Source organism: Streptomyces europaeiscabiei (assembly GCF_036346855.1).
Taxonomy (GTDB): Bacteria; Actinomycetota; Actinomycetes; order Streptomycetales; family Streptomycetaceae; genus Streptomyces; species Streptomyces europaeiscabiei.
The window spans coordinates 8,441,763-8,499,433 of the sequence record NZ_CP107841.1; the positions used below are offsets into that span (position 1 = coordinate 8,441,763).

The window sequence follows — 57,671 nt, forward strand, 5'->3', positions numbered from 1 at the left end:
ACGCCTCCGCCATCGGCAGCAGCTCACGCTCGATGTCCCGGTTGAGCAGGCTGTACGGCACCTGGAGCGCCGACAGCGCCGACCAACCCCGCCATTCGGCCAGGGTGTTGGCGCGCGAGACCACCCAGGCGGGGGCGTCCGAGATGCCGACGTACAGCACCTTCCCGGACCGTACGGCGTCGTCGAGGGCGCGCATCGTCTCCTCGACCGGGGTGTTCCGGTCCCAGATGTGCACCCAGTAGATGTCGATGTAGTCGGTGCCCAGGCGCCGCAGGCTCGTCTCCAGGGACAGCGCGAGGTTCTTGCGGTGGTTGCCCGCGGCGTTGGGGTCGCTGCCGTCGCGGGAGACGGTGTACTTGGTGGACAGCACGAACCGGTCGCGCCGCCCCTTGAGGAGTTCGCCGACGATCCGCTCGCTCTCCCCGCCCCGGTAGTTGACCGCCGTGTCGATCACATTGCCGCCGGCCTCCGCGTACACGTCGAGGATCCGCGCGCACTCCTCCGGGGGCGCCCCCACTCCACCCTGCTCCCCGAACGTCATGGCGCCGAGGAACAGCTCGGAGACGCGGAGCCCGGTCCGGCCCAGGAGTCGGTAACGCACCCAAAACCTCCGTCAGTTGAATGGCGTACCGACCGACACTAACGGGTCGGCCCAGGACAACGCGGCGGTCCGGGCGCGGCGTCATTACGGTAGTGCTCCATGACCGACATCCGAACGGTGGGCCGATGACCGCGATCCGACTGCTCCTCGTCGACGACGACCCTCTCGTGCGCGCCGGCCTCTCCTTCATGCTGGGCGGCGCCGACGACATCGAGATCGTGGGCGAGGGCGCCGACGGCGACGAGGTGGACGCCCTCGTCGACCGTACGCACCCCGATGTCGTCCTCATGGACATCCGGATGCCGACCGTCGACGGCCTCTCCGCCACCGAGCGGCTCCGCACCCGCGCGGACGCGCCCCAGGTCGTCGTCCTCACCACCTTCCACGCCGACGACCAGGTCCTGCGCGCCCTGCGCGCGGGCGCCGCCGGTTTCGTCCTCAAGGACACCCCGCCCGCCGACATCGTCGAGGCGGTGCGGCGGGTCGCGGCCGGTGACCCCGTGCTCTCACCCGCGGTCACCCGCCGGCTCATGGCACACGCCGCCGGCAGCGCCCCCGACACCCGCGGCGCCACCGCGCGCTCCCGCGTCGCCACCCTCAACGACCGCGAACGCGAGGTCGCCGTCGCCGTCGGACGCGGCTTCTCCAACGCCGAGATCGCCGCCGAACTCTTCATGAGCGTCGCCACCGTCAAGACGCACGTCTCCCGCATCCTCGCCAAACTCGACCTCAACAACCGGGTGCAGATCGCCCTGTTGACCTACGACGCGGGGCTGTTGGAGGACGGCGGGCGCTAGGACGGCGGGGCGCCAGGACGACGGGGCGCCAGGGGGACACGTACCGCCGGGGGCGGGAGGCCGGGGTGCGGGAGCGGGCACTCCTGGGTGGACCCGGGCGTTGTACGGGCGAGGGGGAGACTCATGGGACACACACAGGTGATCGATCTGGGGGAGTACGGGCCGGGGTTCACCGAGAACCCGCATCCCGTCTACGCCGAGCTGCGAGAGCGCGGCCCCGTGCACCGGGTCCGGCTGCCGAAGCACGACGCACACCACGAGGTCTGGCTCGTCGTCGGGTACGAGGAGGCACGGGCGGCGCTCGCCGACCCCCGGCTGTCGAAGGACGGCTCGAAGGTCGGGGTGACGTTCCTCGACGAGGAGCTGATCGGCAAGTACCTGCTGGTCGCCGACCCGCCCCAGCACACCCGGCTGCGCGGGCTGATCGCCCGGGAGTTCACCGGACGCCGGGTCGAGCGGCTGCGGCCGAGGGTCCAGGAGATCACCGACTCGCTGCTGGAAGCGATGGTGCCGCAGGGCCGCGCCGATCTGGTGGAGTCGTTCGCCCACCCGCTGCCGCTCACCGTCATCTGCGAGCTGCTCGGTGTGCCCGAGTTCGACCGGGTGGCCTTCCGCAAGCTGTCCACTGAGGCGGTGGCGCCGACCAGCGGCGAGAGCGAGTACGAGGCCTTCGTCCAGCTCGCCGCCTATCTGCGCGAGTTGATCGAGGACAAGCGGTGCTCCCCGCCCGCCGACGACCTCCTGAGCGCCCTGATCCGGACGACGGACGAGGGCGGCGACCGCCTGTCGCCCGAGGAACTGCGCGGCATGGCGTTCATCCTCCTCATCGCCGGCCACGAGACCACGGTCAACCTCATCACCGGCGCCGTCCACGCGCTCCTCACCCATCCGGGGCAACTCGCCGAGGTGCGGGCCGACATGAGCCTCGTCGACGCGGTCGTGGAGGAGACCCTGCGTCACGAGGGCCCGGTGGAGAACGCGACGTTCCGCTTTGCCGCCGAGCCGCTCGACATAGGCGGCACGGCCATCGCGGCGGGCGACTCGGTGATGATCGGCCTGGCCGCCGCCGACCGCGACGGCACCCGCTATCCCGCCCCCGACCGCTTCGACCTCCACCGGGACACCCGCGGTCACCTCGCCTTCGGCCACGGCATCCACTACTGCCTCGGCGCGCCCCTCGCCCGCCTGGAGGCCCGCGTGGCCCTCCGTGCCCTCCTGGAGCGCTGCCCCGACCTGACCCTCGACGGCCCACCGGGTGACTGGCTGCCGGGAATGCTGATACGGGGAGTACGGAGCCTGCCTCTGCGCTGGTGAGAGTGTCCTCTCGCCCCCGCCGCCCCTACCCGTTCCATCCCCGGAGGGCACCCCCGGACCCCCGAAGAAGCGTGTGTGCGCCCTCTACGGTCGAGTGGGCGGCGATTCGCCCCCCGGGCTGGTCCTCGAACGCCGGAGAGGCCGAGTTCTGCCCGGCCGGGGCGAGACACCTGATCGGCCTGAAGCTCCTTCGACGGTACTGGGGGCGCTGTGCCGGGGTCGAATGAAGCCGCCCCCGCAGGGGCTGGCGGTGCCCGAGGACGCCCCGGTGCGGTGCGGTGCTCGGACACCTCGGCCTGGGGCCGGGGGCGCGCCCCCGGTCTTCAGGGGCGCGGGGAACTGCGCGACAGGCCGCGACGCATCCGCATCCGCATCCGCATCCGCGGCACCACGCAAACCATCCGGACCGGGGCGGACGAGCCTGCGGACGGGGGCGGGCGAGCCTACGGACCGGGGCCGGGGCTACTCCCGGCCGCCCGGAATCTCGCCCAGGAGCACCGGCCGGTGCTCCAGCCGGGACAGCTCGCACGCCTCGGCGACCCGAAGGGCCTGAAGCGCCTCACGGCCGTCGCACGGGTTCGCCCGCTCTCCGCGCACCACCTCGACGAACGCGGCGATCTCGGCCTCGTAGGCGGCGGCGAAGCGCTCCAGGAAGCCGGTCCACGGCCTGTCCGCGGGCGGTGGCCCCTTCGGCTCCGTGGACGCGACCGGCGTACGGTCGTCCAGCCCGACCACCACCGTGTCCAGCTCCCCGGCCAGCTCCAGCCGCACGTCGTACCCGGCCCCGTTCACCCGCGCCGCCGTCGCCGTGACGAGCGTGCCGTCCTCCAGCGTGAGCACGGCGGCCGCCGTGTCGAGGTCGTGCGCCTCCCGGAACATCGGGTGCCCGGCGTCCGACCCGGTGGCGTACACCGTGGCGACCTCGCGCCCCGTCACCCACCGCACGATGTCGAAGTCGTGGATCAGACAGTCCCGGTAGATCCCGCCGGACACCGGCAGGTACTCCGCGGGCGGCGGCGTCTGATCGGCCGTGAGCGCCCGTACGGTGTGCAGGCGGCCGAGCCGGCCCGCGCGTACGGCCTCCCGCGCGGTGACATAGCCGGAGTCGAAGCGCCGCTGGAAGCCCATCTGCAGCACTGTCCCGGCCGCGTCGACCTCGGTCAGCGCGCTTAACGTGTTCGGCAGGTCCACGGCGATGGGTTTCTCGCAGAACACGGGGAGACCCGAGCGTGCTGCCCGACCGATCAGTTCGCCGTGGGCCGAGGTCGCGGCCGTTATGACCACGGCGTCCACACCCCAGGTGAAGATCTCGTCCACGCCCGGCGCCACCGTCTCGCCGAGGCGATCCGCGAGGTCATGGGCCCGAGCAGGATCGACGTCCGTGATGATCAGAGAGCCGACATCACGGTGGCGGCTGAGCGTGGTCGCGTGAAACGTCCCGATGCGACCCGCCCCGATGAGTCCGATGCGCATGAGAAACAAAGTGGGGTCGCACCTGCCGCTGTGTCAATGCTTTGTCCGGACAACCGAACTACGCAACTTCCCGTCAACAGGCACCGGGGCTACGCTCGGCCCGTGGTGAAACCAGAAGTGGCTCCGACCGTGTCGCTCCAGCTCAGCGTCGACCGCAGCAGCCCGGTCCCGCTCTACTTCCAGCTGTCCCAGCAGCTGGAGGCCGCGATCGAGCACGGCGAGCTGACCCCGGGCAGCCTGCTGGGCAACGAGATCGAGCTGGCCGCACGCCTCGGCCTGTCCCGCCCGACCGTCCGCCAGGCCATCCAGTCCCTGGTCGACAAGGGCCTGCTCGTACGCCGCCGCGGCGTGGGCACCCAGGTCGTCCACAGCCAGGTCAAACGCCCCCTGGAACTCAGCAGTCTCTACGACGACCTGGAGGCCGCCGGCCAGCGCCCGGCCACCCGGGTCCTGCTGAACACCACCGTCACCGCCTCCGCCGAGGTCGCCGCCGCCCTGGCCGTCGCGGAGGGCGGCGAAGTCCACCGTATCGAGCGACTCCGTCTGGCCCACGGCGAACCCATGGCCTACCTCTGCAACTACCTCCCCACCGACCTCCTCGACCTCGACTCACCCCAACTCGAAGCCACCGGCCTCTACCGCCTCATGCGCGCCGCGGGCATCACCCTCCACAGCGCCCGCCAGACCATCGGCGCGAAGGCGGCCACCCCGGACGAGGCCGACCGCCTGACCGAGCCCGAGGGCGCCCCCCTCCTGACCATGCAGCGCACGACCTTCGACGACACGGGCCGAGCGGTGGAATACGGCACCCACATCTACCGGGCATCCCGCTATTCGTTCGACTTCCAATTGTTGGTGAGGGCGTAAGGAATGCCTTTCCGGCCCGCAGGGCCCCTGGGAAGGCGGCGCAGCCGCCGCAAAGGGGCGCGGGGAACTGCGCGACCAGCCCCCACTCACCCGCACTCGAAAAACAACCCATGGCACCCCCTGCCCCCACGCCGCACCCAGCGGAGCGTTAAGGCAGAATCGGCTCGATGAGCACTTACCGCGACTTCACCCACCGCGGCTCCGCGCGGGCCACCGTCCTGCGGACCGTGGGAACGCGCGAGCGCCGCTCCCATCTGACGGCCCCCCGCGTCCCCACCGTCGGCATCGACATCGGCGGCACGAAGGTGATGGCGGGTGTCGTGGACGCCGACGGCAACATCCTGGAGAAGCTCCGCACGGAGACCCCGGACAAGTCGAAGAGCCCCCAGGTCGTCGAGGACACCATCACGGAACTGGTCCTGGACCTCTCCGACCGGCACGACGTGCACGCCGTCGGCATCGGCGCCGCCGGCTGGGTGGACGCGGAGCGCAACCGCGTCCTGTTCGCCCCCCACCTGTCCTGGCGCAACGAGCCGCTGCGCGACCGCCTCGCCGGCCGGCTCGCCGTGCCGGTCCTGGTCGACAACGACGCCAACGCCGCCGCCTGGGCCGAGTGGCGCTTCGGCGCCGGCCGCGACGAGGACCACCTGGTCATGATCACGCTGGGCACCGGCATCGGCGGCGCGATCCTGGAGGACGGCCAGGTCAAGCGCGGAAAGTTCGGCGTCGCGGGCGAGTTCGGCCATATGCAGGTCGTACCCGGCGGCCACCGCTGCCCGTGCGGCAACCGCGGCTGCTGGGAGCAGTACAGCTCAGGGAACGCCCTGGTCAGGGAGGCCCGCGAACTCGCGGCGGCCGACTCCCCGGTGGCGTACGGGATCATCGAGCACGTCAAGGGCAACATCGCCGACATCACCGGACCGATGATCACCGAGCTGGCCCGTGAGGGCGACGCCATGTGCATCGAGCTGCTCCAGGACATCGGCCAGTGGCTCGGCGTCGGCATCGCCAACCTGGCCGCCGCCCTCGACCCGTCCTGCTTCGTCATCGGCGGCGGTGTCTCGGCCGCCGACGACCTGCTGATCGGTCCCGCCCGGGACGCCTTCCGCCGCCACCTCACCGGCCGCGGCTACCGCCCGGAGGCCCGGATCGCGCGCGCCCAGCTCGGACCCGAGGCCGGCATGGTGGGCGCCGCCGACCTCGCCAGACTCGTCGCTCGCCGCTTCCGCCGCGCCAACCGGCGCCGGGTGGAGCGGTACGAGCGTTACGCGCGGTACGTGGAGGCCCGCCGCACCACCCAGGACTCCGCGTGACCGCCTCGGTGCCGCGCCAGGGATCCTCCCCGGAGGAGCCGGAGCGGCCCGCCGAGAACCGCCGCCACAGGAACCGCCGCCGGGCGATCACCCTGTCGATCATCGTGCTGCTCATCGGCGTACCCGCCGGCTACCTGGTGATCTCCGCCAACCAGAGCCGCGACAGCGGCAAGGACAAGGAGGAGAAGTACTCGGCGACCGGCCTCACCGCCCACTGGCCCTCCCGGGTCCAGCAGCGCCTCTACCAGGTGCCGATCCCGCCGTACTCCAAGCACGTCGCGTACTACGAGACGAACAACTGGAAGACCAGCCGCCTCTACGTGCAGTTCTATACGAGCAACGAGGGCCTGGAGAGCTTCCTCAACCAGATCGGCGTCAGCACCGGCGACCTGGACGAGGGCGAGATCGCCATCGGCACCCGAGACCGGCGGATCGTCGGCTGGAACTTCACCGGCACCGGCCCGTGGTACGGGCTCGTCAAGGACCGGAAGAACCCCCAGCCCACCCACGACATCGTCGTGAACCGGTCCAACCCGGACCATCCGATGGTGTACGTGGTGTCACGAACCGTGCCTTGACCAGGAAGAATCCCGGTCCGCGCGGGCTCGCGCGCGGTCGCCGGGGCCGATTGTCAGACCCCGCCCGTAGAGTCGGAGACAGCTGATCGGAGCCGCACAGGAAACGGCTCATCCGACCGAAGAGCGGGAGGTGACCGGACGTATGCGGGACATGGCTGTACCCGAGGCCGCCCCGGCCCTCCCCGCACGGACGGCCGTCCCCGTCCGGCTCGCCGCCGTCTTCCTCCCGGCTCCGCTGCCCCGCCACAGCCGGTTCGCGTTCTGGGACCCGGCGGGCGGCGAGCCGCCGCCGGGAGACACCGAGGACCTCACGGTCGTACGGCAGCACGGCTCCGGAGCCCGCAGAGGCACCGTCCCCGCCCTGTGCCTGCCGGTCGGCGAAGCCCTCCCCCTGCTCACCCGCGCAGGGCGCGACCCCGCCGCCCACCCCGCCACGGCCTGCTGGGGCGCGGCCGCACTGCACGCGCTGCGACTGATCGCCCGGGGGCGGCTGCTGCCGGGACTGACCGCCGAGGGGTACGACGCGTGGCGGGCGGGACCGCTCGACCCGGACGACATCGCGCACCTCAGGGCCGTCGCCGCGGCACTGCCGTACGAAGGCCACGCGGTCCCGCTGCCCGGCGGGGGACCGCTGCGGCTGCCCGAGCCGGAGCCGCTGATGCGGTCCTTCCTGGACGCGGTCGCCGACACGCTGCCACGCGGCCCGGCGGCGCCGTACGTCTCCGGGAAACCGTTCGCCGCGCACACCGGCCAGCGACTGCCGCACGCCCGCGACTGGGCCGCCGAGGTCGCCGCCGGCATGGACGCGGGCGTCCGTATCTCCCTGCGCCTCGACCTGGCGGCGCACAACCTCTTCGACGACAGCGAAGGGGCCTCGCGGGCGGGCGCGGCCGTCGTCCAGGTGCACAGCCTCGCCGACCCCACCCTCGTCGTCGACGCCGCCGCGCTGTGGGCGGGTGACGCGGACGCGGCGTTCGGGCCCCGCGCGCGGGTGGACGCCGCCCTCGCCGTACGGCGTGCGGCCCGCGTCTGGCCGCCCCTGGACCGGCTCTCCGAGCAGGACGTCCCCGACGTCCTCGCCCTCTCCGAGGACGAGCTGTCCGACCTGCTCGGCGTCGCCGCGACCCGGCTGGGCGCGGCAGGCGTCGCCGTGCACTGGCCCCGGGACCTGGCCCACGATCTGAGCGCCCGCGCCGAGGTGAGCACCGCGCCCGGCTCCGCCACGGACGGCACCGGCTTCTTCGAGAGCGAGGAACTGCTGCGGTTCCGCTGGCAGTTGGCCCTCGGCGGCGACCCGCTCACCGAGGCCGAGATGGACACCCTCGCCGAGGCCCACCGCCCGATCGTGCGCCTGCGCGACCAGTGGGTCCTCGTCGACCCTGCCCTCGTCCGCAAGGCCCGCAAACGCGAACTGGGCCTGCTCGACCCGGTGGACGCCCTGTCCGCGGCCCTCTCCGGCACCGCCGAGATCGACGGCGAGACGGTGGAGGCGGTGCCGGTGGGCGCGCTCGCGGCCCTCCGGGACCGTCTGACAGCGGGGATCGGCACGGCGGAACCGCCAGACGGCCTCGCGGCCACCCTCCGCGACTACCAACTCCGGGGCCTGGCCTGGCTGGACCTCATGACCTCCCTAGGTCTCGGCGGTTGCCTCGCCGACGACATGGGCCTCGGCAAGACGATCACGGTCATCGCCCTCCACCTGCGCCGGGCCCGCCCCGAACCCACGCTGGTCGTCTGCCCCGCCTCCCTGCTGGGCAACTGGCAGCGCGAGATCACCCGCTTCGCCCCCGGCGTGCCCGTCCGCCGCTTCCACGGCCCCGACCGCACCCTGGACGACCTCGCCGACGGCTTCGTCCTCACCACCTACGGCACCATGCGCTCGACGGCCCCACACCTGGCCCAGCAGGAGTGGGGCATGGTCGTCGCCGACGAGGCCCAGCACGTCAAGAACCCCTACTCGGCGACGGCGAAGGCCCTGCGCACGATCCCGACGCCCGCGCGCGTGGCCCTCACCGGCACCCCGGTCGAGAACAACCTCTCCGAGCTCTGGGCCCTCCTCGACTGGACGACCCCAGGGCTCCTGGGCCCGCTGAAGTCCTTCCGCGCCCGCCACGCCCGCGCCGTGGAGAACGGCGAGGACGGCGAGGCCGTGACCCGCCTCGCCCGCCTGGTCCGCCCCTTCCTCCTCCGCCGCAAGAAGTCCGACCCGGGCATCGTCCCCGAACTCCCGCCCAAGACCGAGACCGACCACCCCGTCCCCCTCACCCGCGAACAGGCCGCCCTGTACGAGGCGGTGGTCCGCGAGTCGCTGCTCGCCATCGAGACGGCGGAGGGCATCGCCCGGCGGGGCCTGGTCCTGAAACTCCTCGGTGCCCTCAAGCAGATCTGCGACCACCCGGCGCTGTATCTGAAGGAGGAGGCGGGCGTTGCCACCGGAGACCGTTTCGCCGCCCGCTCCGGCAAACTGGCCCTGCTGGACGAGCTGTTGGACACGCTTCTCTCCGAGGACGGCTCCGCGCTGGTCTTCACCCAGTACGTCGGCATGGCCCGCCTGATCACCGCGCACCTCGCCGCCCGCGCCGTCCCGGTCGAGCTGCTGCACGGCGGCACACCGGTCAAGGAGCGCGAGCACATGGTGGACCGGTTCCAGAGCGGGGCGACGCCGGTCCTGGTCCTGTCCCTCAAGGCGGCCGGAACCGGCCTGAACCTCACCCGCGCGGGCCACGTCGTCCACTTCGACCGCTGGTGGAACCCGGCCGTCGAGGAGCAGGCCACCGACCGCGCCTACCGCATCGGCCAGACCCAGCCCGTCCAAGTGCACCGCCTCATCACCGAGGGCACCGTCGAGGATCGCATCGCCGAGATGCTGGAATCCAAGCGGGCCCTCTCCGACGCCGTCCTCGGCTCGGGCGAGGCGGCTCTCACGGAGCTGGGTGACCGGGAGCTGACCGACCTGGTGTCGTTGCGGAGGCCTGCGTGAGCGGGGGAGCAGGGACGCCGGAGGGTGCGCAGAGGCGTGCCTGGGAGGACGTGCGGGCAGAGGACGGGGCCGTCGGTTCCGCGCCCGGCGTGCCTCCTTCGGCGGGGGACGCGGAGGAGCCGGGGAGCCTTCGGACGGAGAGCGAAGGGGTATCGCCGTCCGACGGGGCGGATACCGCCGCGGCCGAGGTCGCGGCAGGTCCCGAGGGAGCGGACGGGCCGGATCACGGCACCGGGCCCCGTCCCGCCGACGCGGCCCGCCGGGCGTTGCGGGCGGCGCGGGAACGTGACAGGTACGGGGCCGAGGCCGGGGATCAGCGGGGCTCGGGCTCTTCGCCGGGTGCGGGAACGACAAGGCCCGGGGAGGCGTCCGGGACTCGGACGGCCCCCCAGACCGCCGCTCGGCCGGGTGACGTGGCCCGGGAGGCGTTGCGGAGGGCTGCGCAGTCCAGGGCGGCCGGCCTTGAGGAGCCGAGGGGGGAGCGTGGCGCGGCTGAGTCGGTCGGAGGCCAGAGCGCGGTCGAGTCGGTGGTGGAGCCGGGTGTGCCCGGGTCGGTGACGCGAAGCGCACCTGACAGTCGGGCGGGGGAGCGTGCTTCTGCCGAGGCCGGGGACTCCCGGTCCGGTGAGGGGCCTGGTACCGCTGCTCGGACCCACGAGACGACCAGGCACGGTGACCGACCCGGCGAGGAGCCGCAGCCCGGTTCCCGGGCCGATGACGGAACCATGCCCGACGGAACCATGCCCGACGGACCCATGCCCGGTGGGCGGCCCGGTGAGACGACCCCGCCCACTGCTCGCCCCGGTGAGGGAGGCATGTCCGGCGCTCGCCCCCGTGCGGCCGCGAAGCCCGGCGCTCGCCCCGGCGACATCGCCCGGGAAGCCTTGCGGGCCGCACGCGATGCCGCCGAGCGGGCCCGGGAAGAGGCGGAGGGCGCTCGTGCCGGGGCTGTGGGCACGGGGGGCAGGACTTCGGGAGGGACCGCGGGCCCATCACCGACCCGGTTGCGGGAGCAGCGGGGCCAGGGAGGCGATGCCGGAGCAGGCCGGGCACCTGGAGTTCAGGGCCCGGGAGATCCGGCCTCAGGTGAAGATCGGGCTCCAGGTGGGGCGTCCGGAGACCGGGCTACGGGAAGCCAGGTTCGGGACGTACGCGAACTGCTCGCCGATGCCTTCAAATTGCCCTCCGATGAACCGGAACCCGGGCCGGAACCCCGGCCGGAACCCGGGCCGGAACTCGACGAGATCTCCATCGTGGGCACCAACAGCGAGTGGGACGGTGGTGGTTCGGCGGAGGGTGAGTTCCGTGAGCCACCGCCACCGCCACCTCGCGAGGGCGTGACGCGGGACCGTGTGTCCCATGGCCCCACCGTTCCGGGCCCCACCACGCACGACCCGTCCCCGGCGTCCCCAGCCACAGGCGGCTCCTCCACGCGGCGGGAGCACTCCTCAGCCGTACCCGACCCGCAGTCGGCCCCCGACCGGCCCGCCACCCCCCAGCCGGACACCGACCTCCCCGCGGCTCCCCGCGTCCCCCGCACCATGGCCGCCCCCTCCCGGGACGGCGAACTGCGGCGTACCTTCCGCCCGTTCCCGCCGCGCCCCTCGGTCGGGGAGACGTTCGCGGAAAGTTGGTGGGGCAACGCGTGGGTGACGGCTCTGGAAGAGGGCGCGTTGGACTCGGCCCGGTTGGCGCGGGGGCGGGCCTACGCCGACAAGGGGCAGGTGGACGCGATCACCGTCACCCCGGGGCTGGTGCTGGCGTATGTGCACGGGAGCAGGGCTCGGCCGTACCGGGTGCAACTCCGCCTGCGGACGCTGGACGACGAGGAATGGGATCGCTTCCTGGACGCGGCGGCGGAGCGACCGGGCCACATCGCCGCGCTGTTGGACAAGGAACTGCCGCAGACTCTCGCCGGACCCGAGGCCGGCTCCGAAGCCGGACCGGGACCTGAAGTCGGCTCCGAAGCCGGAGTCGAGGTAGGTGGCGAACCCGGACGCCGAGCAGCCCGTGGCACCGGAGCCGGAGCCGGAGCCGGAGCCGGAGCCGGAGCCGGAGCCGGAGCCGGAGCCGGGCGTGGCGTGCGTCTGTTGCCCGGCGCGGGGGAGCTCGAACCCCGCTGCAGCTGCCCCGACTTCGGGCACCCCTGCAAGCACGCGGCCGCGCTCTGCTATCAGACGGCGCGGTTGCTGGACGAGGACCCGTTCGTGCTGTTGTTGCTGCGGGGCCGGGGCGAGCGGGAGTTGCTCGACGCGTTGTCGCGGCGGAACGCGGCCCGTGCGGCGCGTGCAGCGCAGGAGCAGGAGCCCGCACCGCTTGCGGGGGTACGTGCCCGCGACGCCCTCGCCCCGCGCACGCTCCCGCCGCTGCCCGCCCCGTCGCCCCCGCCACCGCACCCGGAACAGCCGCCGGTGTACCCGGGTGTGCCCGGCGGCCCGGACGCGTTCGCGCTGGACCAGCTGGCCACCGACGCGGCCGCCCGCGCGCACGCGCTGCTCACCACGGGACGCGACCCGGTGGCCGAACTGACGTTGTGGCAGGACGCGGTACGACTTGCCGCCGCCCGCCCCGGCTCCGGCCTCACGGCCACCACCCGCGCCCTCTACTCCTCCCTGGCCGCGGCCACCGGGCGCAGCCCGGCCGAGCTGGCCCGCGCGGTCGCCGCCTGGCGCCAGGGCGGCCTCGAAGGGCTGGCCGTCCTGGAGGAGCCCTGGGACCCGCCGGCCGGCCGCTTCGACCGCGCCCGCCCCCTTCTCCTCGCCGCCGACCTCCCGGCCTTCCGCCCCCGGCGCAACCACCTCACCCACCCCCGCGGCCACGTCCAACTCCGCCTCGGCCGCGACGGCCTCTGGTACGCGTACGAGTCCGAACCGGGCCACGACGACTGGTGGCCGAGAGGCATACCGGACCTCGACCCGGTGGGCGCGCTCACGGGTCTGGGATCCGCCGACGACTGACGGACGCCCGATGCCACAGGCCGCACCCGGCCGGCAAAGGGCCGCTGTCCTGGCGGTGAGGGGTGTGCGTGCGGACGGTACCAAGGAGCGGACCGCCATCCGACGGCGACAGGAAATCCGTAGAGTCCGGGGCGAGCCGGCAGCGGTATGCCGCCCGGCGGGGCATACGTGTTCCGGTGAGCGAGCCTGTGGACGGCGGTGCGCAGGCCCACCCGGCGAACGAGGCCTGTTGCGGTACTGAGCGACCCGCACGCGACAGTAGGGGCACCCGGTGTCGGGTGCCCCTACCTGCGGGGTCGGGAAGGCGTCCATCCTCAAGGGGGAGTGGAGGTTTCGGCCTTCCCGGGGAGGAGGACGAGGCGGTCTCCCTGTGTGGGGGAGGGAGACGTGGTCCTCCGGGGGAGTGACTTGGCCGACGGCGGCGGGAGTCACACCTCCGGTGGTTCGTGTGCCTTGATCAGTCGTTGGAGCGGTCGGCGGTGAGCTTGCCGGAGTCGAGGGCGACCCTCCAGTCGCTGCCGGTGCCGTCGGCGGCGGTGGTGTCGACCTCCCAGGCCTGGTCGGTGCTCTCCTCGTCGATGTCGACGGAGGTCACCGTGCCCTTGGCGGCGGCGGCCTGGGCGGCCTCGGCGGCGGTCACGGAGCTGCCCTTCAGGGCGGTCCGGATCTGCTCGGTCTCGGCGGCGTCGTCACCGTCGTCGTCCCGGTCGGCGTGCGAGCCGAGGACCTTGCCGGTGCCGGGGTCGACCTGGACGCTGAACCACTTGCCGCCGCCCGTCAGCACGTCGACGTCCCACACCAGGTTCGTGCCCTCGTCGTCGAGGTCGGCGGAGACCGCCGTACCGGCCTTGTGCTTCAGTGCCGTCCTGATCGCGTCGTCGGCCGTGACCTGGCCGGCCTTCGCCTCGGCGGCGTTCTCGGCCTTGTCCTCGGCGTCCTGGTCCGTGTCGCGGGCGGCCTGGTCCTCGGCCTGGTCCTCGGCCTGGTCCTGGGCCGTGTCGTCGCTGTCGGCGGTGTCGTCGACGTCGTCGCGGTCGTTGTCGTCGTTGGCCACCGACACGGTCTTCCTCGTCGGCGCCTCGTCGTCACCCGCTACCGCGATGGCGGTCGCGGTGCCGCCGCCGATCAGGGCGACGGCCGTGATGGTGGCGATGACGATGTTGCGCTTCATGGGGTTCCTCCGGAATGCGACTGGCTGCAACCAGTAACGGATGGTGTCGCCGGTTGCAGGCGGCTTGTCGGCCTCGTCTGCTTTCGACGAGGACCAATCTGGCCGACCGACGCTGAAGCGGACCTGAAGCCCCCTGAAGACCGCTTCAGGTTCGGTTTGCCAAGCTGAACGCATGCGCCTGTTGATCGTGGAAGATGAGAAGCGGCTCGCGGTGTCGCTGGCCAAGGGACTGACGGCCGAGGGCTACGCCGTGGACGTCGTCCACGACGGCGTCGAGGGCCTGCACCGGGCGAGCGAGGGGTCGTACGACCTCGTGATCCTCGACATCATGCTGCCCGGCATGAACGGCTACCGCGTGTGCGCCGCCCTGCGCGCCGCCGGCCACGACGTACCGATCTTCGCAAGATCAGTGAGGGGAAGACGCCGTCTGCGGCCCGCAGGGCCCGCAAACGACTCCTGCCGAACGTGGTCTGCCGGATCATGCAACGCGACCAGCGGAACCACCTCGCTCCAGCCGCCTGACAAACAGAGGCGCTGTCAGGTCAGGTTCCGCCCGGCCGAAGCCATGCGAACATGCCCCGGCGGCCGGACAGAACAACGGGAGGACAACCCAGCAGGGCGTCAGTCAGTGCCCGAGCCACGACCACCGGAACCTGCACACCACGATCAAGGTCAGTGCTTTGTGTTGTGCCACTTGGCCACGGCCAGCACGGCGTCGATGGCCGCCAGCGTGAAGAAGGCGCCGCCTGCGATGGCATAGTTCACGGCCCTGTGGTTGTCCGTTGCTTCCTGGGCCTCTCTGGAGAGCCCGTCCCAGTTGTTCTCAAGGTCCAAGCCCGTCACCGACATCGCATGGTTGCTGTTCCCGTCGGTGCTGACCCGTGACGACGTTCCCGTGTGGTAACTGGTGCCGTGGGTGATCGCGTCATGGATGTGGGAGGAGATCAAGTCGAAGCGGGCACCCTCGGAGAAGGCCTGGACGAGGATCAGCAGGGCTCGCGCCTGGTCCCGACCGGCTGACGTGACGTTCAGGTTGCCGAGGTCGTTGATCGATCCCTGGATGGCGCTCATGGAGATGCCGAGATCTCCCCGACCGATGCCGGCAGCCGACTCTATGCCGTTGTAGTTGAGCCAGCGCGGCAACTGTGTCGTGTGGGCGATGCCGTAGGTCGCGGGCCCTTCGCCCAGCCGGTAGTACTCGTTCGTGCCGTCGTTCCGCCAGCCGACGACGTAGAGGTCCCTCGTGTTGAACACGAGAGTGATCGAGTTGCGGCCGAAGGCCAGAGTGACGGGGAAGTAGTCGGTCGCGTCACGAGTGAGGGTCATGCTGCCATAGAGGTGGCTGGCCCTGAGCCGTCCCCGGATGTCCGCGAGGATGGCCGAGTAGCGCTTGGCGAAGTCACTGTGGACGCCGGTCGTCAGGTCGTAGCTGAAGCCGTCGGTCGCCTTGTCCTTGGCGACCGTCTCGATCTTGTGATCGAGCGAGGTGTGCTGTGTCGTGGCGAGCCCGTTCACGCTGGTGACAGCGAGTGCGCCAACGAGTACGGCCGGAATGACGGTGGAGGGGCGGAACCTGGAGAGCATCTGAGATCGAGGCATGTCTTTCCTCCGTGCTAGGTGTTGGAGACATGCGCCAGCTTGGCTCGGGGGCGAGTCCGCGTCTTGGGTGGTTCTACGGAACGGCTACCTAGTCGCCTACCTAATGCGCCGCCCACCACGCGGCGACCTGGGCCCGGGAGGAGAAGCCGAGCTTGGTCAGGATGCGGTCGACGTGGCTGTCGATGGTGCGTGGTGAGAGCACGAGCTCGGCGGCGATCCGCCGGTTGGTCATGCCCTGGGCGACCAGCGCGGCGACCTGCTCCTCCCTGCGGGTCAGCGGGCTCACGGGCGGCGCGGCCCCGGCCGGGCCGGTAACGGTTCTGGTCTCTCCCTCGGGTTCCAGGGCGTAGTCGATGGCTGCGGCGGGGTCGTCGAGCGCGGCGCCGTCCCGCAGCGCCTGCTCGTAGCCGGCGCGGCCCAGAGCCTGGCGCACCTCGGCCGAGCAGCGGTCGTGGTACTCCATGTCCCGCGGCTCGCCCGCGGCGATGGTGACGCCGGTGGCGTGCCGCAGCGATCGCGCCACGCCCAGTAAACGGCCGGCCCGGCCATGGTCACCCACCGACGCAGTGATCCAGGCCAGCTGCTCGACCATCTTGGCGACGCCGGTGGTGTCACCAAAGCCCCGCAGCGTCTTCAGCGCAGACCGCACCAAGCCCTCGGCCTCCGGCAGTTCACCCAGCGTCCAGGCACGACGGCCCATCGTCATGAGCAGATGAGCACGGGCCCATCGCTCGCCGTGTACCGCCCCGGCCGCGAGCGCCTTCAGACCGGTCTCCGGCGCGCGCGGGTCCGCGGCCACATAGCGGAAGATGGCCAGCGTGTTCAGCCAGCTCACCTTGCCGAACGGGTCGCCGAGTGCGGTGTGTTCGGCCACTGCCCGTTCCACGTGGGAGAGCGCTTCCTCCATCCGGCCCTGGAACAGTGCCGACACACCTCGGTGGCCGCGTACATGGGCGAGCAGGACTGGTTCGCCCAGCTGCTCGGCCAGTGCACCAGCCTCCGCCAGCCACCCGTCCGCTGCCGTCAAGTCGTACTGGTTCTGCGCCACGAACGCGGCCGCCATCAACGCGTGAGCCCGCACCGGGGTGGGGCCGGGAGCCTCCGCGAGGGCACGCTCCAGTTGTCGGCGCCCCTCGGTGAGGAATCCGCCCGCGACCCAGTGGTGGATGAGGGCGCCGGCCAGCGCCAGGGTGGCCTGCGGGTCATTGCAGGCGGAAGCATCATGCGGCGCCGGTCTCGCACTCCGGTACTCCAGGGCCGTCAGCAGATTGCTGTGCTCGTCCCGCAGCCGCGCAAGGATCTCCGCCTGCCGCGGACCGAGCCAGTCCTCCTGGAGGCGCGTCACCAGGGCGAGATAGAAGTCACGGTGCCGTCGCCGCAGCCGCTGGTCCTCGCGGGCGTCGGCCAAGTGCTCGCACCCGTACTGACGAATGGTCTCCAGCAGCCGGTAACGTGGCACTGCGCCGCGATGGGCGCACTCCACCAACGACTGGCTGGCCAGCCTGTCCAACAGGTCCACTACGTCACCTGCCTCGACGGCCCCGCCCGTGCAGACGTCCTCGACGGCGTCCAGCGTGAAACTCCCGGCGAACACCGACAACCGGGCCCACAGCACCTGCTCCGCGGGGGTGCACAGATCCCAGCTCCAGTCGATGGCCGCGCGCAGCGTTCGCTGATGCGGTCGTGCCGTGCGGCTGCCGGCCGTGAGCAGTGTGAACCGGTCCTCCAAGCGCTCCACCACCTGTTCCACCGACAGGATGCGCAGCCGGGAGGCGGCCAGCTCGATCGCCAGTGGCAGCCCGTCCAGATCAGCGCACAACCGACTGACCGTTTCCCTGTTCTCGTCGGTGACCTGGAAGTCGGGGCGCACCGCCGCGGTCCGGTCCCGCAACAGCTCCGCCGCCTCCGTCCCGTCCAGCGCCGGAACCGGAAAGACGTGTTCACCCGTCAGTGCCAAGGGCTCCCGGCTGGTGGCCAGGATCCGCAACCCGGGCGCGGTCTCCAGCAGCTCCTGTGCCAGTTCAGCGCACGCGTCGAGCAGGTGCTCGCAGTTGTCCAGTACCAGCAGCACCCGACGCCCGGACAGATGGGCGGCGAGCTGCTCACGGACCGGCCGGCCACCTTGGTCGGACAGCCCCAGCGCGGCCCAGGCCACGCCCGGCACGGCTGCCGGGTCGTGCACCGAGGCCAGGCCGATCAGCCACACCCCGCCCGGGAACGCCTTCACCGACGCGGCGGCCGTCTCCCGGGCCAGTCGGGTCTTGCCCACCCCGCCCGTCCCGGTCAGCGTCACCAGCCGCGCCGTCCCCAGAAGACGCCGCACCTCAGCGGTCTCCCGCCCCCGTCCCACGAAGCTCGTGAGCGGAGCAGGCAGGCCGCTCTCCCTTCCCCTCGTGACCGTCATGTCCCGGTTGTCTCCTTCGAGCATCGACCGCCGGGAACCGGCGCCGGCCGAGCGGTTTCGCGAAACACCGGCTCGACTCGTACTCCCGGCGGTAGCGGAACCTGAGGCACGACTCGTTTCCGCCGGAGGTGTGGCCGGCGACGACCTCCGGTCATTCGGTGCCTGCCTCCGAGGTCAGGCGGATCTTCCCGGCCGCCCGTGCGTTCGCCTCCAGCTCGGCGGGCATCCCCCCGCCGGCCCCCGGCCGGGCCTCTCCTCGATCGTGCCCTCGGCATCGTCCTGCTCGCCCCGGCCGTTCCCGTCCCGGTTGCGTCAGTCGCTGATGGCCAGTGCCCACGGAGCGGTCGTCCGCGTCATCATCGGCAGTCGGGTACACGCCACGCGGTGCGTCGGCGTCGGACGAGTCCAAGAGCGTGACGTCGTCATCGTCACGGGAACACTCGTGGTCCGTCCGGGCCTCGTCGTTGCACTTGACAGCGTCGAGGTAGGAGAAACGGATAGTGTGCATGTTAAGTCTAGATATAACACGGGTAGATCCGATATTGGGGACTGGGTCAGTGGGCAGGAGCTGCACCGGACCGGCCGTGGCGTCGGTCGGCGTGGACGGGCTTCTTCGACGCGGGCAGCAGAGCTTCGACCTGCTGACCGCGGACACTTCCGCCGTTGTGCTGTGCCCCGAGGTGCGCGGCGCCAAGCCGCACGCCCCGAGGGGCGCGCCAAGCCGCAGTGACTGTTCGAGGGGGCTCGTGCGTCAAGGGTCTGCAGGTGGCGCACATGCCTGCCCTTCCGAGGGGTGCTCCGGCGCCTTCCCCGGCACCCGCTGTGGGCCGGACGCGGTTCTGCGTCCGAAGGAGGCCGTGGCGCTGTCGGACTGTCACCCGTCCCGAACCGGTTGGGGCGGTTGGATCCCGCACCGCACTCTGCCGCAGGCTGGCAAACGTGGACCGACGCCGGCCGGTCTCACGACGCTGTTCTCTGCCCCCAGGAACTCCGCCAACGGCCGGAGTCCCGGCGGGTGGTCGGGAGCGCCCACAAGCCGCGCACGATGGCCACGGCCAACCAGGAACTCACCCGAAGGCCACATGGATGAGTGGATGCGGTGGGCACTCCAGGGAGGTAGTGCGCGCGGCGGGAAAGCCGGTACAAGCCTCGGGGTAACGTTCGTGGACATGAGTCTGGCCAGGCTGAAGGACGCCCTGAACCGGGCCGCGACGCGCCGCCTCGTGACCGTGAACGTGGCGAGCGACATGCACATACCCCTCGAGGCCCGGAAGTCGGAGCGGAAGACGAAGGCGGTCGTCCAACCGTGGAACGCCACGGAGACGGGCGCCTTCATCACGGCGACGGAGGGGGACCGCCTGCACCCGCCGCTGCGCTCGCTGATGGGTCTGCGCCCGGCGGAGGTCTGCGGCCTGCGCCGGTCGTACATCGACCTGCACGCGGCCACTCTGAGCATCACACCGACACGCGGACCCTGATGGGGAACCGCACCGTGGTGGATGGTGAAGAAGGACACCAAGGGCATGCCCGGCGAAAGCGTGCTGCCGCTCCCGAGCCTCGTACGCGAGGCGCTGACGGCGTTCCGCACCAGGCAGGCGAAGGAGCGCCTGGCGGCGGGCGAAGGGTACAAGAACAGCGGGTATGTGGTCGTGGGTGAACTCGGTGTGGTGCTGAACGGGCGGCAGTTGCGCGTCCGTGCGTACAAGGGCATGAACGCAAAGAGCCTCCGCAGGTTCCGTCGGTACGATGCCAGAGCGTCTCGCTTGACGTACCTCGCTGACAGCGGTGTGCCCGATCACCTGCTGCCATGTGGGCGGGGCACACCCACGCGAAGACGACGAAGAAGTGGTACGTGAAGCCGGACGTGGCCGACCTGCTTCCAGCAGCGGAGGCATGGGGGAGGTCTCGCGGGGAGTGTGTGACAGATCGTGACAGATGAAGGTGTGATCTCGTGAGTGAGGCCCAGACCTCAACGCTGCAATACCGCTTTGACGGGCCGGAAGACGCTCCAGTCCTGATCTTGGGCCCGTCCCTCGGTACCACATGGCACATGTGGGACCGTCAGGTCCCCGAACTGACCAAACAATGGCGGATCTTCCGCTTCGACCTACCGGGCCACGGCGGCGCGCCCGCCTACCCCGGCGGCTCGGTCACCGAGTTGGCTGCCCGGCTGCTGGCCACGCTCGACGCCGTCGGGGTGCAGCGGTTCGGCTATGCGGGCTGCGCGCTCGGCGGTGCCATCGGTGTCGAGCTCGCGCTGCGCCACCCCGAACGCATCGCCTCGCTCGCGCTGATCGCCGCCTCGCCCCGCTTCGGTACGGCCGACGAGTTCCGTCAGCGCGGGGTGATCGTCCGGACCAACGGCCTCGACCCGATCGCCCGTACGTCCCCGGACCGCTGGTTCACCGGCGGGTTCGCGGCGGCGCAGCCCGCGATCACCGAGTGGGCCGTGCAGATGGTCCGCACCACCGACCCCGGCTGCTACATCGCCGCCTGCGAGGCGCTCGCCTCGTTCGACGTGCGCGCCGAGCTCGGCCGCGTCGGCGTTCCCACTCTCGTGCTCGTCGGCTCCGACGACCAGGTCACGGGCCCCGCCGAGGCGCGTACGCTCGTCGCGGGCATCCCGGACGCCCGGCTCGCCGTCGTCCCCGGCGCCTCGCACCTCGTGCCGGTCGAGCAGCCCGCCGCCGTCACCGACCTTCTCGTACGCCACTTCTCCACGGCGTGGCAGCCCGCCTACGACTCCACCACCGGCCAGGTCGCCATCCCGGCGGCCCCGGTCAAGCCGGCCCTGGCCGCCGTCCCGCCGCAGACCGGACCGGTCGCCGAGATCGCCCCGGCCGCCGCCCAGCCCGAGGCACAGGGGAGACCGGACCCCTACGACGCGGGGCTCAAGGTCCGCCGCGAGGTGCTCGGCGACGCGCATGTCGACCGGGCGCTGACCACGGCGGACGAGTTCTCCGGCGACTTCCAGGAGTTCATCACCCGCTACGCCTGGGGCGAGATCTGGGACCGGCCCGGCCTCGACCGCCGCTCCCGCAGCTGTGTCACGCTGACCGCCCTCGTCGCCGGCGGACACCTGGACGAACTCGCCTTCCACACCCGCGCCGCGCTCCGTAACGGACTCACCCCGAACGAGATCAAGGAAGTCCTCCTCCAGGCCGCCGTCTACTGCGGGGTGCCGGCCGCGAACGGCGCGTTCCGCGTGGCCCAGCAGGTCATCCGCGAGGAGACCACCCCCGCGGAGTGATCCCCGGTCGGGAGCGACGGCCTCCGGTGGGCCCGGCACCGGTGGCCGGAGGCAGGATGGACCCATGAAGCTCACGAAGAAGTCGCACGCCTGTGTCCGTCTGGAGAAGGACGGACGCACGCTCGTCATCGACCCGGGCGGGTTCAGCGAGGAGGACGCCGCGATCGGCGCGGACGCCGTCCTGGTCACCCACGAGCACCCCGACCACTTCGACGAGGGACGGCTGCGGACGGCCCTGGAGGGCAATCCGGCCGCCGAGATCTGGACGCTGCGGTCCGTCGCCGAGAAGATCTCCGCCGCCTTCCCGGGCCGGGTGCACACGGTCGGCCACGGCGACACGTTCACCGCCGCGGGCTTCGACGTCCAGGTCCACGGCGAACTCCACGCCGTCATCCACCCGGACATCCCGCGCATCACCAACGTCGGCTACCTCGTCGACGGCGGCCGCGTCTTCCACCCCGGCGACGCCCTCACCGTCCCCGACCACGCCGTCGAGACGCTGATGCTCCCCGTCATGGCCCCCTGGAACAAGATCTCCGAGGTCATCGACTACGTCCGCGAGGTCAAGCCCCAGCGCGCGTACGACATCCACGACGCTCTCCTCACCGACCTCGCCCGCCCCATCTACGACCGCCAGATCGGCGCTCTGGGCGGCGCGGAGCACCTGCGCCTGGCTCCCGGTACCTCGGCGGACGTCTGAGCGACGGGCACGTCGTCGCCCACGACCAGGCGGAACCGGCGTTGTCAGACCCGCCCGGTAGGTTGTGAGGCATGCGCATCGCGACCTGGAACGTGAACTCGATCACCGCCCGCCTCCCGAGGCTCCTGGCCTGGCTGGAGAGCAGCGGCACGGACGTGCTCTGCCTCCAGGAGGCCAAGATCGCCGAGGACGGCTTCCCGTTCGACGCGCTGCGCGAGGCGGGCTACGAGGTGGCGGTGCACGCGACGGGCCGGTGGAACGGCGTGGCGGTGATCTCCCGGGTGGGCCTGGAGGACGTGGTCAAGGGCCTTCCCGGAGACCCCGGCTACGACGGCGTCGAGGAGCCCCGCGCCCTCTCCGCGACCTGCGGCCCGGTCCGCGTCTGGTCGGTGTACGTGCCGAACGGCCGCGAGGTCGACCACCCGCACTACGCGTACAAGCTCCAGTGGTTCGAGGCGCTCAAGGCCGCCGTCGCCGGTGACGCGGCAGGCAGCCGCCCCTTCGCCGTCCTGGGCGACTACAACGTGGCGCCGACGGACGACGACGTGTACGACGTCGCCGCCTTCGAGGGCCTCACCCACGTCACCCCCGCAGAGCGCGCCGCCCTCGCCTCCCTCCGTGAAGCCGGCCTCTCCGACGTCGTCCCGCGCCCCCTCAAGTACGAGCACCCCTTCACGTACTGGGACTACCGCCAGCTCTGCTTCCCCAAGAACCGAGGCATGCGCATCGACCTGGTCTACGGCAACGAGGCGTTCGCGAAGGCCGTGACCGACTCGTACGTGGACCGCGAGGAGCGCAAGGGCAAGGGGGCGTCGGACCACGCGCCGGTCGTGGTGGACCTGGAGGTGTAGTTCCCGGGGAGTTCCCCGTCGGCCTCAGAGGAGCTTCAGGTCCACCGACTCGGCCAGCGCGGCCAGCCCGGCCTCGTTCGGATGCAGATGGTCCCCGCTGTCGTACACGGGAAGCAGCCGGGCCGGGCGGTCGGGGTCGCGCAGTACCACGTCGAAGTCGAGGACCCCGTCGAAGTCCTCGTCGCCCCGGATCCACTCGTTCACCGCGACCCGCTGGGCGTCGGCGGCGGGTGTGCACCGGGCCTCGCCCTCGCACGGCACGATCGTCGCCACGAGCACGCGCAGGCCCCGCTCGTGACCCCGGGCCGCGATCTCCCGCAGCCCGGCGACGACCTCGTCCGCCGTCGCGCCCCAGCGGACGTCGTTGACGCCCTGGAAGACGACGACGGTACGGGCGGAGGTCTGTGCGAGGACGTCACGGTCGAGGCGGTGCAGGGCGCTCACACCGCCCGTGTCGGTGGAGACACCGTCGCCGGGGTAGCGGTCGGTGACCACACGGTTCGCCGAGATCCCCTGGTTGAGGACCCCGTAGCGGGGGACCTCGTCCTGGCTCAGCAGCCGCCCGGCCAGCACGTCCGGCCACCGCCGGTTCCCGTCGACCGTCGACTTCTCGCCATCGGTGATCGAGTCCCCGAGGAGCACGACGGAGCCCGGCCCGCCGCCCACGTCCACACCGGTCAGCAGCGGCCAGGTCGTGAGCGTCGAGGTGTACGCGGACGCCGAGGCGTCGCCCGCGTGGTCGCCCGGTCCGCTCAGGTACGACGTCTGCTGGGCGAGCCGGTGCACGGGTGCGGCCGTCACCGTGCCCGGCAGGTGGAAGCTCACCAGCAGGTTGCTGTCCGGCGGCACCTCGAAGCCCAGCGGGTCGCTGAACGCCTGCGCGCCCGCCGGGATCTCGGTGCCCGCCGCGCCCCCGAACGTCAGCGCCACAGGCGTGCGCCGGGCGGTCGCTCCCGCCGCCTGCGACGCCACCGTCGCGCTTCCCATTCGTACCGGTGCCGACGCGAAGGTGTTGTCGAGCCGGATCCGCACCCGGGGCCCGCCCGCCGAGGTGTGGACGACGAGCCGCAGCGTCCGGTCGGTCCAGGGGCCGACGGCCGTGTAGCCGGAGGGGGACGCGGCCCAACCGCCGGTCCAGCCGAGTGACTCGGGGCGCACCGACACATCGAACACATGCAGGTCCCGGTGGCGCGGCAGGGTCACGGAGGCGACCTCGCGGCCCCGCGTGACCGGCACGGTGACGACGTACAGCCGTGCCTTCTCGACGAGTTGACCGCCGGGCGTGTTGATGTGGGGGAGCGCCACGGCCTTGGTGGCGAGCGGGCCGGTGCGCCAGTCCGGGGCGGTGAGACGGTACGCGGAGCGGGCGCCGTTCGTGTAGCGGACCGTCCCGGTGCCGGTGGCTTCGGTGCCGCCCGTGGAGGCGACGAGGAAGGCGAGGGCGTCGCCACGGCCCCGTACCCGGACGGACTGGCCGGCGGCGCGTACGTTGTCGGGCTCGCCCGCCGTGCGGCGCGGCCAGGTCAGACGCGCGCCCTGAACGGTCAGCGCGCGCCCGGGTGTCCACCCGGCGGCCGTCAGGTCGGCGGCGGAGAGGGAACCGCCGGAGCCGTCGAAGTCGGCCTCGGCGGGCTGCGCGTCGTCGCTGACCGCACGGTTGTCGAAGAGGCGCTCCAGCGTCGCCGGTTCGGGCACCCCGTCGCCGGCGGCTCGGGCGGTGGCGACGGGTGCGACCGTCGCCAGGAGCGCAAGTACGACGGCCGTTCCCCAGACGCGTCGGCGCACGCGCGACCCCTCCCACTCGCTGATGACCACGATGGCGACGATGACCACGGATGCGGCACCGGTACAACGATGAGACGACAGATACCCCACGAAGCCAATGAGGCGTCAGGAACCCGCCGATGAGGCGTGCACCAACTGCGGGCGAACTCCCGTCGAACAGGTGTCCCCGCGCGCCTGTGGTGCGAACGGTGATGTGGATGACACGCTGAGCGCATGAACATCTCTTTCCTGGGCAACTGGCGCAAGAGGCGTGACCCCGCCTTCGGGGTCGCGGTGTTCACCGGCGGCGACGGTGACGACGACGGTCACGAAGGACTCGCCGAACTTCTCTCCGAATGCGAACTGCTGCGCGCGCAGGCCACACAGGTCGGTGTTCGACTGGACGACTCCGCGACCTCGTTGGAAGCCCTGGACCAGCTCGTCCCGCGCTGGCGCGACGACGAGGAGACCCAGGCCTGGCTCGGGAACGACGCCGGGCTCTATCTGGGCACGGTCGTCGTACGGACCGTGCCGGGCGCCCGCTGGGAGATCTGGCCCAACGGGCAGCCCGTGGTGCGCCTGGCGTCCGGTCGTGAGATCGACGTGGTCGAGGCCGGTCAGGAGTGGGCCGCGAGCGGCGCACCGGAACTGTCCCAGCTGTACGCCGAGGTCGCGGAAGGGTGACGGCCTCCCGCGCTGTCCCCGCGCAGTCTCCCGCACCGCCTCCGACGCGGCCGATTCCTGAAAATACGGCTAATCCCTGACAGTGCGTGTCGTCCCCGGGGGCAACATCCGTCCGGATAGTTTGCGGCACCTGCGACACGACACAACATGACACGGCCGAGAGCGAGTAGGGCGGGCAGGGCATGGCGGTCGATCCGCTGATCGAGATGCGCGACGTGAACAAGTACTTCGGCGAGCTGCATGTCCTGCAGGACATCGACCTCACCGTCGGCAAGGGGGAGGTGGTCGTGGTCATCGGCCCGTCGGGGTCGGGGAAGTCGACGCTGTGCAGGGCGATCAACCGGCTGGAGCCCATTCACTCCGGCACGATCCTGCTCGACGGGCAGCCGCTGCCGGACGAGGGCAAGAGCCTCGCGGCCCTCCGCGCGGACGTCGGCATGGTCTTCCAGGCGTTCAACCTCTTCGCGCACAAGACGGTCCTGCAGAATGTGTCGCTCGGTCAGGTCAAGGTCCGCAAACGGAAGAAGGAGGACGCCGACAGGCGCTCCCGCGAACTCCTCGACCGTGTCGGCCTCGCCGACCAGGCACCGAAGTACCCGGCGCAGCTCTCCGGCGGCCAGCAGCAGCGCGTGGCCATCGCCCGCGCCCTCGCCATGGACCCCAAGGTCATGCTGTTCGACGAGCCGACCTCGGCCCTCGACCCGGAGATGATCAACGAAGTCCTCGAAGTCATGCAGCAGTTGGCGCGTGAGGGCATGACCATGGTCGTCGTCACCCATGAGATGGGCTTCGCCCGCTCCGCGGCCAACCGTGTCGTCTTCATGGCCGACGGCCGTATCGTCGAGGACCGCACTCCGGACGGTTTCTTCACCAACCCGGAGAGCGACCGTGCCAAGGATTTCCTCTCCAAGATTCTCAAGCACTGACCACCGCCGCTGGACCGGGCGCGGGCCTCGACTACGATGAGCGGTTCATCCACTTGGGGTGAGCGAGGCCGTGGACGCCACCCCGGCCGAAACAGGGACGCTGCTGCCAGGCACGCAGTAGCCAGGGGCCAGGCCCGTCCGGCAGCAGCCGGAGATCACTGCTCGCGCAGCGGGATCGACACGTACGACGGGTCGTTCGGCGGCGAGGAGAAGGTCAGCTGCGCGCCGGTCGGGTTGTGCTCGATGTAGAGCGGGTCGACCGTGTCGACGACCAGGGCGAGACGGTGGCCCGCCGGAACGTCGTAGGCCGTGGAGAGCAGCTCCAGGTCCACGCCGAACGGCTTGCCGGGCGTCTGGCCGTGGAAGGTGTACGGCGCGTGGCTGACCAGCTTCCCGAGGCCGAGCGGGCCCACGTCGTACAGGTAGGCGACGAGGGTGCCGCTCTCCTTGGTGGCCGTGACCGTGGTGTGCAGCTCGGCGGTACCCCGCACGGCCTGCGCCTTGGCGTACTTCTCCGACTGCCACACGGCCGCCCAGCGGCGCGGCAGCAGCGGAATCGAGGCCACGGGCGGGAGTTGGGCCACTTGGTCGAGGATGCTGGAGAGGAAGACGACGCCTCCGTTCGCGCCCGAGTCGATGTTCGCGCGGATCGTGGTGCCGCTCGTCAGGGCGATCTTCTCGCGGGTCGCGGTGACCGACTTCCAGTCCGGATAGCCCTCGAAGGCGCCGCCCGTACGGGACTTGAGCCGGACGGGCTGCTCGCGGTCGATGCCGTTGGGTGTGCCCTTGAGGTAGCGGTCGAACCAGCGCTGCGTGTCCGTCCACACGTCGTTGGGCAGCCCGAACAGACCGGTCGCCTCCGTGGTGGCGTGGTCGCCGGGGCGCAGCTCCAGCCGCTTGGGGCCGGTGAGCTTCTCGTAGAAGTCGGCGTACTGGTTGGGCGGGAAGATCGAGTCGCCCCAGGCGTTGGCGAGCATGACCGCCGTGCCGTTGGTGTTGAGCTGGTCCAGATAGGTCCCGGGGGAACGTTTCTTCCCCCAGGCGATCATGTCCTCCTCCTTGGCCAGGTTGGAGGCGTAGAAGTTCTCGAAGATCTGCTGGAGTTCGGGGCCCTGGCGGCCGGTGATCCGTCCGGCGCCGTCCAGCAGGGCGGCCGCCTGGAGGTGCTGGGTGCGTCCACCGTAGATCGAGTCGATCAGGTCCGCCCAGCCGCTCAGCGCGGCGACCGCCTTGACGCGCTTGTCGTGCGCGGCGGTGAGCAGGCTGATGCCCGCCCCGTAGGACAGTCCCGCCATGCCGATGCGCTCGGCGTCGGCCGGGGTGTTGGCGAGGGCCCAGTCGATCACCTTGGACGCGTCGGCGGTGTCGGGTGGCCCCGCGACCTCTATGTATCCGCCGGACTCCCAGAAGCCGCGGACGTTGTAACTGACCACGACGTAACCGGCGTCGGCGAGTTTCCGCGCCTGGGCCAGATACTCGATCCGGGGAAGGCCCCAGCTCGTGGGCAGCACGAGGAGCGGGTACGCGCGCGAGGTGTCGGCGGGTGCGACGACATTGACCTTGAGGACCGTGCCGCCGTCGCCCTTGATGTCGACGAAGCGGGTGGTGGGCGCAGCGGTGGAACCGGATGCCGCCTGGGCGGCGGGGGCGAGGCCGAGGGCCGTGCCGGCGACCAGGGTGGCCGAGACGGCGCCCACGGCGCTCGTACGCAGAGCCCTGGCTGTACGCGATGTGGTGCCGTGCGGGTGTCTCATGGGTCGCTCCTCACTCGTGTAAGTGCAAAGTGACCCGACGGTAACCGGACACCCTTACCGGAAGTAACTCCCCGGTAAGTTACGTGACGGTAACATTCAGCCGTGAACTAGGAGGCGCGGTGCGAGATCTGTGCCGGGGCCGACGGCGACGGTGCCGGGGTCTGGGCGGCGCGGGTGACGTCCGAGACGAGCTCGACCACATCGGGACCGTACGCCTGGGAGTTGACGACCTTCAGGAGGAGCACGAAGCTGCCGGTGCCGTACTTGCGGTGGAGCCGCTCGTGGTTGCGGGCGAGGTAGCGGGTGGCGGCCTGGTTGGTGATCGCGCGCTGGCCGCAGAAGAGGAAGACGGGCCGGGCCTGGTCCGGCTGGCCGGTGGTGAGCCGGGCCAGGATGACGTGCTCGGTGATGCCGGGGTCCAGACGGTACCGCTCGCTGCCGACGTGCAGGGCGGCCCGGTCGGGGCCGGGCTCGGGGTCGAGGTTGAAATGGATGCCCGGCAGCATGGCGGCTATGTGGGCAGCCATGCGGCGGTTCGAACCGGGGCCTCCCACGCAGAACTCGGTGCGCTCGCCGAAGCCCTGCTGGGCGGCGTCCTGCGTGATGATCTGTGCGTGCGCGCCGCAGTCCTTGATCAGTGCGGACAGCTCCAGCAGCGCGAACACGTCGAAGCGATGCACCGCCAGATTCGCGGTGGACGGATCGCGGCTGACCACCAACAAGGACTCGGAGTTGTCGGGCAGCCCGAAGAACGTCTGCTTGCGGCGGAGTTTCCGCTTCCACAGGTACGTCCGGAAGAACCAGCCCAGGGAGGCACTGAGCCCCGCCGCGATCACGCCGAGGACGATATTGCGCACGTCGTCATTCATGGCCGCGCATGGTAGCGGGCGCGGCCGAATACTGTCCGAACCCCTGTCTGAATCCCTGTCCGATTCCATGCCCGGTGTCCTGGTTCGGTGCGCCGTCGCGCGAGTGGCGCGGCACCGCCGGATGGCCGAGACGCCGCTGACGGGGCCATGGCGCCCGCGTTAGTCTGCGCGGACGGTCCCTGACTGGAGGTACGGATGCGTCTGCGTCGTCCTGTCGCGCGGAAACTGGCTGTACTGGCGGCAACGTCCGCCGTGGTGTCGGTGGGGGCGGCCCCGCCGTCCTCGGCGGCGACGGACACCGTCGAGAAGGTCCCGGTCGCCGTCGGCTACGGCGGTGCCGTCTCCAGCGTCGACCCGGACGCCTCGGCCGCCGGCATCGAGGTACTCCGCAAGGGCGGTAACGCGGTGGACGCGGCAGTCGCCACGGCAGCCGCCCTCGGCGTCACCGAGCCCTACTCCGCGGGCATCGGCGGAGGCGGCTACTTCGTCTACTACGACGCCGGGTCCCGTACCGTGCACACCATCGACGGCCGGGAGACCGCGCCCCTGAGCGCCGACGAGAACCTCTTCCTGGAGAACGGCACGGCGATCCCGTTCGCCGAGGCCGTCACCAGTGGGCTGAGCGTCGGTACGCCCGGAACCCCGGCGACCTGGCAGACGGCGCTGAGCAGTTGGGGCAGCAAGCCGCTCGGCAAGCTGCTGAAGCCCGCCGAGAGGATCGCCCGCGACGGGTTCACCGTCGACGCGACCTTCCGCGCCCAGACCGCCTCCAACGAGGCCCGGTTCCGCAACTTCCCGGACACCGTCGACCTCTACCTCCCCGGCGGGCAGCTGCCGGTGGTCGGCTCGACCCTCAAGAACCCCGATCTGGCCCGTACCTACGCGGAGCTGGGCCGCAAGGGCGTCGGGGCCCTCTATCGGGGCGACCTCGCGCAGGACATCGTCGACACGGTCAACAAGCCGCCGGTGGACCCGAGTTCGGGCTACAACGCCCGGCCGGGCGACCTGACCACCACCGACCTCGCCACGTACCGCGCCAAGCGCCAGGCGCCCACGAAGGCGTCGTACCGCGGCCTCGGCGTCTACGGGATGGCCCCCTCGTCCTCCGGCGGCACGACGGTCGCCGAGGCGCTCAACATCCTGGAGCGGACCGACCTGTCGAAGGCGAGCGACGTCCGGTACCTGCACCGCTACATCGAGGCGAGCCGTATCGCGTTCGCCGACCGTGGCCGCTGGGTCGGCGACCCCGCCTTCGAGGACGTACCGACGAAGGGGCTGCTGTCGCAGCGGTTCGCCGACTCCCGCGAGTGCCTGATCAAGGACGACGCGGTGCTCACCAGCCCCGTCGCGCCGGGTGACCCGCGCAATCCGACGGCCTGCGCGACCGGCGGTACGGCCGCGCCGACGACGTACGAGGGCGACAGCACGACCCATCTCACGGTTGCCGACAAGTGGGGCAACGTCGTCTCGTACACGCTCACCATCGAGCAGACCGGCGGCAGCGGCATCACCGTGCCCGGTCGGGGCTTCCTGCTCAACAACGAGCTGACGGACTTCTCCTTCACTCCGGCCAACCCGGCCGTGCACGACCCCAACCTGCCGGGGCCGGGCAAGCGGCCCCGCTCGTCGATGTCGCCGACGATCGTGCTCGACCGGCACGACAAGCCCGTGGTGGCTCTCGGTTCACCGGGCGGCGCGACCATCATCACGACCGTGCTGCAGACCCTGACCGGCTTCCTCGACCGGGGCCTGCCGCTGGTCGACGCGATCGCCGCGCCCCGCGCCAGCCAGCGCAACCAGACCACCACGGAGCTCGAACCGGGTCTGTGGAACAGCCCGTTGAAGACCGAGCTCGAAGCCATCGGGCACGGCTTCCGGCAGAACCCGGAGATCGGCGCGGCCACCGCCGTCCAGCGCCTGTCGAACGGCAGGTGGCTGGCCGCCGCGGAGACCGTACGACGCGGTGGCGGCTCGGCGATGGTCGTGCACCCCGCGAAGCAGGGGCACCCGTAGCGGGTCCCCGGCTAGGCGGACCGGTCGGGGTCGGGCGGCGTCGTCGTCGTACGGAAGGCGAGCCGCCCGTCCTCCACCTCCGCCGCCACCCGGCTGCCGGACGGCAGCCGGCCGTCGAGGAGCAGCCGGGACAGCGGGTTGTCGACCTCCCGCTGGATCGTGCGGCGCAGCGGGCGGGCGCCGTACTCGGGCTGGTCGCCGTGGCGGGCGAGCCATGAGACGGCCCGCTCGGTGAACTCGACGGTGACACCCCGCGCGTGCAGCCGGTCCCGGGTCCGCTCCAGCAACAGGTCGGTGATCCTCCGCAGTTGGTCGTCGGTGAGCCGCCGGAAGACGACGATCTCGTCGACGCGGTCGAGGAACTCGGGCCGGAAGTGCTCCCGCAACGGCCGCAGGATCCGCTCGCGCCGGTCCTCCTCGTCCGCCTCGGCGCCGCCCGCCGAGAAGCCCAGGCCCGACCCGCTCCTGCCGATGGCCTCCGAGCCCAGGTTGCTCGTCATGACGATCACGGCGTTGGTGAAGTCGACCGTGCGGCCCTGCGCGTCGGTGAGCCTGCCGTCGTCGAGGACCTGCAGCAGCAGGTTGAAGACGTCCGGGTGGGCCTTCTCCACCTCGTCCAGCAACAGCAGCGCGTACGGATGCCGTCGCACGGCCTCCGTCAGCTGCCCGGCATCCTCATGGCCGACGTAGCCGGGCGGGGCGCCGACCAGCCGGCTGACCGCGTGCCGCTCCTGGTACTCGCTCATGTCGAGCCGCACCATCCGGTCCTCGCCGCCGAAGAGGGCCTCCGCCAGCGCGCGGGCCAGTTCCGTCTTGCCGACGCCGGTCGGGCCCAGGAAGAGGAAGCTGCCGATCGGCCGTTCGGGACTGGCCAGCCCGGCGCGCGAGCGCAGCACGGCGTCCGCCACCACGCGCACCGCCTCGTCCTGCCCGACGACCCGCTGACGCAGCCGCTGTTCCAGCCCCAGCAGCCGTTCCCGCTCCTCCTGGGTGAGGCTGCTGACGGGGATGCCTGTCTGCCGGGAGACGACCTCGGCGATGTCCTCGGCGGTGATCTCCAGACTCTGCCCGTCGTCGGCCCGTTCCCCGCCGCGGTCCGTGCCGATCCGCTGTCGCAACTCACCGATCCGGTCCCGCAGCCGCGTGGCCAGCTCGTACTGCTCGCCCGCGACCGCCTGGTCCTTGTCCCTGGTCAGCTGCTCGATCTCCCGCTCCAGGGTCCGCAGATCCGTCCCCTTGGTCCGGGCACGCAGCCGGACGCGGGCCCCGGCCCGGTCCATCAGGTCGATGGCCTTGTCGGGCAGCCGTCGGTCGGTGAGATACCGGTCCGACAGGTCCACCGCGGCCACCAGTGCCTCGTCGGTGTAGCGGACCTGGTGGTGGGCCTCGTACCGGTCGCGCAGCCCGCGCAGGATCTCCAGGGCGTCATCGCCGCTCGGCTCGGCGACCAGCACCGGCTGGAACCGGCGGGCCAGCGCCGCGTCCTTCTCGATCCGCCGGTACTCCTCCAGCGTCGTCGCCCCCACGATGTTCAGCTCTCCGCGCGCCAGGGCCGGCTTGAGCATGTTGCCCGCGTCCAGCACGCCGCCCTCGCCCGAGCCGGCGCCCACGACCGTGTGCAACTCGTCGATGAAGACGACCAGTTCCCCGGAGTGGGTGCGGATCTCGTCGACGATGCCGGTGAGCCGCTCCTCGAAGTCGCCCCGGTAACGGGTCCCGGCGACCACCCCTGACAGATCCAGGGCGACCACCCGGCGCCCGGCCAGCACGTCGGGCACGTCGCCCTCGGCGATGCGCTGGGCCAGCCCCTCCACGATCGCGGTCTTGCCGACGCCCGCCTCACCGATGAGCACGGGGTTGTTCTTGCCGCGCCGGGACAGCACTTCGACGGTCTGCTCGATCTCCTCCTCCCGCCCGATGACCGGGTCGATACGGCCCTGACGGGCGAGGTCGGTCAGATCGCGGCCGTACTTGTCGAGGGTCGGTGTGGCGGTGGACGTGCGGTGCGGCAGCCCGGAGAGGGGGATCCCGGCGGGCGGGGTCGCCGCCGATGGGTCCGACGCGTCCGGGGGGTCCGACGCGTCCGGCGGCAGCGCGGAGGCCGAGAGCCGAGCGGCGCCGAGGACGTGGCCGGCGGCCGAGTCGGGGTTGGCGGCGAGGGCGCTCAGGACGTGTTCGGGGCCGATGTGGCCGGAGCCGGCGACCCGGGCCAGTTCGTGTGCGTCCAGCAGGGCCCGCTTGACCGCGGGGGTCAGGGCCAGGGACGCGGGCGGCGGCCCCTGGCCCGGCTTGTGCCGCTCCGGGCCGGACCGCTCGTCGATCTCACCGGCCAGCGCGTCGGGGTCGACGCCCGTACGGGCCACCAGACTTCGGGTCGGCTCGGCGGTCAGCGCGGCGCGCAGCAGATGCTGGGTGTCCAGGTCCCTGCTGCCGTGCCGCGCCGCGTACGCCGCCGCGTCGGCCACCAACCGGCGGGCCGAGCCGCTCATCAGCCGGCCGATCTCGACCCGCTGCGGGCGCGGCCCGCCGAAGAAACGGGCGAAGAACTCACTGAGGGGGTCCGGACCGTAGCCCTCGGGCCCGGGGAATCCGTTGCTCATTCGCCACCGGGTTCCCGCGTGCTGCGGGGATACACCGGTGGCGCCGTTGGGGGTTGCGGGTGGTTGTGCGGGTGGGTGGGGGCCGGGCGCGCAGTTCCCCGCGCCCCTGAAAAGCGGGGGCTGCGCCCCCTGCTTTTCATCGGCCCGTTGGGCCGTCGTGTTGTGGCCCGCGGGCCTGGGCTTTCAGGGGTGCGGGGAACTGTGCGAGAAGCCCCAGGTACCCGCAGCCCCACGACCACCCGCAGTTCGACGGCGCTTCGAAGTCACCGTCACCGCGCGGTCAGCACCCGCGGCCCCGCATCCGTGATGGCGACCGTATGCTCCGCATGGGCCGCCCGGGAACCGTCGTCCGTGCGCAACGTCCACCCGTCCGGCGCCGCGTGGTACCCGTCGCCGCCCCCGCCGATCAGCATCGGTTCGATCGCCAGGACCATCCCGTGCCGCAGCCTCATCCCGCGTCCGGGCCGCCCCTCGTTCGGTACCCCCGGGTCCTCGTGCATATGACGGCCGATCCCGTGGCCGCCGAAGCCGTCGGGAATCCCGTATCCGGCGGCGCGGCACACCGTGCCGATCGCGTGCGCGATGTCGCCGATGCGGTTGCCGACGACGGCCGCCCCGATGCCCGCCGCGAGGGCGCGTTCGGCCGTCTCGACGAGGCGCAGGTCGGCGGCGCGCGGCTCGCCCACCACGAAGCTGATCGCCGAGTCCCCGACCCAGCCGCCCAGCTCGGCGCCGAAGTCCATGGACACGAGGTCGCCGTCGCGCAGCCGGTACGCCGTCGGGATGCCGTGCACGATCGCGTCGTTCACGGAGGCACAGATCACCGCCGGGAAGGGGGTGGGCGCGAAGGACGGGCGATAGCCGAGGAACGGCGACGAGGCGCCCGCCTCCCGCAGTACCTCGTGTGCCACCTCGTCGAGTTCGAGGAGGGAAACACCCACGTCGGCGGTGCTCCGCACCGCGGTCAGCGCTCGCCCCACGACCTGCCCGGCCTCGTACATCGCGTCCATCGACGCATCCGTCTTCAGTTCCACCATGCCAATTACTATACCGCTCAACATCCAATTAATATACCGGTCCGCCGGAAGGGATCGGTATTAGAATGGGGGCATGGTGCGCACCCCACTGACCCCCGAAGAGCGTGAACGCGGCGAGCGGCTCGGCCGGTTGCTGCGTGAGGCCCGCGGCAGTCGCAGCATGGCGGAGATCGCTGCCGGCGCGGGCATCTCCGCGGAGACCCTGCGGAAGATCGAGACCGGCCGAGCCCCCACCCCGGCCTTCTTCACGGTCGCCGCCCTCGCCCGCGCGCTGGGTCTGTCCATGGACGCCCTCGTCACGCGGTGCGCACCGGCAGCCGATACGGCCCCGACGGCCGCGGTCGCCTGAGCCGTTTCGCGGTCATGGCCTGAGTCGTTCGCCGTGATGGCCTGAACCCCTCACGCACAGCTGTCGCACGGCCGCGTACAGCACACTGCGTCCGCTACGAAAACTTCGCGTAGCCGTCCTGTAACACAACTGGTGTTTTCTTGCGGACCGGAGCACTCCAGTCTGCCGGGGAGTATGCGATGGCTTTGGATCAACTCCCGGGACAAGTAGGGGAGTTCGCGGGATACCTGAACAGATTGATGGCGAAGCTCGACCAGGGCGGTGGCTGGTGCGCCGTTTTCTGGCAGCGCGACCCCGACGGCATGCGGGCCTGCCTGGACGGCCTGGAGGTGCCGCCCTGGGACGTCGTCGAGGCGCTCATGCACGACCTCGGCACCGCGTACGGTCCCGCCGCGGCGGCCCAGGAGACCGAGCGGGCCCGTGCCCTGCACAGCGCCTCGCTCGCCGCGTACGACTCCCGGCCCGGCGGCCGTGACGCCCTGGGCGACCGGCTCGACGTCATGCTCCGCGAGCAGCGCTACGCCGCCGAACGCACCACCGAACTGACCCGCCGGCTGCAGGCCGCCACCTCGCAGGAGGAGGCCGACTCCATCCGCCTGGACCTGGCCTGGGCCCATGACGACCGCGAACGCGCCACAGCCCGCTGCACAGAACTGCACACCCGCATCGAGGACATCGACCGCCGCGCCCCGCACGGCCCCGCGCGGGGCGCGGCGCACGTTCCGGGGAACACCGCCGGGGACGTCTTCCGCGTGGGCGCGCCGGAAGCGGAGGAACGCGCGGCCGACTCGGCGGAGCGCCTGGGCGGGGGTACGGGCACGGACCGGTACGGCGGCGGGCGCACGCACGAGGACCAGTTCGGCGACGGACGTATACATACGGACCCCTACCGTGGCGGCCGTGCCCCCGACGGCCGAGCGCCCGACAGTCGCACCCCCGAGGAGGCCGGCGCGTACGACGCCCGGCACGACACCTACGCGGCCGCCTTCCCCGAGACCGACGAAGCCGCCCGGACCGCCCCCGGCCCCGGCCCCGCCCCCAAGTCCGATCCCCAGCACCCCGACCCGGAAGCCGCCGCCCCGCCGCTCGCCAAGCAGCGTTCCAAGCGCCGCCCGCGAGGGGGTGCCCGTTTCGCCGGGGCGATGGAGGCCGAGGCTCCGCCCGTCGTCGTGCCCAAGGCCGCACCGGCAGTGGGGCGCAAGGGGCGCGCTCCCCGGGGCGCCCGGTACGCCGGTGCCGCGGAGCGGGCCGAGGCGGCGGCGCCGAAGCAGTCGCAGGCGCGGCAGCCGCTGGACGACGAGGCGCGGCGGGAGGTCGCCGATACCGTGCAGCGGTTGGTGCGGCTGCGCCGGGAGGGCCGCAGCGGGGAGGCGCACGCCCTCCTCGTGGAGATCGCGCAGTGGCCCGCCGCCCGTTTCCCGCTGCTCGCGGCCGACCTGCACCGCGCGGGGCTGGGCGCTGACTGGGCGACCCTGCTGTGGGAGGCCGGCTCGCTGCCCGCCGACCGGCTGGTCGCGGTCGCGGACGCCCTGAACGCGGTGGGCCGCGCCTCGGACGGAGAGCAGATGCTGCGACAGGGCGTCTCACGGCCCACCGAGGAGATCGGCGAGGCGGTGCTCGCCCTCACCGCCGAGGGGCGCGAACGGGAGGCGCGTGCGCTGCTCGACGTGTACGTGCGCATGCGTACGCCGGAGGAGGCGGCGCGCACCGCGGAGGCACATCCGCGACGACTCAAGCCCCTCGTGCTGGCGGCGGCGCGCGGTGTCTCCGAGGAGCGCTACCGGGAAGTGGTGCACGCGCTGCGCGTGCAGGGGCTCACCTGACCCGGCACGCGCTGCGCGTGCAGGGGCTCACCTGACCCGCCCGCCACGTCCGGCCCACCGGCCGCGCCCGACGGGGCCGGCCGGTACGCCGCGCGAAACACGGCGGCAATCACCCACTGGAGTGCGAAACGTGATCGACTCGGCTGGTTGACGACGATGGTCTTGCCCAGTCCGTCGGCGGGGCTTAGTTTCAAGCCTCTACGACCTGCGTCTACGGGCGTAGAGGCTCGCTGAGGTCCCTGTCGAAGGAGCACCTGACATGGCCAACGTCGTACGCGCCGCCCTGGTCCAGGCGACCTGGACCGGCGACACCGCCTCCATGGTCGCCAAGCACGTCGAGCACGCCCGCGAGGCGGCGCGGCAGGGCGCGAAGGTGATCGGCTTCCAGGAAGTCTTCAACGCGCCCTACTTCTGCCAGGTCCAGGAGCCGGAGCACTACGCCTGGGCGGAACCCGTCCCGGACGGCCCGACCGTCACACGGATGCGGGAGCTGGCCCGCGAGACCGGCATGGTGATCGTCGTCCCGGTCTTCGAGGTCGAACAGTCCGGGTTCTACTTCAACACCGCGGCGGTGATCGACGCCGACGGCACCTATCTCGGCAAGTACCGCAAGCACCACATCCCCCAGGTCAAGGGATTCTGGGAGAAGTACTACTTCAAGCCCGGGAACCTCGGCTGGCCGGTCTTCGACACGGCCGTCGGCAAGGTCGGCGTCTACATCTGTTACGACCGCCACTTCCCGGAGGGCTGGCGCCAGCTCGGTCTGAACGGCGCCCAACTCGTGTACAACCCGTCCGCGACCCACCGGGGCCTGTCCTCCCATCTGTGGCAGCTGGAGCAGCCCGCGGCCGCCGTCGCCAACGAGTACTTCATCGCGGCGATCAACCGGGTCGGCGTGGAGGAGTACGGGGACAACGACTTCTACGGCACCTCGTACTTCGTCGACCCACGCGGCAAGTTCGTCGGCGAGGTCGCGAGCGACAAGGGCGAGGAGCTCGTCGTACGGGATCTCGACTTCGACCTGATCGAGGAAGTGCGGCAGCAGTGGGCGTTCTACCGGGACCGTCGGCCCGACGCGTACGAAGGGCTCGTACAGCCGTGACCGTGTACGGAGGACTCGTACAGCCCTGACGTGGGCACGTACAGCCGTGACACACGCAGAACCCGTACAGCTGTGAAAGGAGTGGTGCAGCCGTGACCGACGAACTGCTCGGACGCCACAAGGCCGTACTGCCCGACTGGCTCGCGCTCTACTACGCGGACCCGCTGGAGATCACCCACGGCGAGGGCCGCCATGTCTGGGACGCCGGGGGCAACAAGTACCTCGACTTCTTCGGCGGCATCCTCACCACGATGACGGCGCACGCGCTGCCCGAGGTCACCAAGGCGGTGAGTGAGCAGGCCGGGCGGATCATCCACTCATCGACGCTCTACCTCAACCGGCCGATGGTCGAACTCGCCGAGCGGATCGCGCAGATGTCCGGCATCCCGGACGCCCGCGTCTTCTTCACCACCTCCGGCACCGAGGCCAACGACACCGCGTTGATGCTGGCGACGACGTACCGCCGCAGCAACCAGATCCTGGCGATGCGCAACAGCTACCACGGCCGTTCCTTCAGCGCCGTCGGCATCACCGGCAACAAGGGCTGGTCCCCGACCTCACTGTCACCGCTCCAGACGCTGTACGTGCACGGCGGCGTCCGGACCCGCGGCCCGTACGCCGACCTGAGCGACGCCGACTTCATCACGGCCTGCGTCGCCGACCTGGAGGACCTGCTCGGCCACGGCCGTCCGCCGGCCGCGCTGATCGCCGAGCCGATCCAGGGCGTCGGCGGCTTCACCTCACCGCCGGACGGCCTGTACGCGGCCTTCCGTGAGGTACTGCAACGGAACGGCGTGCTGTGGATCGCCGACGAGGTGCAGACCGGGTGGGGCCGCACCGGCGACAACTTCTGGGGCTGGCAGGCGCACGGGCAGAACGGGCCGCCGGACATCCTCACCTTCGCCAAGGGCATCGGCAACGGCATGTCCATCGGCGGTGTCGTCGCCCGCTCCGAGGTCATGAACTGCCTGGACAGCAATTCGATCTCGACCTTCGGCGGCACCCAGATCACCATGGCCGCCGGCCTCGCCAACCTGAACTACCTGATCGAGCACGACCTCCAGGGCAACGCGCGCCGCGTCGGCGGACTGCTCATCGAACGGCTGCGCGCGATCACCGCCCAGATCCCCCAGGTGCGGGAAGTGCGCGGCCGGGGGCTCATGCTCGGCATCGAGCTGGTCAGGCCCGGCACCGACGAGGCGAACCCGGAGGCCGCGTCCGCCGTCCTCGAAGCCGCCCGCCGGGAGGGCCTGCTCATCGGCAAGGGCGGCGGCCACAACACCAGCGCCCTGCGCATCGCGCCCCCGCTGTCGCTGACCGTCGCCGAGGCCGAGGAGGGCGCCGAGGCCCTCGAACGTGCTCTGAGGAGCATTCAGTAACGCCAGATGTAAGGAAACCCAACGCCATGACCACCGCCTTGGAACCCGCCCTGTCGGTACGCCAGGTCCTCAACCTGGACCGGGTCCTCGCCGGAGAGCCCGAGGTGGTGGCCGGGGCCGGTCAGCTCGACCGGCCCGTGCGCTGGGTGCATGTGGCCGAGGCCCCCGACGTGGGCGTGATGCTCACCGGCGGCGAGATGGTCCTCACCACCGGGGTCCTGCTCGCCGGGAACGAGGACGCCCAGGCCGAGTACATCCGCTCGCTGTACCGGGCCGAGGCCGCGGCGGTCGTCCTCGGTCTCGGCCGGGCCTTCCCGACGCCGCCCGACGTGATGCGCCGGGCGGCGGAGCGGTGCGGTCTGCCCATGGTGGTGCTGCACCGGCCGTTCCCCTTCGCCGAGCTGACGGAGGAGGTCCAGTCCCGGCTGGTACGGCGGAAGTTCGCGGCCGTGAGCCTGTCGGAGGCCGTCCGCACGGCCCTGACCGGGCTGATCACCGCGGGTGCCCCGCTGCAACGCCTCCTCGACGAGATCGCCAAGCACGCGGGCTGTCCCCTCGTCGTCACCAACCTCGCCCATCGCGTCCTCGCCACGGCGGGAGAGCGGTCGGCCGTCGACGACGTGCTGCGCGACTGGGAGCGGATCTCCCGGCAGGCGGGCGGCAGCGCGGGCGACGGCTGGGTGCGGGCCGAGCTGGGCGGGCGCGGGGAGCTGTGGGGACAGATCGTGCTGTGCGGGTACCGCGGCGACACCGCCACCGGGCGGCTGCTCGCCGACCGGGCCGCCGAGGCGCTCGTCCTCCACCGCATGCTCGGCGGCTCGGCGCACTCCTGGGAGGAGCAGTCCACCCAGGGCCTCCTGACGGACCTCGTCTCCGGAGTGGTACCGGCCAGGCAACTGCTGCCGAGGGCACGTGCGGCCGGGCTCCCGGTCAACCGCCGTACGTTCGTGCCGCTGGTCGTACGCGACGAGGATCCGGCCCAACTCGACCGCGTACTACGGATGCTGGGCCTGCCGGGGCTCGTCGCCGAACTGGCGGAGGGCGCCACCGCCGTACTCCTCAGCCTCGCCCGGGACCAGGACGCGGCTGCGCTCACCGCGCACTTCGCGACCCGGCTGCGGTCGGAGTCGGGGATGCGCAAGCCGGTCGTGGCGGCCGCGGAGGCGCGGACCACCTGGGAGGACGTGCCGGGCGGGCTGCGGGAGGCCCGGCATGTGGCGGACGCCGTCGCCCAGTCCTCGGCCACCGGGCTCGACCTGCCGCTCGTCGTACGCCTGCGGGACGTGCACCTGCGCGGCCTGGTCCGGCTGCTGCGGGACGACCCGCACGTACAGGCCTTCGCCGAGCGTGAGCTGGACGGCCTGCTGTGCGGCGACGGGCACGCCGAGCAGGATCTCCTGCCCGTACTGCGCACCTATCTCGCGACCGGCCGCAACAAGTCGCACACGGCTCAGCTGCACCACGTCAGCCGGCCCGCGCTGTACCGCCGGCTCGAAGCCATAGAGGCCCGCCTCGGCGTGGACCTCGACGACTTCGAACAGGCCGCGTCGGTCCACATCGCTCTCCTCGCCCACGACGCGCAACAGGGCTGAAACATGCCGGGACCTGCGAAAACGGCGGTGAAACATGCGCCCACGAAGAGGTGACACGGTGGAACGCGAAACGCCCGCAGACGTGACACCGTGCAACTCAAACCCGACTTCCGGACTCCATACGCTCCTGGGGCGAGCGGCAGAAGTCCCGTCTGCCCGGCACACCGAGAGCACGCTCCGGACGCCGCAGGGCCCGCCCTTCGGGCGGACGACGGGATGTGCGGCGCTCGCCCCAGCACACCGAGTGACCGGAGGTCCCGATGAGCAGAGTCATCCGCGCAGCCATCTTCCAGACGGCCTGGACCGGCGACAAGGAGTCGATGATCCAGGTCCACGAGCAGGCGGCCCGCGACGCGGCCGCGCAGGGTGCGCAGGTCCTGTGCTTCCAGGAACTGTTCTACGGTCCCTACTTCTGCCAGGTCCAGGACAAGGCGTTCTACGAGTACGCAGAGCAGATCCCCGACGGCCCGATCGTCAAGCGCTTCCAGGCGCTCGCCAAGGAGCTCGGCCTCGTCCTCGTGCTGCCGATGTACGAGGAGGAGCAGCCGGGCGTCCTCTACAACACCGCCGCCGTGATCGACTCGGACGGCAAGTACCTCGGCAAGTACCGCAAGCACCACATCCCCCAGGTCCCCGGCTTCTGGGAGAAGTTCTACTTCCGTCCCGGGAACGCGGGCTGGCCCGTCTTCGACACCGCCGTCGGCAAGATCGGCGTCTACATCTGCTACGACCGGCACTTCCCGGAGGGCTGGCGTGCGCTGGGCCTCGGCGGCGCCGAGATCGTGTTCAACCCGTCGGCCACCTCGCGGGGCCTGTCCCGCTACCTGTGGCAGCTGGAGCAGCCGGCGTCGGCCGTCGCCAACGAGTACTTCATCGGCGCGATCAACCGGGTCGGTGTGGAGGAGCTCGGCGACAACGACTTCTACGGCACCTCCTACTTCGTGGACCCGGAGGCCCAGTTCGTCGGCGAGGTGGCCAGCGACAAGGAGACCGAGCTCGTGGTCCGCGACCTGGACCTGGCCAAGCTCCGCGAGGTCCGCGACCGCTGGCAGTTCTTCCGCGACCGCCGCCCGGACGCCTACGCCCCGCTGACGGCGCCCTAGCGAAGCCTCCCCGCGCCCCGATCCTTCAGGGGCGCGGGGGCTGTCACACCCTGCGGCCGCCGCCGCGTGGGCGTGACCAGCCACAGACGACCGGCACTTTCCCGACAACCGAACGGAGCGTGACCGAATGAGCGGCCGTACAGTCATCCGCGGCGGTCTCGTCATCACGGCCTCAGACGAGATCCATGCCGATGTCCTGATCGAGGACGGCCGCGTGGCCGCCCTCGCAGCCAGTGGGACCTCGGCCGCCCAGGCATGGGAGGCCGAACGTGCCATAGACGCCACCGGAAAGTACGTCATCCCCGGGGGTGTCGACGCCCACACCCACATGGAGCTGCCCTTCGGCGGCACCGCCGCCTCCGACACCTTCGAGACCGGCACCCGGGCCGCCGCCTGGGGCGGTACGACGACGATCGTCGACTTCGCCGTGCAGAGCGTCGGCCATGCCCTCCGCGAGGGCCTCGACGCCTGGCACGCCAAGGCGGAGGGCAACTGCGCGATCGACTACGGCTTCCACATGATCGTGTCGGACGTGAACCAGGACACGCTCAAGGAGATGGACCTGCTGGTGCAGGAGGGCGTCACCTCCTTCAAGCAGTTCATGGCCTACCCGGGCGTCTTCTACAGCGACGACGGCCAGATCCTGCGCGCCATGCAGCGCTCCGCCGAGAACGGCGGCCTGATCATGATGCACGCGGAGAACGGCATCGCGATCGACGTGCTGGTCGAACAGGCGCTGGCACGCGGGGAGACGGATCCGAGGTATCACGGCGAGGTCCGCAAGGCCCTCCTCGAAGCCGAGGCCACCCACCGCGCCATCAAGCTCGCCCAGGTCGCCGGCGCCCCCCTGTACGTCGTGCACGTCTCGGCGATGGAGGCGGTCGCCGAGCTGGCCAGGGCGCGCGACGAGGGGCTCAACGTCTTCGGCGAGACCTGCCCGCAGTACCTGTTCCTGTCGACGGACAACCTCGCGGAGCCGGACTTCGAGGGCTCCAAGTACGTCTGCTCCACCCCGCTGCGGCCGAGGGAGCACCAGGCCAAGCTGTGGCAGGGCCTGAGGACCAACGACCTCCAGGTGGTCTCCACCGACCACTGCCCCTTCTGCTTCGTCGGTCAGAAGGAACTCGGCCGCGGCGACTTCTCCAAGATCCCCAACGGGCTGCCGGGCGTCGAGAACCGGATGGACCTGCTGCACCAGGCGGTCGTCGACGGGCACATCTCGCGCCGCCGCTGGATCGAGATCGCCTGCGCGACCCCGGCCCGCATGTTCGGCATGTACCCGAAGAAGGGCACCATCGCGCCGGGCGCGGACGCCGACATCGTCATCTACGACCCGCACGCCGAGCAGGTCATGTCGGCCGAGACGCACCACATGAACGTCGACTACTCGGCGTACGAGGGCAAGCGCACCACCGGCCGGGTCGAGACGGTCCTCTCGCGCGGCGAACTCGTCATCACCGAGCGGGAGTACACCGGGCACGCCGGGCACGGCGTCTACACCCCCCGCTCCACCTGTCAGTACCTCAACTAGGAGTGGCGCCCATCATGGACTTCGGACTCGTCCTGCAGACCGACCCGCCGGCCTCGCGTGTCATCGAGCTGATGAAGCGCGCCGAGGACAACGGCTTCACCTACGGCTGGACCTTCGACTCCGCCGTGCTCTGGCAGGAACCGTTCGTCATCTACAGCCAGATCCTGTCCCGGACCACGAAGCTGACGGTCGGCCCCATGGTCACCAACCCGGGCACCCGCACCTGGGAGGTCACCGCCTCGACCTTCGCCACGCTCAACGACATGTTCGGCAACCGCACCGTCTGCGGCATCGGCCGCGGCGACTCCGCGATGCGCGTCGCGGGCCGCAAGCCCAACACCCTGGCCCGCATCAGCGAGGCGATGAAGGTGATCCGCTCGCTGGGCAGCGGGGGAGAGGCCGACCTCGGCGGCACGGTCATCAGCTTCCCCTGGATCAAGGACGACGCCGAACTCCCGGTCTGGATGGCCGCGTACGGCCCCAAGGCCCTGAAGATGACCGGTGAGGAGGCCGACGGCTTCATTCTGCAGCTCTCCGACCTGTACCTCACCGAGTACATGGTCAAGGCGGTCAAGGACGCGGCCGTCGCCGCCGGGCGCGACCCGTCCGAGGTGAAGATCTGCGTGGCCGCCCCCGCGTACGTCACCGAGGACGACTCGCCCGAGGCGCTGGCCCACGCGCGTGAGCAGTGCCGCTGGTTCGGCGGGATGGTCGGCAACCACGTCGCCGACCTGGTGTCCAAGTACGGCGAGCACTCCGCGGCCGTACCGGAGGAGCTGACGGACTACATCAAGGCACGCGAGGGGTACGACTACTCCCACCACGGGCGTGCCGACAACCCCGACACCCAGTTCGTGCCGGACGAGATCGTCGACCGGTTCTGCGTCATCGGCACCCCCGAGATGCACATCGAGAAGCTCAACGCACTGCGCGCGCTGGGCGTCGACCAGTTCGCCGTCTACGACATGCACGACGCACAGGAGCGGGTGATCGACGTGTACGGGTCGACGGTCATCCCGGCCCTGAACGGCTGACCGGGGTCCCTTCCCGAACGGGTCGACGACTGCAAGAATCCGGCCACCCCGATAAACCGGAATCAACTGCTCCGCCTCTGGCGCCGACCGCTCCACTGTCCGACCCCCCCCACACCTTGTTCTCCCCTCCCTCCGCCGTCCCGGAGGGAGGGGGCCCAAGGCCTCCGCACGGCCTTTCTCTCCCCGTCCCGTCTCCCTGATTGGCCTGCCCATGACCGAAACAGTCCCCCCGGGGTCGTCGATAGCCCAGTCCGCCGACTCGTCCGGCCGGATCGAGCTGGCCCCCGAGGCCTTCCCCGCCGACAGTCCCTTCGCCAACGAGGACCTGCGCCCCGTACCCGTCTCCGAGCGCAAGTGGACGACGTACAACTTCGCGGCGCTGTGGATCTCCATGGCCCACTGCATCCCCAGCTGGACCCTGGCCTCCGGCCTGGTCGCCCTCGGTATGGACTGGAAGCAGGCCGTTTTCACCATCGCCCTGGCCAACATCATCGTGCTGCTGCCGATGCTGGCCACCGGGCACGCCGGACCCAAGTACGGCATCCCCTTCCCGGTGCTCGCCCGCGCCTCCTTCGGGCTGCGCGGAGCCAACATCCCGGCGCTGATCCGCGCGGCCGTCGCCTGCGGGTGGTTCGGCATCCAGACGTGGATCGGCGGCTCCGGCATATTCGCGCTCGGCTCCAAGCTCACCGGCGGTGAGTGGGAGAAGGCCGGGCAGATCGCCGGCAACCCGTGGCCGCTGTGGCTCTGCTTCATCCTCTTCTGGGCGCTGCAGATAGCGATCATCTACCGCGGCATGGACTTCCTGCGGCACTTCGAGAACTGGGCCGCGCCCTTCGTGATCGTCGGCGCGCTCGTGCTGCTGATCTGGATCGCGGTCAAGGCCGACGGGTTCGGCGCGCTGCTCGACCAGCCGTCCAAGCTCGGCTGGGGCCCCGACTTCTGGCCGGTCTTCTTCCCGTCCCTGATGGGAATGATCGGCTTCTGGGCCACTCTGTCCCTGAACATCCCTGACTTCACCCGCTTCGGTGCCAGCCAGAAGGCGCAGACCTGGGGCCAGTCCCTCGGCCTGCCCACCACGATGACCCTCTTCGCGATCCTCGCCGTGCTGGTCACCTCCGGCTCCGAGGTCGTCTACGGCGAGGCCATCTGGGACCCGGTCACCCTGGCGGCCAAGGCCGACAACGTCTTCGGGCTTCTCTTCGCCCTGATCACCGTGCTGGTCGCGACCATCTCCGTGAACATCGCGGCGAACGTGGTCTCACCGGCGTACGACCTGGCGAACCTCGCACCCAAGCTCATCAACTTCCGTACGGGCGCGCTCATCACGGGTGTCCTCGGCATCCTGATCTTCCCGTGGAAGCTGATCTCCACGCCCGAGTTCTACATCTTCACCTGGCTCGGCGTGGTCGGCGGTCTGCTCGGCACGGTCGCGGGCATCCTCATCGCCGACTACTGGATCATCCGCCGTACCGTCCTGCACCTCGCGGACCTGTACACGCCCGGCGGGCGCTACTGGTACGCGAACGGCTGGAACTGGCGCGCCATAGTGGCCTTCGTGGTCGGCGGCGTCCTCGCGGTGGGCGGCTCGTACTCGACCGTCTCCGAGGACGGCGTGTCCTCGGGGCCGTTCCCGCACGACGGCATGATCCCGTTCCTCAAGCCGCTCGCCGACTACGGCTGGGCGGTGGGTCTGGGTACGTCGATCCTGCTGTACGTGGCGCTGATGGCCGGGGAGAGGAAGAAGACGCAGCAGCAGTCGGAGAAGGAGCGGGCGACCGCCTGACGGCGGCCGTGACCGCGGGCGGCGGCGGCCGTGCTGGAGCCCAGCCCTACCGGGCGTCCTCCAGCACGGCCGCCGCCTCTTTCGCGGCCTTGATGGCGCCCTTGTTGATCTCGTCGGTGCCGGGCGCCTTCCGGGACTCGAAGTCGCTGCCGTTGTAGGTGACGACCACCAGGGCGTTGGCCATGCGGACGTACACGATGCCCTCGCGGGTCTGCTGCTTGTCCTCGGTGGTGAGGTTCACCACGGAGTAGGCCTCGTCACCGAGGCCGGGCACGGCCCCGCCGCCACTCTTGTCCGTGGTACGCGCCTTATAGGCGCTTTCGGCCTTGTCGTCCGATTGCTGGATCTCGTACGAGACGTCGAGCCAGCGGTAGTCGAAGCCCTTGAGCGCGTTCCATGAACAGGTGCGACGCACGGACTCGTTGGTCGACGCGATCTCCTTGCCGGCTGTCTTCGCGTCCGGAACAAGGGATTTGACCGTTTTCGTCGTGACGCCGGAGCACGGTGAGGGTGCCTTCGCGTACGTCCTGGACGCTGCAGATGTCGACGGCGCGGACTCGGAGGTCGAGACGGGCTTCGACGCGGTGTCCTGCGTGGAGTCCTCCCCGGCCGGGCTCGCGGACAGCGGACCGGACGACAACGCCCAGCCCGCGGTGGCGAGTACGGCGACCGGCAGCAGTCGCGCGGTCAGGGCGAGCGGCAGAGGGAGATCACGCACGGCGCACTTCTCGGGGTCGAGGCGGCGGTACCGCCGGGCGGTGGGGTACGTCAGTGTCACACGACTATCTGTGGGACGAAAGTCCGAACTCGTTCCGTGTATACGTGGTGACAGGGGCTCTTCGTTCAAGACGGCTCGTGATTCAGGACGCCTCGTCGTTCACGGAGCGGGCGCCCTCGTCGGGGCGGCGGCCTTCGTGTCGTCGGCGGAGTCGCGGCTTCCGCCCGGGGTGCGTGTCAGGATCGGCCCATGATTCCGATATGCGGCCGTAGAGCCTCCCGTGCGCTCCTCGTGGCGGGACTGACCTTGGCCGTCGGCGGCTGCGGGCTCTCGGAGGAACTGGACCGCGAGCGGGACCCCGACCGTGCGGGATCCTCGGTGTCGGCCTCGTCGGCGGGTACGGACGCGCCCGAGGGGCTGCGGGTCTCGGAGCCGCCCGGGGGTGCGGGGGCGCGGCCGGGCGCGGGTCCGACCGAAGGCGCCTCGACCGCCTGCCCGCCCTCCGGGGTGCGGATGGTTCCCGGCCCCGTGGAAGCGGCGATGGGTCTGCGGGCGATGGGTGTGACCCTCACGAACTGCGGCACGACCCTGTACACCGTCAAGGGCTACCCGGCGATCGAGGTGCTCGACGAGGACGGCGAGCCCTACGGTGACGTGCGCGTCCTCCAGGGTTCGCGGCACATCACCACCGGTGTGCCCGACTTCGGCCCGCACGTCGTCACCCTGAAGCCCGGCGAGTCCGCCAGGACCGAACTGGTCTGGCGCAACACGGTCACCGAGGCGGACATACCCGCCGTCAACTCCTCATACCTGCGCATCGCCCCGCTGCCGGGCCGACCCCCCGAAGTCCTCACCCCCGACGGCGGCATCGACCTCGGCAACACGGGACGCCTCGCCACGACGGCGTGGGCGCAGGTCGCCGGGCAGGGGTCTTAACCGGTTGCGGGGCGGGCGGGGTGATCAGCACCCTGGGTGCATGAACCGGTCACCGTACGCCACCGAGTCCCAACTCCCTTCCGTGCGCGAGGAGATCCTCGCCTACTACGAGCAGGGGAAGGAGGACGGGCGCCTCAGGAACGGCGCCGGACGGCTGGAGTTCTGGCGGACGCAGGACATCCTGCGGCGGCTGCTGGCGAAGGCTCCCGCGCGGGTGCTCGACGTCGGTGGTGGCACGGGGATCCACGCCGAGTGGCTGGCCGAGGACGGCCATGAGGTCGAGGTCGTCGATCCCGTACCGATGCACGTGGAGCGGTCCGGACGGCTGCCCGGGGTCACCGCCCGGCTGGGCGACGCCCGCGCGCTGCCCGCCGAGGACGCCGTGTACGACGTCGTGCTGTTCCTCGGGCCGCTCTACCATCTGCCCGAACGCCCGGACCGGGTGAGGGCGTTGGCCGAGGCCCGTCGGGCCGTTCGCCCCGGTGGGGTGGTGGTCGCGGCCACGATCAACCGGTTCGCGGGGCTCAACGACACCCTCCTCCAAGGGAACTACTTCATCCCGGAGCGTCGCGAGCGCACTGACGCCGTCTCGGTCGACGGCAGGCACCGGTACTCGGCGGCGGACCCGCACTTCACCACCGCCTACTTCGCCGATCCGGCCGAGGTGCCCGGCGAGTTCACCGAGGCCGGGCTCGAACCCGGGGGGCAGTACGGCGTCGAGGGTGTCGCCTGGCTGATGGGCGGGGTGGAGGAGTGGCTGGACGACCCGGAGCGCCGGGAGGCGGTGCTGGCGGCGACCCGGCGGATCGAGTCGGAGCCGTCGCTGCTGGGGGCGAGTGGACATGTGCTGACGGTGGGGCGGCGGTCCTGAGGGGATCACCGGGGAGTCGCCGCTCCTGAGAGGGCCCTCCGAGGACTGCGTACGATCATCGAACGCCCGTCGCGCAGTGAGGAGTCCGCCCGTGTTCACCACTCGACCGACGCTCCAGGGGACCTTCGGCATGAAGTCGTCCACCCAGGGGTGCTGACCTGCGGTGTTATGGTTACCACCGTGCCTGACCTGCGGTGATGAGTCTTTCAGCGTCTTTCACGGGCGGGCGGGGTTATGCGCTTGATTCTCCCCACGCGCTCCCCAACAGCGCGGATACTCCCCAGATTCTCCCCAGGGAGGGTCGTCGTCAGGGGCAGCGGTGATAGCGGAACCGCCGCTGCCCTGGGCACACTGAGTAACTTCCGTTACGACAGTGCGATGCGCGGAGCCAGCTCCCACCGGGTCAGTTGTCCCGGAAGAGACCAGTGAGTCCTGTGACCTGCCGCGATGGGTGGCTCCCGGCTGCTGACCTGCGTTAATGTCCTTTCTGCTGTTTCACGCTCATGCCTGTTGATGCGGCGGAAGTCCCAGAAAAGTCCCAGGAGACTTCCACCGCCCGCTGTCACTCTTTCGGCTCTATGCAGAGTGTGCGGGTGCGGTGTGGGCTGGTGTTCGTGCATCGGTGGTCGGCTCTGAACGAACGGCAACGCGTGCTTCTGGAACGGCTCGCGGCCGGAGAGGAGCCCGGAGCCTGGGCGCCTGGTGAATGGCGCTCGGCTTATGCCCTGCGTGATCGCGGGCTCCTGACTGTCAGCCGCGGTGGCGATGAGGTGCGTATCGCGGTTACTGAGACCGGCCGGTTCTACCTTCGGCACGGCCATCATCCCGACGACCCGGCGTTCGCGGACGTCGATGTTCACCGTGAGTCCGCCCGGCCAGCGGCGCCGGCGAAAGAGGGAGGACGGCGCGAGGCCACGAGCCGAAGGCGCCGCCTGACGCCCTACAGCGAACGGCCCGTCGCGCGCGCTCGAAAGGCGCAGGCACAGGAGTTGATCGAGCGGCTGGCTACCGAGGGGCGTGTCCGCTTTGCCGACCCCGATGACGACGAGGTTGCGGAGTGGCGGCGCGTGGTCAATTACGCGAAGCGACACGGCTTGGAACCTCCGGGCAAACGCATCGAGAAGGCGGGCTTCGGCGCACGGGGGTTGTAGATGCGTCTTGTCGAGGGCCCGCACCCCAATTCACGGAGCCAGCGGCCGAAAGACGACGCGTCGGTGGTCCCGGTCCCCGCGCGACTGAGTGCCCTGCATCCGTCTGTGGTTGCGCTCAGGGACGACGAGGGGCAGTTGGTGATTCCGCCGGTGCTCCGGCGCCGGTCGCTCCTGATGCTGCAGGCGCTGACTGCCGAGGCGGTGCGGCGGGGCTACGAGATCAGGCGCGGCCGGTTGTTCTACTCGCGACGTGAAGGCGGGGTGGACGTGGTCGTCGACGGCTTCGCGCACGCGGTCACCGTGAGGCAGGAGTTCCCACAGTCCACGAATCCCGAGCGCTCCGCGCGTCTCGTTGTCGAGCTTGACCACGGCCGTTCCGGCCAGTCAGGCAGGCCGGGCCGATGGCGGGATCGGAACGACCGGGTGCTTGAGGACGCCCTGGGCTTGCTTCTCGGGGAGATCGAGGCGCGAGTGCTGGAGGACGCTCAGCGCAGAGAAATCGAGGAGCGGGCCAAAGCGGAACGTGCAGTTCGCTGGCGAGCGGCCGTGGACGAGGCGAAGGAGCGAGCAGTTCAGGGTCAACTCGCCGAGGTGCTTCGCGAGGAGGCCGGACGCTGGCGGGAGGCCGCTGTCCTCCGTGAGTACTGCACGGCACTGGAACGTCGTCTCGGCGAGCTGGGCGGTGCCATAGACGAGTTGGCTCTGGACTCGGCCCGGCGCTGGTTGGAGTGGGTGTACGACTACGCGCGGGCGATCGACCCCTTGACCCGGCTTCCGGGAATGCCGAACACACGTGAACCGACGCCGGAGGAGCTCGAACCACATCTGAAGGGATGGAGCCCTTACAAGCCGGAACGACGGAACGGACGCTGACTCGGTAGTGAACAGCCTGCTGAACGCACACGGGGAGCGAAGGACTCTCTGCATCAGCTCTGGGCCGTCTGATGGCGTCCGTCGGCTCCATCGGCGGTGGGCGTGCCTCCTAGCGGCTCCCGTCGACTCCACGTGTATGCGCACGGCTGCTGGGCGAGCTGAGAGGTCAGGGGCGTCCGGAGGTTCGGGGCCGGCCTTGATGTCAGTGCTCCGTCCTAGGCTTGGTCCATGGCATCAAGCAGCCGCAAAGAGATCCCGGCGCCGGTCACCAACCGGCTGTTCGCGCTGTCGGGGAATCAGTGTGCTTTCCTCGGGTGTTCGAGCCCCGTGACGTATCAGGAGGCTTCTGGGGAGAAGCCTGTGACGCTGGCACAGCGCGCGCATCTGGTCGGTGTCGGGAGGCAGGGGCCGCGCTCGAAAGAGGCTCCGCTGTCGGATGATCCGGACGCGGTGGAGAACCTCACTCTCTTCTGTGGAACCCATCATGCGATCGTGGATGGGAACCCCCGGATCTACTCGGTTGAGGTCCTTGCCAAGTACAAGGCGGATCACGAAGCGAGGATGGCGGCCAAGGATCTTCGCGTTCCTCCCCCGCCGTTCGAGACCGACTCAGTGGATGTATCGGTGCTGTCCGTCTCGGAGCTTCCGGGCTTGGTCTGGAGGGCGGAGTCGCGGTTCCGAACATCCATGGAAGTCATCGAACGGCTGCCTCGGCCGATGCGCGGTCAGGTCCTTCCCTTCGTACTGGCCAACGGGCAGGTGTGGGCGTTTCATGATCTCGCCGATACCCGCGGACCGTTCAAACAGGTAGTGAAGCCTGAAAGCACACAGTGCCTGGACGCCGCAGAGCTGCTGGAGGCGCAGGACCGGAACATCTATGTGTGGCTGCTGAACTCGGCGCTTCGTATGGCCCTGCGTATGCGCGGCATCCAGTACGACCGAGATCATGGCCGCTACTACTTCCTGGCAGACCACGAGACGGTCACTCGGCGTGTGGAGGCCAAGACCAAGACGGGCAGGAACCAGTCCGCCAAGAAGGTCGTCCGCCAGGAAGGCGAGCTCTTCGGGAATCCCCGCGACGTGTGGTGGCATCTCGCGGCGCAGCTTCGCTTCGAGGAATTCGCCACGGGGATGTGGGGGCTCACCATCCGGCCGGAGTTCCATCTCACGAAGGACGGGAAATTGCCGCTGGATCCGCGGCGGGTGGGGCGCAAGGTGACGAAGCGTAAGTCCCGGATGTACAACGAGGGTTACTTCGACGCCGTCCACTTCTTCCGGTACTTCCTGCTCGACGGCCGCGCGCGGGTCGTCTTCGAAGTCGGCCGGCAAAAGATCGCGATCGACGGCGACTTCCCGCAAGTCGATGCCAAATGGCCGCTGATCGACGACAACCGCTTCAATCCCGTCACCATGCTCGACAGCGGAGACGAAGACGACGTCATCGACGCCCTTGCCAGCTCGTGGCACGTCGACGACGAGGAATGGGACTGGGGCGCCGAGCACAAGGAGGACGACAAATGAGTCTCGCACTCAAACCGCTGAATCTGGGCGTCGAATGGATCGATGAACCGGACCTCGCCTTCGCCGGCAACCTGACACACATCGACCCCAAGGTCGGCATCCCCGCAACGGGTCCCTGGTCACGCGACCAGCCGAACCACCCTGTGACTGTGACCGCAGGATTCATCGGCACCGCCGAATCCATCGCCCAGGCCCAGGCTTGGCTGTCGCGGGCTGCTGAAGGCGTCGACGGCGACGACGAGCACCACCCCTTCTGCGGCTTCCAGCCGGACGGTCCCTTCGCCTCCCGGCTGCGTACCGACGGCCCCGAGGCGAAGATCACCGCTGCCGAGATCCGGGCCGTGACCGCGGACCGCCTCAAAAGACTCGAAGGTTTCAACCAGCTCCTGGACATAATCGACGACCGCCTGCGCAGGCTGGCCGGCCTTGACGCCCCTCCGGCGGTCGTGTTCATTACGCTGCCGTCCGAGATCACCAAGCGGTACTGGGCTGTTCACCAACGAAACCGCGGGGTGGAGACGGTGTGGAACCTGCGTGCCGGAATCAAGGCCCGGGCGATGCAGCGGGGGCTGCGCACTCAGTTGCTCCAGCAGGAAACCGTCGAGTCGGACCTCGACGCGCACACCTCCGACCTCGAACACCCCGCCGACCTCGCGTGGAACCTGTTCACCGCGATCTACTTCAAGGCCGGTGGCTTCCCCTGGACCCCGGTCGGTCTGCCCGAAGGGACGTGCCACTTGGGGGTCACGTTCTACCGACCGCACGGTGAGAGAGCCGCCATGCGTACGAGCGTTGCCCAGGCGTTCGCCGAGAACGGAGAGGCGTTCGTACTCCGCGGCAGCCCGTTCGAATGGAAGGGCAAGTGGCCGCATCTCCCGGCCGAGGAAGCGTCCCGACTGATCTCCGACGTCATCGGCCGCTACAAACAGACCATGGGGCGTACACCCCGACGCATCGTCATCCACAAGCAGTCACGGTTCTTTGCTGCGGAACGCGAGGGCTTCGAGGACGCGCTCAGCGACTACGAGTACGACCTGGTGGCCCTGGCTCCCTCCACCGGCGTACGCGTGATGCGCCACGGCGAATACCCTCCGCCCCGCGGCACCTGCGTTAGCCTTGGCGACCGTCGTTATCTCTACACGACCGGATACGTGCCGTCGCTCGGCCGCTACCCGCACGGGCACGTGCCGGCGCCGGTTCAGATCACCGACCATGTTGGCGACTCCAACGCCCGGGACCTGCTCCGCGAGGTCCTGCTGCTGACGAAAATGAACTGGAACTCCGCGCGCTTCGCCGAACGGCTACCTGTCACGGTGCGATTCGCCGGCGAAGTCGGAGCCATCCTGCGCGACCTCCCGGACACGTACGAACCCGAAGCGCGGTACGCGTTCTACATGTAGGTGAGGATCCGGGTGGCCCACTGTTGACGCTCACGCCGCGAGAGTCTAGTGGTGAAGGTGTGTCCAGGACACAGAGTGCTCAGGTCCTCTGGAATGGAGGTCGGTGACGATATTGGGGAGCGGTCACGGGAGTGCCGCTGAGAATGGCCTTGGTGGTGCACACACACGACCGCGCAGGTCAGCACCCTCCAGTTCTGGCGGCAGATGGGGGTGTGCGGCGGAGAGGCCAGCACCCTTTGGCGCAGCGGGTGGACCCGACGGATCAGCTGGCCGCAGTCCGACCCCCAGCGGTGACCTTGAGTAGGACCGCCGAGGTGCTCAAGGTCCCGAACGGCATCTGGACCGCACCCTCGTCGTCCTGTCCGATGGTGCACGTAGGTCAGGAACTACGGTGCTTCAGTCCATATGTTGCCGATGACGCATCACGTGGAGTGCGTGGCGGTCCTTGAACCGGTCGCGAAGGGCTCATGACCTGCGATTTTATCGTTTCGCATTATGTGCGGTGTGGGTGTTACGGGCGACATCTTGACGCTGAAATGTCGCTCGGAACGCTCATTTGACGCTCGTTCTGATGGGGTGTCAAGTGACCTGTTGGGCAGGTCAGGTCCTGTAGGGGTGGCGTATTTCGATGAGGCGCCGAGGATGGGCGACGCTCAACGTCTCACCAGGAGTGTCCTGTGTTCCGCCACCTTGTGGCCACATCCTCGATGGCGGAATCAACGGCTGTGCGATTTCCTACAGCCCGTCTCGAACAATCCACTTCACGCACCACGCCCCGTGCACAGCTCAACGTCCACCTCACCACAGAGGACGCGATCTCAGTCCCCTCCGAGCGTATGAAGGGGGCTGGGTCCGGTCGGGGCGCCGTTGGGTTGCGGTGTGCCTGCAGGTTGGGCGGGCAAGGACGGCGCTGGGGAGGTGACGGGGGCGGCGTTCACGACGAGGTAGGCGGCGTCCAGGAAGGCTTCGAGGTGGTCCTGCATTCGCCGGACGGAGTCTTGCCAGTCTCTGAGGGTCTCGGATGGCCTGTTCTGCTGAGCCGCGCGAATACGCTCGTCCGAGTAGTTGAGGTATTCGTTCATGACCAAGCTGAGGTCCTGGGCATGCGATGCCACGTCTCGCGGGCCGGCGAGACGGACGACTTGTGCCTGTTGGAAGGCTGTCTCGTACAGGTTATGCATCTGCTCCTGGGTGGTGGCCAGGCGGCTCAGCTCGCCGGGCTGCAGCCCGCTGGCGATTGGGAAGGTGCCGCTGAGTACGCGGGCCAGTGCAGCGACAGTGTCTCGTAGCCTCTCGACTGCCGTGACGAAGTCGACGTAAACCTTCTGCCGAGCCTCCAAGCGCCATTGTTCGCGTTCGGCGTGCCGTTGTTCGGTTTCCCGCTGCAGCTGGGCTTCGATGTCTAGACGTCCGCGTTCTGCCTGAGCGTCCAACGCTGCGCGGCTGTCGCGCTGTTGGGCTTGGAGCTGCTCGCTGTGCTGTCTCAGTTGCGCTTCCAGTTGGGTGGTGTGCTGGTCGTGTTGGGCACTGAGCTGCTTGTCGAGCATGGCTTCCTGCCGCTCCAGTTGCTGTTGAAGCTGTTTGCGGCTGGCGCGGTTGTTGAGAAGCGCGACAACGGACGAGACGATGCCGGCGCCGATGGCCCCGATGCCTGCTCCCAGCGCTGTGCCCCACCAGGGGGCGATCGTGGTAGGCACGGCGCCGCCTGCCGCGAGGATGGCGTGGTGCGTGTGGATGGCGAGCATGCGCGTTAGTTTGCCTCAGCCGCCGGGCTGGCGTGGTCGATTCGGGCAGGTGCCGTGCATGTCAGAGCCCTTTTAAAGGCATAGCCGATACCCCGCTTTTGATCTTGAAAAGGCCGATCCTTCAGATCACGTCCAACTGCTGTCCACTTTTTCATCAGATCTGTCTCACTCGGGTGGCACTAGGAAATACGCTTCGATGCACGCAGGCGACCGCGCTTGCATCGGGGAGCGTACATGTCACCGGAGTCGACACAACCTGACGTGGTGAGTCTTTCCGCAGCCGTTGCAGGAGTCCGCCACGCGCTCACGCAAGCTCTCTCAGATGCTGGGGACCAGCACATCCGCTTCGGGGTGTCCTGCCTGGATTTGGAGTTTCACGTTGAAGTCTTAGCCGGTGAGTCCAAGGACGGCCCGGCAGAGCTGCGCATAGTCCAGCCCACTGCCAACCCGGCCACGGGGCACCGCATCAAGCTGTCCTTGCGGCCGGTGGACTTGCGTAACGCGGCACCCGATGAGCTGTTCATCGGCGAATTCACCCAGGATCGTTCGTGAGGCAGGAACACCGGGAGGAGCACCCAATCCCCGACCGGGTGGTGGAGACGGTCATGGATCTCGGGGGCGGACGCCAGCAGTGGGGAACGGGGTACCTCATCGCTGACAGGGCTGTCCTGACCGCACGCCATCTGGTAGTCGACACGAACGGCGCCCCTGGCCGCGTCGTAGTGAAGGGTATGTTTTCGTCCGAACCGGTGCCAGCGCGGGTGGTGTGGACTCCTGCCGACACGACGGTCGATGTTGCGCTCATCGAGCTCGCAGTGCCATTGGCGCGGATGAAGAACGTGCGCTGGGGACGCATCGACGGCGGTCACCCCCGCGAGGTGTCGGGAATGGGTTTCCCCAGCCGTCAGGGACGCGACAGGGACGGTATCCGCCACTCCGATCACCTGTGGGGACGGGTGACCCTCCAGCCCCGCCGGAAGGTTCTCAGTGTCGATGTCGGCGGGGCTACCCGACGGGCCCCTGATATGCGTGACAGCGCAGAGCAAGTCCGGCAGTGGCCTACCTCGCAATGGAGTGGGGCCTCGGGAACGGCTCTGTTCTGCGGTCCCCATCTTGTCGGCGTGCTCTCCCGTGATGCCAACCCCCATACGTACGACGGCGCAAGACTCCACGCCGTGCCGGTCTCGGCCTGGTGGGAGGACCCTGAGTTTGTCCGGCAGCGTCAGAGACTGGGACTTGACGAGCACGTCTATCCCGTTCCCGACCGAACCGCCGACACAACCGCTGCGGCATCGTCATTCACCCGCACACCGGCAGAAGAAGACTTGCGCCTCGCCATGGCGAAACAGATCGACGTGTTCACCTCGGGGTGGCACGGTGTGAGCGAGGAGGCGGACCAGGCCATTGACGTGCACTGCAGTGCCGTGGACGGGGAGGAGCACGCACGTAACGCCCAGGCCATCCCCATCACCCACGACTCCATCCACGAGTACTACCTGGCCCTCTCCCCACGCCGGCTGGTCATCACCGGCCCGAGCGGATCGGGTAAGACCATCCTGGCCCTGCGGTTGATGCGGCAGCTCCTCGACATTCCCGGCCAACCTGTGCCTGTCTACTTCAACCTTGCCGCCTGGCGCGAACCCCCTCCCAAGGTCGGGCGCATGCCAACCGACGCCCGGCCGAAGGCGCTGGCCAAGTGCTTCGAGGACTGGCTTGTTGACCAACTCGTCGAGAATGATTTCGTCGTGACGCGGGGCGATGCCCGCAGATTGGTCGACGGACGCAGGATCCTGCCCGTCCTGGACGGCATGGACCAGATTCTTCCCGACACTGCGTCAGCCGAGCCCGCCTCCCCTGCTCAGAAAACCGCCCTTGATGACCTGGTCTGCGCCCTCAACAGTTACCGAGATATCCACGGCGGGTCACGTGGCGCTCTTGTCCTGGCCACCCGGGCCCGCAAGGATTTTGAGTTGGAGACCTGTGACATCCCTCTACCGGAGGGTTCCGTCGTGCAAGTTGAACGCCTGACATGGCGGCAGATCCAAGAGCACTTAGAGTCGGGCCGAGGACCGCTTGACCAGGAGACCAACGTATCGGTCGACTGGCGGCCGGTGCTCAAGAACATCGCCGCACACGGAGCCCAATCCCTCGCTGTCCGGCGTCTGGACACTCCGTGGAAACTCACACTGGCCGAATGGGCGGCAGCGTCCCACCACGTCGCCCCCGCCCACCTGATTGCGCAAGACACGTCCGAC

General features: G+C 70.3%; 45 protein-coding genes and 1 pseudogene (2 of these 46 cut by a window edge). 33 read left to right on the forward strand and 13 right to left on the reverse strand.

Annotation, left to right across the window (positions count from 1 at the left end; translation table 11 throughout):
* Positions 1-601, reverse strand: partial view of an aldo/keto reductase gene (locus tag OG858_RS36715; RefSeq protein WP_086747503.1) — the 5' portion only. 428 nt of this gene lie to the left of the window's left edge; 601 of the gene's 1,029 nt are visible here — the first part of the coding sequence; its start codon is at positions 599-601; the stop codon falls past the left edge of the window.
* Between the two features lie 125 nt (positions 602-726).
* On the opposite strand from OG858_RS36715, the gene OG858_RS36720 reads away from it, so the two are divergent.
* Positions 727-1,398, forward strand: a complete 672-nt coding sequence (locus OG858_RS36720) for a response regulator transcription factor (RefSeq protein ID WP_319064201.1) — start codon at positions 727-729, stop codon at positions 1,396-1,398.
* 123 nt (positions 1,399-1,521) lie between these two features.
* Entirely contained in the window at positions 1,522-2,712 is a 1,191-nt protein-coding gene (locus tag OG858_RS36725) for a cytochrome P450 family protein (RefSeq protein WP_319064200.1), read from the forward strand.
* A gap of 462 nt (positions 2,713-3,174) precedes the next feature.
* Here the strand turns inward: OG858_RS36725 and OG858_RS36730 are convergent, their stop codons facing one another.
* The gene (locus OG858_RS36730) at positions 3,175-4,185 is read right to left on the reverse strand and encodes a Gfo/Idh/MocA family oxidoreductase (protein WP_086751664.1); all 1,011 of its coding nucleotides are present in this window, start codon (positions 4,183-4,185) and stop codon (positions 3,175-3,177) included.
* Between the two features lie 129 nt (positions 4,186-4,314).
* Here OG858_RS36730 and OG858_RS36735 point away from each other — a divergent pair, with 129 nt between their 5' ends.
* From OG858_RS36735 to OG858_RS36755, 5 genes are all read left to right on the forward strand, one after another.
* Positions 4,315-5,052 (forward strand): GntR family transcriptional regulator, encoded by a 738-nt coding sequence (locus OG858_RS36735; RefSeq protein WP_319064297.1) that lies wholly within the window; start codon positions 4,315-4,317, stop codon positions 5,050-5,052.
* Between the two features lie 167 nt (positions 5,053-5,219).
* On the forward strand, positions 5,220-6,365 hold the full coding sequence (locus tag OG858_RS36740) for an ROK family glucokinase (RefSeq protein ID WP_037703911.1): 1,146 nt from the start codon (positions 5,220-5,222) through the stop codon (positions 6,363-6,365).
* Positions 6,362-6,943, forward strand: a complete 582-nt coding sequence (locus OG858_RS36745) for a hypothetical protein (RefSeq protein WP_037703912.1) — start codon at positions 6,362-6,364, stop codon at positions 6,941-6,943. The genes OG858_RS36740 and OG858_RS36745 overlap by 4 nt, the downstream gene beginning before the upstream one ends.
* Positions 6,944-7,085: 142 nt before the next feature.
* Positions 7,086-9,923, forward strand: coding sequence for a DEAD/DEAH box helicase (locus tag OG858_RS36750; protein WP_319064199.1), 2,838 nt, complete (start codon positions 7,086-7,088; stop codon positions 9,921-9,923).
* A 1,178-nt stretch (positions 9,924-11,101) separates the two neighbouring features.
* Complete coding sequence (locus tag OG858_RS36755) at positions 11,102-12,880, forward strand: SWIM zinc finger family protein (protein WP_408059450.1); 1,779 nt, start codon at positions 11,102-11,104, stop codon at positions 12,878-12,880.
* Between the two features lie 457 nt (positions 12,881-13,337).
* On the opposite strand, the gene OG858_RS36760 is transcribed toward OG858_RS36755, so the two are convergent.
* Positions 13,338-14,051 (reverse strand): PepSY domain-containing protein, encoded by a 714-nt coding sequence (locus tag OG858_RS36760; protein ID WP_328544033.1) that lies wholly within the window; start codon positions 14,049-14,051, stop codon positions 13,338-13,340.
* Positions 14,052-14,223: 172 nt separating this feature from the next.
* On the opposite strand from OG858_RS36760, the gene OG858_RS48310 reads away from it, so the two are divergent.
* Positions 14,224-14,811, forward strand: coding sequence for a response regulator (locus OG858_RS48310; protein WP_408059451.1), 588 nt, complete (start codon positions 14,224-14,226; stop codon positions 14,809-14,811).
* Here the strand turns inward: OG858_RS48310 and OG858_RS36770 are convergent.
* Entirely contained in the window at positions 14,724-15,650 is a 927-nt protein-coding gene (locus OG858_RS36770; RefSeq protein ID WP_319064196.1) for a ribosome-inactivating family protein, read from the reverse strand. The two genes, OG858_RS48310 and OG858_RS36770, sit on opposite strands and share 88 nt — an antisense overlap.
* Before the next feature lie 100 nt (positions 15,651-15,750).
* The gene (locus tag OG858_RS36775) at positions 15,751-18,054 is read right to left on the reverse strand and encodes an ATP-binding protein (protein WP_319064195.1); all 2,304 of its coding nucleotides are present in this window, start codon (positions 18,052-18,054) and stop codon (positions 15,751-15,753) included.
* Between the two features lie 1,169 nt (positions 18,055-19,223).
* Here OG858_RS36775 and OG858_RS36780 point away from each other — a divergent pair.
* From OG858_RS36780 to OG858_RS36800, 5 genes are all read left to right on the forward strand, one after another.
* The gene (locus OG858_RS36780; RefSeq protein ID WP_086747505.1) at positions 19,224-19,532 is read left to right on the forward strand and encodes a site-specific integrase; all 309 of its coding nucleotides are present in this window, start codon (positions 19,224-19,226) and stop codon (positions 19,530-19,532) included.
* A 21-nt stretch (positions 19,533-19,553) separates the two neighbouring features.
* Positions 19,554-19,910 (forward strand): hypothetical protein, encoded by a 357-nt coding sequence (locus OG858_RS36785; RefSeq protein WP_179200890.1) that lies wholly within the window; start codon positions 19,554-19,556, stop codon positions 19,908-19,910.
* A 95-nt stretch (positions 19,911-20,005) separates the two neighbouring features.
* A complete protein-coding gene (gene pcaDC / locus OG858_RS36790; protein WP_319261440.1) occupies positions 20,006-21,304 on the forward strand; it encodes a bifunctional 3-oxoadipate enol-lactonase/4-carboxymuconolactone decarboxylase PcaDC in 1,299 nt (432 codons plus the stop codon).
* A 64-nt stretch (positions 21,305-21,368) separates the two neighbouring features.
* Complete coding sequence (locus tag OG858_RS36795) at positions 21,369-22,004, forward strand: MBL fold metallo-hydrolase (protein WP_086746788.1); 636 nt, start codon at positions 21,369-21,371, stop codon at positions 22,002-22,004.
* A gap of 71 nt (positions 22,005-22,075) precedes the next feature.
* Positions 22,076-22,855 carry an exodeoxyribonuclease III gene (locus tag OG858_RS36800; RefSeq protein WP_086746789.1) on the forward strand — a complete coding sequence of 260 codons (780 nt, stop codon included), beginning with the start codon at positions 22,076-22,078 and terminating at the stop codon, positions 22,853-22,855.
* Positions 22,856-22,879: 24 nt separating this feature from the next.
* Here OG858_RS36800 and OG858_RS36805 read toward each other — a convergent pair whose 3' ends face one another.
* On the reverse strand, positions 22,880-24,670 hold the full coding sequence (locus tag OG858_RS36805; RefSeq protein ID WP_319319068.1) for an SGNH/GDSL hydrolase family protein: 1,791 nt from the start codon (positions 24,668-24,670) through the stop codon (positions 22,880-22,882).
* A gap of 183 nt (positions 24,671-24,853) precedes the next feature.
* Here OG858_RS36805 and OG858_RS36810 point away from each other — a divergent pair, with 183 nt between their 5' ends.
* Both OG858_RS36810 and OG858_RS36815 read left to right on the forward strand, forming a co-directional pair.
* Entirely contained in the window at positions 24,854-25,303 is a 450-nt protein-coding gene (locus OG858_RS36810) for a DUF6278 family protein (RefSeq protein ID WP_319064182.1), read from the forward strand.
* Between the two features lie 182 nt (positions 25,304-25,485).
* Positions 25,486-26,229: an amino acid ABC transporter ATP-binding protein gene (locus tag OG858_RS36815; RefSeq protein ID WP_086746791.1), complete on the forward strand. Its 744-nt coding sequence runs from the start codon at positions 25,486-25,488 to the stop codon at positions 26,227-26,229.
* Between the two features lie 155 nt (positions 26,230-26,384).
* Here the strand turns inward: OG858_RS36815 and OG858_RS36820 are convergent, their stop codons facing one another.
* On the reverse strand, positions 26,385-27,983 hold the full coding sequence (locus OG858_RS36820; protein WP_319319057.1) for an alpha/beta fold hydrolase: 1,599 nt from the start codon (positions 27,981-27,983) through the stop codon (positions 26,385-26,387).
* A gap of 107 nt (positions 27,984-28,090) precedes the next feature.
* Entirely contained in the window at positions 28,091-28,852 is a 762-nt protein-coding gene (locus tag OG858_RS36825; RefSeq protein ID WP_086746793.1) for a hypothetical protein, read from the reverse strand.
* A gap of 195 nt (positions 28,853-29,047) precedes the next feature.
* Between OG858_RS36825 and ggt the strand changes: the two genes are divergently transcribed.
* Entirely contained in the window at positions 29,048-30,865 is a 1,818-nt protein-coding gene (gene ggt / locus OG858_RS36830; RefSeq protein ID WP_319319054.1) for a gamma-glutamyltransferase, read from the forward strand.
* Between the two features lie 11 nt (positions 30,866-30,876).
* Here the strand turns inward: ggt and OG858_RS36835 are convergent, their stop codons facing one another.
* Together OG858_RS36835 and map are read right to left on the reverse strand one after the other, a co-directional pair.
* Positions 30,877-33,465 carry an ATP-dependent Clp protease ATP-binding subunit gene (locus OG858_RS36835; protein ID WP_319261424.1) on the reverse strand — a complete coding sequence of 863 codons (2,589 nt, stop codon included), beginning with the start codon at positions 33,463-33,465 and terminating at the stop codon, positions 30,877-30,879.
* Positions 33,466-33,734: 269 nt separating this feature from the next.
* Positions 33,735-34,502 (reverse strand): type I methionyl aminopeptidase, encoded by a 768-nt coding sequence (gene map, locus OG858_RS36840; protein ID WP_319316111.1) that lies wholly within the window; start codon positions 34,500-34,502, stop codon positions 33,735-33,737.
* 73 nt (positions 34,503-34,575) lie between these two features.
* Between map and OG858_RS36845 the strand changes: the two genes are divergently transcribed.
* From OG858_RS36845 to OG858_RS36885, 9 genes are all read left to right on the forward strand, one after another.
* Complete coding sequence (locus tag OG858_RS36845) at positions 34,576-34,851, forward strand: helix-turn-helix domain-containing protein (RefSeq protein WP_086751008.1); 276 nt, start codon at positions 34,576-34,578, stop codon at positions 34,849-34,851.
* Positions 34,852-35,030: 179 nt separating this feature from the next.
* The gene (locus tag OG858_RS36850; protein WP_327725272.1) at positions 35,031-36,674 is read left to right on the forward strand and encodes a hypothetical protein; all 1,644 of its coding nucleotides are present in this window, start codon (positions 35,031-35,033) and stop codon (positions 36,672-36,674) included.
* Between the two features lie 259 nt (positions 36,675-36,933).
* Positions 36,934-37,776 (forward strand): nitrilase-related carbon-nitrogen hydrolase, encoded by an 843-nt coding sequence (locus tag OG858_RS36855; RefSeq protein ID WP_319064175.1) that lies wholly within the window; start codon positions 36,934-36,936, stop codon positions 37,774-37,776.
* Positions 37,777-37,868: 92 nt separating this feature from the next.
* Positions 37,869-39,155, forward strand: a complete 1,287-nt coding sequence (locus tag OG858_RS36860) for an aspartate aminotransferase family protein (RefSeq protein WP_086751919.1) — start codon at positions 37,869-37,871, stop codon at positions 39,153-39,155.
* Positions 39,156-39,181: 26 nt separating this feature from the next.
* On the forward strand, positions 39,182-40,747 hold the full coding sequence (locus OG858_RS36865; protein ID WP_319064174.1) for a PucR family transcriptional regulator: 1,566 nt from the start codon (positions 39,182-39,184) through the stop codon (positions 40,745-40,747).
* Between the two features lie 260 nt (positions 40,748-41,007).
* The gene (locus OG858_RS36870) at positions 41,008-41,850 is read left to right on the forward strand and encodes a nitrilase-related carbon-nitrogen hydrolase (protein ID WP_046702994.1); all 843 of its coding nucleotides are present in this window, start codon (positions 41,008-41,010) and stop codon (positions 41,848-41,850) included.
* Positions 41,851-41,977: 127 nt separating this feature from the next.
* Entirely contained in the window at positions 41,978-43,381 is a 1,404-nt protein-coding gene (hydA, locus tag OG858_RS36875; protein ID WP_037703931.1) for a dihydropyrimidinase, read from the forward strand.
* 14 nt (positions 43,382-43,395) lie between these two features.
* Positions 43,396-44,415 carry a TIGR03842 family LLM class F420-dependent oxidoreductase gene (locus OG858_RS36880; RefSeq protein ID WP_086750201.1) on the forward strand — a complete coding sequence of 340 codons (1,020 nt, stop codon included), beginning with the start codon at positions 43,396-43,398 and terminating at the stop codon, positions 44,413-44,415.
* A 211-nt stretch (positions 44,416-44,626) separates the two neighbouring features.
* A complete protein-coding gene (locus tag OG858_RS36885) occupies positions 44,627-46,201 on the forward strand; it encodes an NCS1 family nucleobase:cation symporter-1 (RefSeq protein WP_086750202.1) in 1,575 nt (524 codons plus the stop codon).
* 46 nt (positions 46,202-46,247) lie between these two features.
* Here OG858_RS36885 and OG858_RS36890 read toward each other — a convergent pair whose 3' ends face one another.
* Positions 46,248-46,919 carry a hypothetical protein gene (locus OG858_RS36890; protein ID WP_086750203.1) on the reverse strand — a complete coding sequence of 224 codons (672 nt, stop codon included), beginning with the start codon at positions 46,917-46,919 and terminating at the stop codon, positions 46,248-46,250.
* Positions 46,920-47,168: 249 nt separating this feature from the next.
* On the opposite strand from OG858_RS36890, the gene OG858_RS36895 reads away from it, so the two are divergent.
* From OG858_RS36895 to OG858_RS36920, 6 genes are all read left to right on the forward strand, one after another.
* On the forward strand, positions 47,169-47,855 hold the full coding sequence (locus OG858_RS36895; RefSeq protein WP_327745303.1) for a DUF4232 domain-containing protein: 687 nt from the start codon (positions 47,169-47,171) through the stop codon (positions 47,853-47,855).
* A gap of 40 nt (positions 47,856-47,895) precedes the next feature.
* Positions 47,896-48,726 (forward strand): class I SAM-dependent methyltransferase, encoded by an 831-nt coding sequence (locus OG858_RS36900; RefSeq protein ID WP_086747967.1) that lies wholly within the window; start codon positions 47,896-47,898, stop codon positions 48,724-48,726.
* A gap of 608 nt (positions 48,727-49,334) precedes the next feature.
* Positions 49,335-49,877 (forward strand): hypothetical protein, encoded by a 543-nt coding sequence (locus OG858_RS36905; protein ID WP_327745304.1) that lies wholly within the window; start codon positions 49,335-49,337, stop codon positions 49,875-49,877.
* 105 nt (positions 49,878-49,982) lie between these two features.
* Positions 49,983-50,750, forward strand: a complete 768-nt coding sequence (locus tag OG858_RS36910; RefSeq protein WP_327745305.1) for a hypothetical protein — start codon at positions 49,983-49,985, stop codon at positions 50,748-50,750.
* 228 nt (positions 50,751-50,978) lie between these two features.
* Entirely contained in the window at positions 50,979-52,271 is a 1,293-nt protein-coding gene (locus OG858_RS36915; protein ID WP_327745306.1) for a hypothetical protein, read from the forward strand.
* The gene (locus OG858_RS36920) at positions 52,268-53,671 is read left to right on the forward strand and encodes an argonaute/piwi family protein (RefSeq protein ID WP_327745307.1); all 1,404 of its coding nucleotides are present in this window, start codon (positions 52,268-52,270) and stop codon (positions 53,669-53,671) included. The genes OG858_RS36915 and OG858_RS36920 overlap by 4 nt, the downstream gene beginning before the upstream one ends.
* 645 nt (positions 53,672-54,316) lie before the next feature.
* Here the strand turns inward: OG858_RS36920 and OG858_RS48315 are convergent.
* Positions 54,317-54,403: pseudogene (locus OG858_RS48315) on the reverse strand (IS5/IS1182 family transposase); the annotation flags it as partial.
* An 86-nt stretch (positions 54,404-54,489) separates the two neighbouring features.
* On the reverse strand, positions 54,490-55,416 hold the full coding sequence (locus OG858_RS36925) for a hypothetical protein (RefSeq protein ID WP_327745308.1): 927 nt from the start codon (positions 55,414-55,416) through the stop codon (positions 54,490-54,492).
* Between the two features lie 264 nt (positions 55,417-55,680).
* Between OG858_RS36925 and OG858_RS36930 the strand changes: the two genes are divergently transcribed.
* Positions 55,681-55,968 carry a trypco2 family protein gene (locus tag OG858_RS36930; protein ID WP_327745309.1) on the forward strand — a complete coding sequence of 96 codons (288 nt, stop codon included), beginning with the start codon at positions 55,681-55,683 and terminating at the stop codon, positions 55,966-55,968.
* A protein-coding gene (locus OG858_RS36935) for a trypsin-like serine protease (protein ID WP_327745310.1) crosses the window boundary here: on the forward strand, positions 55,965-57,671 show its 5' portion. Its footprint extends 1,053 nt past the window's final position; only the first 1,707 of its 2,760 coding nucleotides appear in the window; the start codon lies at positions 55,965-55,967; its stop codon lies off the right edge, out of view. Before OG858_RS36930 ends, OG858_RS36935 begins: the two co-directional genes overlap by 4 nt.

Coding starts and splice junctions, on each gene's coding strand:
- OG858_RS36720 (WP_319064201.1), top strand. CDS start 727: ATGACCGCGATCCGACTGCTCCTCGTCGACGACGACCCTCTCGTGCGC.
- OG858_RS36725 (WP_319064200.1), top strand. CDS start 1,522: ATGGGACACACACAGGTGATCGATCTGGGGGAGTACGGGCCGGGGTTC.
- OG858_RS36730 (WP_086751664.1), bottom strand. CDS start 4,185: ATGCGCATCGGACTCATCGGGGCGGGTCGCATCGGGACGTTTCACGCG.
- OG858_RS36740 (WP_037703911.1), top strand. CDS start 5,220: ATGAGCACTTACCGCGACTTCACCCACCGCGGCTCCGCGCGGGCCACC.
- OG858_RS36750 (WP_319064199.1), top strand. CDS start 7,086: ATGCGGGACATGGCTGTACCCGAGGCCGCCCCGGCCCTCCCCGCACGG.
- OG858_RS36760 (WP_328544033.1), bottom strand. CDS start 14,051: ATGAAGCGCAACATCGTCATCGCCACCATCACGGCCGTCGCCCTGATC.
- OG858_RS48310 (WP_408059451.1), top strand. CDS start 14,224: ATGCGCCTGTTGATCGTGGAAGATGAGAAGCGGCTCGCGGTGTCGCTG.
- OG858_RS36770 (WP_319064196.1), bottom strand. CDS start 15,650: ATGCCTCGATCTCAGATGCTCTCCAGGTTCCGCCCCTCCACCGTCATT.
- OG858_RS36775 (WP_319064195.1), bottom strand. CDS start 18,054: ATGACGGTCACGAGGGGAAGGGAGAGCGGCCTGCCTGCTCCGCTCACG.
- OG858_RS36780 (WP_086747505.1), top strand. CDS start 19,224: ATGAGTCTGGCCAGGCTGAAGGACGCCCTGAACCGGGCCGCGACGCGC.
- OG858_RS36785 (WP_179200890.1), top strand. CDS start 19,554: ATGGTGAAGAAGGACACCAAGGGCATGCCCGGCGAAAGCGTGCTGCCG.
- OG858_RS36795 (WP_086746788.1), top strand. CDS start 21,369: ATGAAGCTCACGAAGAAGTCGCACGCCTGTGTCCGTCTGGAGAAGGAC.
- OG858_RS36800 (WP_086746789.1), top strand. CDS start 22,076: ATGCGCATCGCGACCTGGAACGTGAACTCGATCACCGCCCGCCTCCCG.
- OG858_RS36810 (WP_319064182.1), top strand. CDS start 24,854: ATGAACATCTCTTTCCTGGGCAACTGGCGCAAGAGGCGTGACCCCGCC.
- OG858_RS36815 (WP_086746791.1), top strand. CDS start 25,486: ATGGCGGTCGATCCGCTGATCGAGATGCGCGACGTGAACAAGTACTTC.
- OG858_RS36820 (WP_319319057.1), bottom strand. CDS start 27,983: ATGAGACACCCGCACGGCACCACATCGCGTACAGCCAGGGCTCTGCGT.
- OG858_RS36825 (WP_086746793.1), bottom strand. CDS start 28,852: ATGAATGACGACGTGCGCAATATCGTCCTCGGCGTGATCGCGGCGGGG.
- ggt (WP_319319054.1), top strand. CDS start 29,048: ATGCGTCTGCGTCGTCCTGTCGCGCGGAAACTGGCTGTACTGGCGGCA.
- OG858_RS36835 (WP_319261424.1), bottom strand. CDS start 33,465: ATGAGCAACGGATTCCCCGGGCCCGAGGGCTACGGTCCGGACCCCCTC.
- map (WP_319316111.1), bottom strand. CDS start 34,502: ATGGTGGAACTGAAGACGGATGCGTCGATGGACGCGATGTACGAGGCC.
- OG858_RS36845 (WP_086751008.1), top strand. CDS start 34,576: ATGGTGCGCACCCCACTGACCCCCGAAGAGCGTGAACGCGGCGAGCGG.
- OG858_RS36850 (WP_327725272.1), top strand. CDS start 35,031: ATGGCTTTGGATCAACTCCCGGGACAAGTAGGGGAGTTCGCGGGATAC.
- OG858_RS36855 (WP_319064175.1), top strand. CDS start 36,934: ATGGCCAACGTCGTACGCGCCGCCCTGGTCCAGGCGACCTGGACCGGC.
- OG858_RS36865 (WP_319064174.1), top strand. CDS start 39,182: ATGACCACCGCCTTGGAACCCGCCCTGTCGGTACGCCAGGTCCTCAAC.
- OG858_RS36870 (WP_046702994.1), top strand. CDS start 41,008: ATGAGCAGAGTCATCCGCGCAGCCATCTTCCAGACGGCCTGGACCGGC.
- hydA (WP_037703931.1), top strand. CDS start 41,978: ATGAGCGGCCGTACAGTCATCCGCGGCGGTCTCGTCATCACGGCCTCA.
- OG858_RS36880 (WP_086750201.1), top strand. CDS start 43,396: ATGGACTTCGGACTCGTCCTGCAGACCGACCCGCCGGCCTCGCGTGTC.
- OG858_RS36885 (WP_086750202.1), top strand. CDS start 44,627: ATGACCGAAACAGTCCCCCCGGGGTCGTCGATAGCCCAGTCCGCCGAC.
- OG858_RS36895 (WP_327745303.1), top strand. CDS start 47,169: ATGATTCCGATATGCGGCCGTAGAGCCTCCCGTGCGCTCCTCGTGGCG.
- OG858_RS36900 (WP_086747967.1), top strand. CDS start 47,896: ATGAACCGGTCACCGTACGCCACCGAGTCCCAACTCCCTTCCGTGCGC.
- OG858_RS36915 (WP_327745306.1), top strand. CDS start 50,979: ATGGCATCAAGCAGCCGCAAAGAGATCCCGGCGCCGGTCACCAACCGG.
- OG858_RS36920 (WP_327745307.1), top strand. CDS start 52,268: ATGAGTCTCGCACTCAAACCGCTGAATCTGGGCGTCGAATGGATCGAT.
- OG858_RS36925 (WP_327745308.1), bottom strand. CDS start 55,416: ATGCTCGCCATCCACACGCACCACGCCATCCTCGCGGCAGGCGGCGCC.